A 57671-nucleotide genomic window follows, 5' to 3' on the forward strand; every position below is an offset into this window, starting at 1 on the left:
TGACTGTCGACGCCCTTAAGCGGTGTCATCAACAGCGTACCACCACGCAGACTTTTAGCGTTACCCATCGAGGAGACCACGACATCGATAGTCTGCCCCTGACGTGCAAATGGTGGAAGTGACGCTGTCACCATTACCGCCGCAACATTTTTGAGTTGCATATTGGTGCCAGCAGGAACAGTAATGCCCAGCTGCGAGAGCATGTTATTAAGCGTTTGTGTAGTAAACGGCGTTTGGGTCGTCTGGTCACCTGTACCGTCCAGCCCGACCACCAGACCATAACCAATCAGCGAGTTTTGCCGCACACCCTGAACGCTGGTGAGATCACGAATGCGCTCAGCCTGGACCACAGTCGTTACCAGCAACAACATAAATGTAGAGAGAAATTTAATCACCACAACCTCACTTACATTGGCGACAGGTTAAGGAAGAAACGCTGCAACCAGCCCATATTTTGCGCTTCGTTTATGTAGCCATTTCCAACATACTCAATGCGTGCATCCGCCACCTGAGTAGACGGTACGGTGTTACTGCCGCTGATGGTGCGTGGATTGACGACGCCAGAGAAGCGTATAAATTCAGTACCTTGATTTATAGCGATCTGTTTTTCGCCCACCACATGCAGGTTGCCGTTGACCAGCACCTGGTCGACCGTAACGGTCAACGTGCCACTAAAGGTATTGCTGGCATTAGCCCCACCTTTGCCGTTGAAGCTATTACCGCCAGAAGCATCGACATCGGCACGAGCGTTACCAAACAGCCCCTGCAAATAGCGCGGCACGGTATCAAAGCCGAAATTCGTTTTCCCATCACGGCTGGCATTGGCGGATGAGCTCTTGCTGGCACTGACGTTTTCCTGCAACACGATGGTCAGTGTGTCGCCAATATTGCGTGGTCGGCGATCTTCAAACAGCGGCTGATAGCCATAGTTAATTGGCTGGGCAGACTGGAAAATAGAACCGTTGGCAACAGGTGTTGGGCCAGGGACAGGCTGTGCAGTGGTCGCCCCCTGTACCAGCGGTGTAGACGGGATCCAGGCACAGCCAGTTAGTGAAAACACCAACAGACTGGCAATAACGTATGTATGCGCAGCGTTTTTATGCATGGCTATCATCTTCAAAATCAGTAACCCGGTGAGAATCCCCACCGGTTATGCCTTAGAGTTGCGTCAGTTTTTGCAGCATCTGGTCGGTGGTAGACACCGCTTTACTGTTAATTTCGTAAGCACGCTGCACCTGAATCATGTTGACCAGTTCTTCCGCCACGTTGACGTTAGACGTTTCAACATACCCTTGATACAGCAGACCCGCGCCGTTCAGACCCGGCGTGCTTTCATTGGGCGCGCCGGAGGATTGGGTTTCGACGTATAAGTTTTCCCCAATACTCTCCAGTCCGGTATCGTTCATAAAGGTCGTGAGATTGAGCTGCCCAACCTGTACCGGAGCTGCCTGGCCTTGCTGGGTTACGCTGACCACGCCATCACGACCAATGGTAATACTTAACGCATTCGCCGGAATGGTGATCGCTGGCTGCACCTGAAAACCACCAGCCGTCACCAGTTGCCCGTTCTGATCCACCTGGAAAGAACCGTCACGGGTATAGGCGGATGAACCATCTGGCAACATCACCTGGAAAAAGCCCTGTCCTTTAATCGCCACATCTTTGCTGTTGTTGGTCTGCGACAGATTGCCCTGACTGTGTAAGCGCTCAGTAGCAACCGGACGCACACCGGTGCCGATTTGTAACCCGGAAGGTAAAGTTGTTTGTTCGGAAGACTGCGCGCCCGGCTGGCGAATGGTTTGATAAAGCAGATCTTCAAATACTGCTCGCTGGCGTTTAAAACCGTTGGTACTGACGTTTGCCAGGTTATTGGCAATGACGTCCATATTGGTTTGCTGGGCATCAAGGCCCGTTTTGGCGATCCATAATGAACTGATCATAAAATGTCCTGTTGTGGAGTGCTGACAAAGTGCATATGTCTTCTTGCCGGATACGGCCTATAAGATCCGCAAATTCAATAAATTGCGATGTAACCCGTAGATCGATAAGTTTGCGCATCGGGCAACTTATGCTTGTCAGCTATCCTTTCAATTAACTCATCGACAGCAGTTGGTTGGCGCGGCCTTCGTTGTCATCGACGCTGCTTATTACCTTCATCTGCATTTCAAAACGCCGTGCGTTGGCAATCATGTCGCTCATTGCTGAAACAGCATTAACATTGCTGCCTTCCAGCACCCCCGACATCACCCGTAACGACGGATCAGCCTGCAACACCGGTCCACGCGTGGCCTGGCTTTCCGCGCTTAAACGGAATATACCGTCATCACCACGCTGCACTTCATTGTCCGAGGCTTTCACCAGTTTTAACTTCCCGACTGGCGCGACGGTATTTGCCGGATCGCCCGGATTGAGCGCCGAAATGGTGCCATCGGCCGCGATGGTGATTTCTGCTCCTTCCGGCACAGCAATCGGTCCTGCCTCGCCAATCACCGGATGCCCCTGAATCGTCAGTTGTCCGCCAGGATCAACCTGAATGCTGCCGTTACGCGTATACCCCTCGCTACCATCGGCGGTCTGCACGGCCAGCCAGCCGTCCTGCTGTAATGCGACATCCAGAGGACGCTGGGTGTAATCCATCTTACCTGGCGTCATATCTGCTCCCGGCGTAGAGGCCGTCACCAGCGTGCGCGTCGGCAGGGAAAGTCCTTCAACAGGCACTGCACGCAAGGCGTTTAACTGGGCGCGAAAACCAGGTGTGGAGGCATTCGCCAGATTGCTGGCGGTCACTGCCTGTTGATTCAGCGTCTGACTGGCAGCGCCCATCGCGGTATAGATTGCGTGATCCATTAAGCTATCCCGTCAACGATTAGCGTAAGTTAACCAGTGTGTTAAGGATCTGGTCCTGCGTTTTGATGGTCTGGGCGTTAGACTGATAGTTACGTTGTGCAACGATCATATTGACCAGCTCTTTACTGAGATCGACGTTAGACGCTTCCAGCGCGCCATTGGTCAGCGTGCCAAAATTGCCAGTTCCGGCAGTTCCCAACAATGCTACACCAGAGGCTTGCGTTGCAGACCAGACGTTGTCGCCTTCTGATGCCAGGCCTTCATTGTTGGCGAAGTTCGCCAGTACAATCTGCCCCAGCAGTTGGGTTTGTTCGTTGGAATAGTTGCCTACCACAGTGCCATCATCATTGATTTGGTAACTCACCAGATCGCCCGGTTTGTAGCCATTCTGGGTAGTTGCCACAATGTTGTTAGCACCGGTGTTTTGCTGCATGGAGTTGAGGAAACTCAGGGAGAATGTTGCAGGAACAGCACCATTAATGGCGCCAGTCGTGATATTTGCCGTCTCCCCCTTAACTAACATGCCATTGGCATTAAATTCCAGTGTTGTCGCCTGAGTTGCCTGGCTTGCGGCATCACTGCTGTCCTGGGTATAAACCTGCCAGGTATTATCCTTTGTCTTCACAAAGTAAACGCTCATATCATGCGCATTCCCCTGACTGTCGAAAACAGTCACGGAGCCTTTTTTGTTATAGCTGTCCGCATTACTGGCGTCGAACGCTTTAACGGTGGGAAGCGGATCACTGGAGTTAAGGTTGATTTGCATCGCCGCCGTAGTTGTGGTTTTCGCTGCCATCAGGGTATTGGGGATCGAAATATTGGTCGGATTCGCCCCCTGCTGAATGGTTGGCGGTGTTCCTGCTGCCGGGTAGCCCGTCAACTGTAAGCCCTGCATATTGACCAGGTTGCGGTTTTCATCAAGTTTGAACTGCCCGTTACGGCTGTAAAACACCGAACCGTTGCTGTCTACCAGACGGAAAAAACCGTTCTGACTGATGGCGATATCCAGCCCTCGCCCGGTATTGGTGGTGGTGCCATCCGTAAAGTCCTGGGTAATTCCGGCAACCTTTACCCCCAGCCCCACTTTAGAACCGGCAAACATGTCTGCAAAAGACGCCGTACCGGATTTAAAGCCATAGGTGGCGGAGTTGGCGATATTGTTGCCAATGACATCGAGATTTGTGGCGGCAGCATTTAAACCGCTAACCGCTTGTGAAAAGGCCATGACTGACTCCTGAAATGTGAAGGCTTAAATGATCTGCCGTACTTCGTCGAGGGTGGTAGTACCGTAAGTGCCGAGATCCAGCGTGTTACCGTTATTGCCGCGAATCACCCCCTGAACCAGAGCAAACTGCAGTGGCTGAGCAACCAGTTGCGTACCACCGTTGCTGGCGCTGATCGCTACGTTATAAGAACCATTGGGCGCGGTGCTGCCATCGGTCAGCGTGCCATCCCAGGTGAAGCTATGAACCCCCGCCTTTAACTCACCGATATCGATCGTGCGTATCACGACACCATTTTTATCGGTAATGGTGGCTGTGACTTTGTCTGCGGACTGTTGTAGCTCTACCCCAAATGGCGTGGTTGTGGTTACAGCAGCCTCATCTGTTCCCTTCCCTGCAAGGATTGTCGTGCCAGGGATCATCACCCCATGACCAATCAGGGAACTGGCTTGTAAAGACTGGCTGTTATCAATCTGCCCGGAGATAGCGCCCAGAGTGGTGTTGAGTTTTTCAATGCCACTGACGGTACTGATTTGTGCGAGCTGAGAAGTCAGCTCGTTATTCTCCATGGGATTCGTTGGATCCTGATTTTTAAGTTGTGCCACCAGCAAAGTAAGAAAACTGCTCTGTAAATCTGCGGCATTGCCGCCAGTCAGTGAGTTGTTGCTGGTGTTAGAGACGCCGTTATTGCTCGCGTCATTCATCGTTACGGCGATAGACATTACGGGCTCCTTTATTGACCCAGCGTCAAAGTTTTCAGCATCATACTTTTCACGGTATTCAGCACTTCAACGTTGGCCTGGTAGCTGCGTGAAGCTGACATGGTGTTGACCATTTCCCCCACCACATCAACATTAGGCATCTTCACGTATCCGTTAGCGTCTGCCAGGGGATTACCCGGCTCATAAACCAACTTATCCGGTGCCTGACTTTCGACAACACCCGCAACTTTTACCCCACCGGTTGCCGCTCCAGGCGCATTATCAACCTGGAAAACCACGTGTTTTGCACGATAAGGTTGACCGTCTGGCCCTGTCACGCTGTCTGCATTCGCCAGGTTACTTGCTGCTACGTTAAGACGCTGCGACTGTGCCGTTAATGCCGAACCGGCGATATCAAAAATATTCAGCAGTGCCATACGTTAATTTCCGCTCTGTAATACGTTCATCATGCTTTTGATTTGCCCACCCAGAACGGTCAATCCCATCTGGTATCTCAGGCTGTTATCGGCAAACTGGGTACGCTCACGATCCATATCGACGGTATTGCCATCCAGAGAAGGTTGGTCGGGAACGCGGTAGAGCAACTCAGCACCAGGTGCAGTCAACGCCTGAGCGGGAATGTGCTGCGTCGATGTCAGCGTTAAAGAAACGCCTTGCGCTTCATTACGACCACGAACCATGATTTTTTTTAATTCACTGGCAAAATCGAGGTCACGCGCCTGATAACCTGGTGTGTCGGCATTGGCAATATTCGCCGCCAGCACTTCCTGGCGCTGCGCGCGTAGATTCAGTGCTTCTTGTTGAAAACGTAAAGCGGCATCGAGTCTATCGAGCATATCTCCCCCGCAAAGGACAAATTTCAGTGGACAGCTTAAATCCTCGCCGGCATACGTCATCGGCGGAATAAACACAAAATGGGTCGCTATTTGTGGCGTTGATGAATGCAGCAGGCGAGTAAACTTTCTTCATCAGAATTCTGGTGGGAGGAGAGTATGCGAAGGTTTTGTCCGCCTGTGGCGGCGATAGTGCTATTGCTAAGCACTTACTGTCATGCTCAGGATCTCAACTTGCAGTTGAATAACTGGTTTGCGGCGCGCCTAGCCGGCTTAAGTGATAATGTGGTTGTTACGCTTCGCACTCCTCCAGAAAGACAACCCAAGTGTGATAATCCAGCATTGAGCATGAGTAATAATTCCCGGTTGTGGGGGAATATCAATGTATTAGCTCAATGCGGTAATATCCGGTACTACCTGCAAGTCAATGTTCAGGCCAGTGGGAATTATGTTGTTGCCGCTGCACCTATTACACGTGGCGGAGTGGTGAATGCCAGTAATGTGACGTTGAAACGAGGCCGTCTTGATCAACTTCCTCCCCGTACTGTTCTGGAAGTTGCACAAGTGCAAGATGCAATTAGTCTGCGTGATATTGCCCCAGGACAGCCCGTTCAACTAAATATGTTGCGTCAGGCATGGCGCATTAAAGCAGGCCAGCGCGTACAAGTAATAGCGCAAGGCGACGGCTTTAATGTAAATGCCGAAGGACAAGCGCTAAACAATGCAGCTGTGGCACAAACGGCCAGAGTAAGAATGTTGTCAGGGCAAGTGGTTAGCGGCATTGTGGGCGCTGATGGGAATATTCTTATAAACCTGTAATGCGTTAAAGATTTCATCATCGATGCCGATAGATAAGCAATAAATACGATAGCTGAACGCCACAGCCTGCAACCTCAATGAGGAAAGAATATGAGTATTGATCGCACTTCCCCTTTAAATCCGGTTAGCAATGTACAACCGCGAGAAACAACTGATCCAGCAGTAGCCAAAACACGTGCGGAAAAGTCCACGACCACGAATAGCACCAGCGTAAATCTAAGCAGCGCGCAGAAAGAGTTAATGCAACCCAGCACCAGCGATATCAATAGCGAACGCGTTGAGGCGTTAAAAGCAGCCATTCGCAATGGTGAATTAAAGATGGATACCGGGAAGATTGCTGATGCGCTGATCCGCGAAACTCAGAGCTATTTACAGAGTAATTAATTGTATGTCGCGCCTGGCCGAAATACTTGATCAAATGACCACCGTTCTCAATGAACTGGAAGTCGTCATGGATAATGAACAGCAGCAGCTTTGCATGGGGCATATCAACGGCAGCCTGCTGCAGCGGATCACTGAAGAAAAAAGCTCGCTTCTTGCAACGCTCGATTATCTTGAACAGCAAAGACGTCGAGAGCAGTTAACGCAACAGAGTGCCAATGACGATCACGCACAACGCTGGCAGGTTATTACGGAAAAAACCCGGCAACTGCGCGAACTCAATCAACATAATGGCTGGTTGCTGGAAGATCAGATTGTGCGCAATCAACAGGCGCTGGAGGTGTTGAAGCCTTATCAGGAACCGACACTCTATGGTGCAAATGGCCAGGCATCGTCGCCCCATCGCGGCGGCAAAAAATTCTCAGTTTAAGCAGTGAATGGAGTTGCCCGAGGGCAACTCCATTTTTTTATACTGTGCGACGAGCGAACTCTTTAACTCTAAAGCCCAACACCGCCAGGGCCGCAAAATACCCGGCGATACCGGCAACCACTACAGCCATCAAACGCAGTAAACGCCAGGGCATCGTACCCAGCGACCAGTCAGGCATAATATGCAGCATACCCAGCAATACTGCCGCCATCACCACCACAGCAACAACCAATCGCGCCAGAAACGCCATCCAGCCTGGTTGTGGGGTAAAGATTTTTTGCTTACGTAATTGCCAGTACAGCAAGGACGCATTCAAACAGGCAGCAAGGCCAATGGAGAGCGATAGCCCGGCATGTTTCAACGGGCCGATAAATGCCAGGTTCATCAATTGCGTCAGGATAAGCGTAACAATGGCGATTTTTACTGGCGTTTTAATGTCCTGGCGGGAATAAAACCCTGGCGCCAGCACTTTAACGACAATCAGACCAATCAGGCCTACGGAATAAGCGATTAATGCCCGTTGGGTCATTAATGCATCAAATGCCGTAAATTTTCCGTACTGGAACAGTGATACTGTCAACGGGCCAGATAAAATCCCCAGAGCAACCGCACTTGGCAGTGCCAACAGAAAACAGAGGCGCAAGCCCCAGTCCATTAAGCGGTTGTATTCTTCATGATTGCCGCTGGCAAAACTTTTTGACAGTGATGGCAACAAAATAGTGCCAAGTGCTACACCCAGCACACCGGAAGGAAACTCCATTAAGCGGTCAGCGTAATACATCCAGGACACAGAACCGGATGCCAAAAACGAAGCGAAAATGGTGTTAATGATCAGTGAGATTTGACTGACAGACACGCCAAGAATCGCAGGCCCCATCTGTTTGACCACGCGTAAAGCTCCCGCATCACGGAAATTAATGCGCGGAAGTACCAACATGCCGATTTTTTTCAGATGTGGCAGTTGGTAAACCAGTTGCAAAATACCGCCCACCGTTACGGCCCATGCCAGCGCCAGCACAGGCGGGTTAAAATATGGCGCGGCAAACAGTGCAAAGCCAATCATGCTGATATTAAGCAGTGTTGGAGCAAACGCCGGAATCGAGAAACGGTTCCAGGTATTCAAAATCGCCCCCACCAGCGATGCCAGTGAGATCAGCAAAATATAAGGGAATGTGATGCGTAAAAGCTGCACGGTCAGCGCAAATTTGCCTGGATCGGTATGATACCAACCAGGAGACGTTGCGAGGATAACCCACGGCGCAGCGAGCATCCCGGCGACAGTGACGACTGCCAGCGCTAACGTCAACAAGCCAGAGATATAAGAAACAAAGACGCGCGAGGCATCTTCCCCCTGCTTGCTTTTATATTCCGCCAGAATTGGCACAAACGCCTGGGAGAATGCGCCTTCCGCAAAAATACGCCGCAGCAAGTTAGGAAGTTTGAATGCGACAAAAAAGGCGTCGGTTGCCATCCCTGCGCCAAAGATTCTGGCGACAATAGCGTCACGTGCGAAGCCAAGCACACGTGAAAACATGGTCATCGAGCTGACAGCTGCCAGCGATTTTAATAAGTTCATCGGTGTTCTAATCCAGACCCTGAGGCAAAACGCCTGCAAGGCAGGCGCTGAAAGAGGCGAATAGTCTACCTGGATTATGGTGAATTGCTACCGCCAGATGTTACAGGGTTTATTCACTCATCGCATCGCGCCAGATCTTCTCCACGACACGCTGCGCCAGCAGTGCCTGCTCCCCGGAAGTTTGCGGAACTGTCTGATTTTTCACGCATTCAATAAAATGATGGGCGCAACCGACAAATCCTCGCTGCTCCAGAGTGCTCTGCCAGCCAGGAACAGGTTTGTGAATCACCCCCTGTCCTCGCTCCTCACGCCACTCACGCATGTCTGTGACATCAATTAGCGCTCCGTCAGTCACCGCCTGAACATACTCGCGCTGACTTCCTGCACGACGATGCATACTGGTGGTCAGTTGCAAATGGCCTGAGGAGAAATGGTGTTCGGCGTAAAGCATTTCACCCGCATCATTGGTAATCAGTTGACCGCCATCAATCTGAGTTTCCTTTTCTGCCAGCCAAAGGATGGTATCAATGACATGCAGATAGTCATCCAGCAATGTAAAGCGCAAATCATGTGGCCCGACACTATCAAGGCGATGCTTATCCATCCGTACAGAAGCCGCAGCAGAAAGTTGTGTTTTTAATTCACGGTATAACGGCGAGAAGCGGCGATTAAACCCGACCATTAACGTCAGTCGGTTACGTGCCGCTAACTCCACCAGCCGCTCGGCATCACGCAGATTTTCGGCAAGAGGCTTATCGACACAAACATGAACCCCCGCATTAAGTAACGCACTGACGACGTCGAAATGGCTGGCAGTACTGGTATGGACAAAAACAGCATCGCAGTCTGCAGCCAGTCGTGATAACGAATCCACACAGGGGATGCGCCAGGTTTCGCACACACGTAAGGCCTTTTCGCGCGAAGGAGACCATGCACCTTGTATACTCCAGTCTTGCGCAGCACTCAGCACCGGTAACCAGGCTTTTTGTGCAATATTGCCCAGACCGACGACACCAATGCGTAATTTTTTCACGTTAATCTCCCAGGTGGGCCAATAGAGAATCCAGACGTTGTTTCAGTTCTGCGACTTCGTTTTCCAGTGCTTCGACCCGCGCCTGAAGTTCGCCCGCTACTGGTGGTGTCTCTTCGGCAAAACTCGCGGTATCATCGACTTCACCACAAAACAGATGCATATAGCGGCTTTCCCGCTTGCCTGGCTCGCGCGCCAGTCGAACAACAAACGGACCATCTTCGCGCTGCGCCAGCTTTTCCAGTGTACTGTCAACTTCAGACATATCACTGAATTCGTACATTCTTGCTGCACGGCTACGTAGTTCACCTGGCGTTTGCGCTCCCCGTAACAATAAGGTGGTGATTAAGGCCACTTCTGCCGGACTCAGTTTTAAATCACCAAATTCTGAGTTACAAAAGCGCTGCTCATATTTCGTAACTCGGTTACCAAAACCGCTTACGGTACGCAGAAAGTGGCGTTTCACCAGATTATCCAGCTCAGTTTGCACCTCTTGCTCGGATAAATTCATCACTGGTTCACGGTTCGTTTTTTGGTTGCAGGCGGTCACCACGCCATTCAGCGACAGTGGGTATTGCTCAGGTGTAGTCACCTGTTTTTCCAGCAGGCAGCCGATAACGCGCGCTTCCCGCGCAGTCAGTTCATATTTCATATTTTCTCCTAACGCCCCGGTGTCCATTCAGGTGTTGTCAATGCGGTTAACACGTGATCCCGCCAGACACCATCAATCTGCAAATAATTTTTGGCATAGCCTTCTTTTTCAAAGCCCAGTCGCGCCAGTAGATCACCACTGCGTTTATTATGCGGCATATAATTCGCCATGATGCGATGCATATGTTGAGTCCGTTGCATATAACGAATAGCCGCTGTCAGAGCTTCAAACATTAGCCCCTGGCCCTGGCATTTTTGGGCCAGCGAGTATCCCAGATAGCAGGCATGAAATGATCCACGTACCACATTGGAAAAGTTGGCAACGCCGAAAATCTCTTTTTCGTCTGGATCAAGAAGCGCGAAATAGTAAGCAGAGCCTTGTTTATGGAACTCCTCAATCATGCTGAGTCTGGCGTGCCAACCAGATGGATAGCAATGGCTTTCATCGCGAATCGGTTCCCAGGGTTTTAAGAATTGACGGTTTTCAGCGTAGTAATCCGCCAGTCGCCACGCATCGCGGTCATGCACTAAACGCACCACCATGCGATCAGTCACTAACCGCACTTTGGGGACGTTGCTACGATAGCCAAACATGTTAACCACTCCTTCTCGTAACATTTTCAATAGACTAATGCTCGCTACTATAACCGCCCCATTCTTGCGGTGTTATCGGGAAAAATATCTTTTCTATTAATATTCACATATTTTGATAAAAACTCTCGATTAACCATGACTTTTTGATAAAAAAATATCATCCCATTGATAGTAGGAAAAATAACAACAGCACAGCAGAATAGAAATTGCTCAACTTTGGATTTCCCGGGAGGGGAAATGGCGTGCGTATCGCAGGCGAGGAACCTGGGTAAATATTTCCTTCTTGTTGATAATATGCTGGTGGTGCTGGGCTTCTTTGTTGTCTTTCCGCTAATCTCCATTCGCTTCGTTGATCAGATGGGCTGGGCTGCCGTTATGGTCGGTATTGCTCTCGGCTTGCGTCAGTTTATCCAGCAAGGGCTGGGCATTTTTGGCGGTGCAATCGCTGATCGCTTTGGTGCCAAGCCGATGATAGTAACCGGTATGCTTTTGCGTGCTGCCGGATTTGCCACTATGGGTATTGCCCATGAACCATGGTTACTGTGGTTTTCCTGTTTTCTTTCTGGCCTTGGTGGCACTTTGTTTGATCCTCCTCGTTCTGCCCTGGTGGTTAAACTTATCCGTCCTGAACAGCGCGGGCGCTTCTTTTCGCTATTAATGATGCAAGACAGTGCTGACGCAGTCATTGGGGCTTTGCTGGGAAGCTGGTTATTGCAGTACGATTTTCGTCTGGTTTGCGCTACAGGCGCAATTTTGTTCGTTATGTGCGCTGCATTTAATGCCTGGCTGCTACCAGCATGGAAATTATCTACGGTTCGTGCACCTGTACGCGAAGGAATGAGCCGGGTTATGGGCGATAAACGTTTTGTAACCTATGTGCTGACACTGGCTGGCTACTATATGCTGGCTGTCCAGGTGATGCTGATGCTACCGATTATGGTTAACGATATTGCCGGAACACCGTCAGCCGTAAAATGGATGTACGCTATCGAAGCGTGTCTCTCGCTAACATTGCTCTACCCTATCGCCCGTTGGAGTGAAAAACGTTTTCGTCTGGAGCACCGCTTAATGGCTGGCTTACTGGTGATGTCACTCAGTATGCTCCCTGTTGGGCTTGTCGGTTCTCTTCCGCATTTATTTACGTTGATCTGTATCTTCTATATTGGATCGATTATTGCGGAACCTGCCAGGGAAACACTCAGTGCTTCGCTGGCTGACGCCAGAGCGCGCGGAAGTTATATGGGTTTTAGCCGTCTTGGATTAGCCATTGGCGGCGCCGTGGGATATATCGGTGGTGGCTGGCTGTTTGATATGGGGAAAGCACTGCAACAGCCGGAATTACCATGGATGATGTTGGGCATTATCGGCATTATCACCTTTCTGGGGCTGGGATGGCAGTTTAGCCACAAACATACGGCCAGCAGAATGTTAGGACCTGACGCCCGATCTTAATCCTACGTGACGAGCGTTACATGGTAAGATGCGCACCGCAGTTTGAAACACTGTGGTTTAAGTTTTTTCTGCTGGAATGTATTTCCCCGGTGCCCCATGCTGCATCGCGTCAGGATGTTAAAGACACCAGGTTGAGGAACCCCGATGAAAAAGATTCTTTTTGCCGCTGCACTGCTGGTGAGCGGACTGTTAGTTGGTTGTGATCAACTTACGCAATACACGATTACCGAGCAGGAAATTAATCAGTCGCTGCAAAAGCGCAATAATTTCTCAAAAGATATTGGTTTACCCGGTGTTGCTGATGCCCATATTGTACTGAAAAACCTGGCCAGTCAGATCGGTCGTGAAGAGCCAAACAAGGTGACTTTGACCGGTGATGCCGATCTCGACATGAACTCCCTTTTTGGCAGTCAGAAAGCAACGATGAAATTGAAACTTAAAGCGTTGCCTGTGTTTGATAAAGATAAAGGCGCCATTTATCTACAGGAGATGGAGATTGTTGACGCCTCGGTAACGCCAGAGAAAATGCAAGCGATATTGCAGACGCTGACGCCTTACCTGAATCAGGCCTTGCGTAATTATTTTAATTCTCATCCGGCGTATGTATTGCGCGAAGACAGTAGCAAAGGTGAGGCGCTGGCGAAAAAGCTGGCGAAAGGTATCGAAGTCAAACCAGGGGAAATCATTATCCCGTTCACTGATTAACCCATGAGGGCGCATGGCGCCCTTTATTTTTCGTGCAAACGAAAACGTTTCCGCTTATCCTTTGTGCCCGGCAAAAACATTCCCACAGCCGGAGCTAATAAGTAATGACTGCACCATCCCAGGTATTAAAGATCCGCCGCCCAGATGACTGGCACCTCCACCTTCGCGATGGCGATATGTTAAAAACAGTCGTCCCTTATTCCAGCGAGATTTACGCTCGCGCGATTGTCATGCCAAACCTCGCACCGCCTGTTACAACAGTTGATGCGGCCATTGCCTACCGCCAACGAATTCTTGCTGCTGTTCCTGCCGGGCACAACTTTACCCCGCTGATGACCTGTTACCTGACAGATTCGCTGGACCCTGACGAACTGGAGCGCGGATTCCAGCAAGGCGTTTTCACCGCGGCAAAACTCTACCCGGCTAACGCCACCACCAATTCCAGCCACGGCGTCACCTCAACAGCGGCTATCATGCCTGTCCTGGAGCGTATGGAAAAAATCGGTATGCCGTTACTGGTACATGGAGAAGTCACCCATGCGGATATCGATATTTTTGATCGCGAAGCGCGATTTATCGACACCGTAATGGAACCATTACGCAAGCAGCTACCCGGCCTGAAAGTCGTTTTTGAACATATCACGACCAAAGACGCGGCTGACTATGTGCGCGAAGGCAACGATCAGTTAGCGGCAACGATCACACCGCAGCATTTGATGTTTAACCGCAACCATATGTTGGTTGGTGGTATTCGCCCACATCTCTATTGCTTACCAATCCTGAAACGCAATGTGCATCAGCAGGCACTTCGTGAACTGGTTGCCAGCGGTTTTGAGCGTGTTTTCCTTGGCACGGACTCCGCCCCACACGCACGTCATCGCAAAGAAGCCAGTTGTGGTTGCGCCGGATGTTTCAACGCCCCCACCGCGCTTGGCAGCTACGCCACCGTTTTTGAAGAGATGAACGCCCTTCAACATCTTGAAGCATTCTGTTCATTGAACGGACCGAAGTTTTACGGGTTGCCTGTTAACGACTCCTTTATCGAACTGGAGCGGCGAGAAAGTCAGGTGCCAGACAATATCGCCTTAAATGATGATTCGTTGATTCCTTTTTTAGCTGGCGAAACGATCCACTGGTCAGTGAAGAAATAAAAATGTAGCTCCCTGTTGTCATTGGATTATTTTACCTGTATAAATAACCAGTATATTCAACAGGGGGCTATTATGCGAATTGAAGTCACCATTGCTAAAACTTCTCCATTACCCGCCGGGGCTATTGACGCCCTGGCAAGTGAACTCTCACGTCGTATTCAGTATGCATATCCTGATATCGACAGTAAGGTTAGTGTGCGCTACGCCGTCGCCAATAATTTATCGGTTATTGGTGCTACCAAAGAAGACAAATCACGCATTAGCACAATCCTGCAAGAAACGTGGGAAAGCGCTGATGATTGGTTTCTAAATGAATAATATGCAGTAAAACTTTTGCCGGGTCGCCCCGGCTTTTTTTATTTTTAATGTTATCGTTTCATTGTTTGATTTTTAAACTTTCCTCAAAATAATTGTTCAACATGCTAAAAAAATATGAATGACATGCTGGAATAATGTTCACATAATTCTTAAAAACAAGAAATTTATACTCTCACCCTTTAAAATACAGGTGAATGACCTTATTTATTGATATACTGAAGTTGCTTCAGATAAAAACGCATTGAACCTCGAATAACGTTGTCTTGTAACACGAATTAGGGGGCTATGATGGAAAAAAATAATGAAGTCATTCAGACTCATCCGCTTGTTGGATGGGACATCAGCACCGTAGATAGTTATGATGCACTGATGTTGCGTTTGCACTACCAGACCCCAGACAAACCCGAACCGGATGGGACTGAAGTTGGTCAGACGCTCTGGTTAACCACCGATGTTGCCAGACAATTTATTTCGATACTTGAAGCAGGAATCGCCAAAATTGAATCTGGCGATTACGAGGTTAATGAGTATTTACGTCATTAATCTTTGATGACCAACCACTATCAAAGGCACCGTTCAGGTGCCTTTTCTTTTTTGCAGGTTGTATATCCCGGCGCACTTATTTACCCTGCGTCTATGGCGATAGCAGAGAGAAAAAAATGAAATACGACTTAATCATCATTGGCAGCGGCTCCGTAGGCGCGGCAGCCGGATATTATGCCACTCGCGCCGGTCTAAACGTTCTGATGATCGATGCCCATATGCCTCCCCATCAGCAAGGAAGCCACCACGGTGATACCCGGCTCATTCGTCACGCTTACGGCGAAGGTGAAAAATATGTGCCATTAGTATTACGTGCTCAGCAACTGTGGGATGAGCTTTCCACCCATAATGAAGAACCTGTTTTTGTCCGTTCCGGGGTTATCAATCTTGGGCCTGAAAACTCTGAATTTTTAGCGAATGTCGCTCATAGTGCTGAGCAATGGCAACTTCCTGTTGAACGCCTTGATGCAACGGCCATTACGTCACGCTGGCCTGAAATTCGTGTACCTGAAAACTATATCGGGCTGTTTGAAAGCGAATCTGGTTTTTTGCGAAGCGAACTGGCGATTGAGACATGGATTCGTCTGGCAAAAGAAGCTGGCTGTGCTCAGCTCTTCAACTGTCCGGTTAGCGCAATTCGCCATGAGGGCGATGGCGTTACCGTGGTAACTGAAGATGGTGAATACAGTGCAAGAAAGGTGCTGATTAGTGCCGGTACATGGGTGAAAAGTCTATTGCCAGAGCTTCCTGTTCAGCCAGTACGTAAAGTGTTTGCCTGGTATCAGGCTGATGGGCGTTACAGTATTAAAAATAAATTTCCGGCATTTACCGGAGAGCTGCCGAATGGTGACCAATACTACGGCTTCCCTGCTGAGAACGACGCTTTAAAAATCGGGAAACACAATGGTGGGCAGTCAATCAGCAATGCTGCTGAGCGTCTTCCCTTTGCTGAAGTGGCAAGTGACGGTTCTGAAGCCTTCCCGTTTCTTCGTTCTGTTTTACCCGGAATTGGATGTTGCCTGTACGGGGCAAGTTGTACTTATGATAATTCACCGGATGAAGATTTCATTATCGATACCCTACCCGGTCATGATAACACCCTGGTCATCACGGGTTTAAGTGGTCATGGCTTTAAGTTTGCCTCCGTGTTGGGTGAAATAGCGGCCGATTTTGCCCAGGGTAAACCTGCTGCATTTGATTTAACACCTTTTAAATTATCCCGCTTTAAATAATATCCGAAGCGGTCTCTGTATTGAGACCGCTTGCAAAAAGATTTCATACTTCGGGCAGGAAGCTATTTAACCCAAAATTATCGCGTTTAATTCCACCATCATTACTTATCCCTTTTTGGACTACCAGGATTGACATAAATTGACAAATATTGAATTTTCTCTGTTTTTTATCGGGAAAATTTGAACGAGTTATTTCTTAAACCTGTCTTGTTTTAGGGATAACGCCTCCCTTTCACTCTAATCTTCTGAGCATTACATTCAAACTCAATCAATTTTTTTGAAGTAATAATAAATATTATTAGTTTTGTAATTTATTGATTGCAATCTTGCTTCACACGCGCCATTTTCATGCACTCACGAATAAGTTACGGATGTGCTTATGCAATTTTCGAATACGCCCCAACGCTATGGAGTTATTTCTGCTGGTCTGCACTGGCTAACCGCCATTGTGGTTTATGGCATGTTTGCGCTGGGTCTTTGGATGGTCACCTTGAGTTATTACGATGGCTGGTATCACAAAGCACCAGAAATACATAAAAGCATTGGTGTCATGCTGATGATGGGGCTGGTTATTCGCCTCGTCTGGCGTGTCATTTCTCCGCCTCCGGCCACATTAACCAGTTATTCTCCCTTAATTCGTCTGGGTGCCGCACTGGGGCATTTCGCGTTATATGCCTTGTTGCTGGCCATCGTGATAAGTGGATATTTAATTTCCACCGCTGACGGTAAACCAATCAGCGTCTTTGGCTGGTTCGATATCCCAGCGACGCTAGCCGACGCCGGTGCCCAGGCAGATATTGCGGGCACGCTGCATCTCTGGCTGGCCTGGAGTGTGGTCATTCTTTCTCTTCTACATGGGCTTATGGCCTTAAAGCATCATTTCATCGATAAAGACGTCACCCTGAAACGTATGTTGGGGCAAGCGTCATCTGACTATGGAGTTCAAAAATGAAAAAAAGTCTGGTTGGCTTAACCTTCGCTTCTTTACTGTTTTCTACCGGATCTGCACTCGCGGCAGATTACAAAATCGATAAAGAAGGCCAGCATGCCTTCGTCAATTTCCGTATTCAACATCTGGGCTACAGCTGGCTATACGGTACTTTTAAAGATTTTGATGGTACGTTCACCTTCGATGAAAAGAATCCTTCGGCGGATAAAGTTAATGTCACCATTAACACCACAAGTGTTGATACCAACCATGCCGAGCGCGATAAGCACCTGCGTAGCGCCGATTTTCTTAATGTTGCCAAATATCCACAAGCAACATTTACCTCCACCAGCGTGAAGAAAGATGGTGATGAGTTAGATATTACCGGTAATCTGACCCTCAACGGTGTTACCAAACCGGTTACTCTGGAAGCAAAACTGATCGGTCAGGGTGATGATCCGTGGGGTGGCAAGCGTGCAGGCTTTGAAGCGGAAGGTAAAATTAAGCTGAAAGACTTTAACATCACCACCGATCTCGGCCCTGCATCGCAAGAAGTCGACTTGATCATTTCTGTCGAAGGTGTACAGCAGAAATAACGTGCGTTTCTCCTGAATGGCGAGGGTGTTATCTCGCCATCTTTTTTCCTTAAATTTTTAGTTCAGGAATACCTTGTTGCGTGTTTAGTCGCCCACGGGATTTATTAAAAATTTTGTTCCCATTCTCGCGCCCCGCCCGAAGACGACGTTGTTCTTCCGGCGGCAAGGCGCTTTCTGTACAACAAAGTTCACTGCAACAACCATTAAATTTCTCCGCACATACCGGACACTGTATAAACAACAAATGGCAACCATCATTTTTGCAATTAGTATGGCTGTCGCAAGGCGTGCCACATTGATGGCAATGTGCGATGACATCCTCAGAAATACGCTCACCCATACGTTCATCAAAAACAAAGTTTTTACCAATAAAGCGCACTGGCAAACCCTGTTCACGCGCTTTACGCGCGTATTCAATAATACCGCCTTCAATGTGCCAGACTTTTTCAAAACCGTTATGTTTCATCCAGGCACTGGCTTTTTCACAACGAATGCCTCCGGTGCAATACATGACGATCTTCTTATCTTTATGCTCCTGCATCATTTCAACAGCTTTCGGCAACTGCTCGCGAAATGTATCAGCCGGAATTTCCATCGCGTTCTCGAAATGCCCTACTTCATATTCATAGTGGTTACGCATATCAATAAACAGCGCATCAGGATCATCGAGCATAGCATTGACCTGGGCCGCCTGAAGATAATTACCCACATTACTGGCATCAAAATCTGGATCTGTAATGCCATCGGCCACAATGCGCTCACGCACTTTCATGCGCAGCACCCAAAATGATTTCCCATCATCATCCAGTGCAATATTAAGACGCAGATTATTTAATGCCGGATCAAAGGAATACAACTGTTGGCGAAACTTATCAACATGACTCTCGGGAACGCTAATTTGTGCATTGATCCCTTCATGCGCCAGGTAAACCCGGCCAAACACATTCAGCGCAGTAAATAATTTGTACAGTGCATCACGCGTGGTTTGTGGATCGGCAATGGTGAAATATTTATAGAACGAAATAGTAGTACGCGGTTCGTTCTCGGCGAGCATTTTGGCTTTCAGCGCGTCATTAGAGATGCGGTTATGTAACACTGGCATGGTGTACGGTTCCTGAATGGGAAGTAAAATCGGCCGCATGATATAGCAATTCTTTCACAGTAACATCCACACATTTTACGCTACATTTGCATCTTAAAATTAATCAGTAGCTTACAATTGTGGTAATTTCACCCATTCTGATAGCGTATATTTTAGTTACGGACGAAAAAGTGCAACAATACATAGAATTGCCAGTTATAGGTTCAAACACAGGATTGACATGACGAATATACCCAAGTTCTCCTCAGCTCTACTTCATCCACGTTACTGGTTAACCTGGTTGGGTATTGGCGCACTTTGGTTGGTCGTGCAGTTACCCTACCCGATTATCTATCGTCTGGGCTGCGCGATGGGGCGTCTGGCGTTACATGTTATGAAACGACGCGCCCAAATTGCTTATCGCAATCTGGAGCTTTGCTTTCCAGAAATGAGTGAGCAAGAGCGCCATGAGATGGTCGTGAAAAATTTCGAATCCGTAGGCATGGGGCTGATGGAAACCGGAATGGCATGGTTCTGGCCAGACCGTCGTATTGCGCGTTGGACAGATGTGATTGGTATGGAGCATATCCGTGAAGTTCAGGCGCAAAAGCGCGGTATCTTACTGGTCGGCATTCATTTTTTAACACTTGAACTTGGTGCTCGCCAGTTTGGTATGCAGGAACCAGGGATTGGTGTTTATCGCCCGAATGATAATCCGCTGATCGACTGGCTACAAACCTGGGGTCGCTTGCGCTCCAATAAATCGATGCTTGATCGTAAGGATCTGAAAGGCATGATCAAGGCGCTCAAAAAGGGGGAAGTCGTGTGGTATGCCCCCGATCATGATTACGGTCCACGGGCCAGTGTGTTTGTACCGCTGTTTGCTGTAGAACAAGCCGCCACCACCTCTGGCACCTGGATGCTGGCGAAAATGTCAGGTGCCTGCCTGGTACCGTTCGTTCCCCGCCGCAAACCTGATGGTAAGGGGTACGAACTGATTATGCTGCCACCAGAATGCTCACCACCGCTGGATAATGCCGAAACGACCGCTGCGTGGATGAACAAAGTCGTCGAGAAATGCATCATGATGGCCCCTGAGCAATATATGTGGCTGCATCGTCGCTTTAAAACGCGCCCGCAAGGTGTTCCTTCGCGTTATTAATTCATTTCCTCGTAAATCGGATAAGATGCAACCCGCATCTTATCCGGCAACAACCGCTCTGCCGTAATTTAGCGATAAAAGCTCTCCACATTGCAGCATCTATATGTCAGGCGCATAATTAGTGTGCTTACCTTTTTCTCCTGTAAATACAAGTGCCCCCTGCTTACAAACTGTGGATTACTATGTCTCCTTCTGAATCTGACGACGCTATAAACTGGAAACGAAATCTTATTGTTGCCTGGCTGGGCTGTTTTCTCACCGGCGCTGCGTTCAGTCTGGTCATGCCTTTCTTACCTCTCTATGTCGAAGAACTCGGTGTCACTGGTCACAGTGCCCTGAACTTATGGTCCGGGATCGTCTTCAGCATTACCTTCCTTTTCTCCGCGATCGCATCACCGTTTTGGGGCGGACTGGCTGACCGTAAAGGTCGAAAAATCATGCTATTGCGCTCAGCCCTGGGAATGGGGATCGTCATGATTTTAATGGGGATGGCACAAAATATCTGGCAGTTTTTGATCCTGCGTGCACTGCTGGGATTGCTGGGTGGCTTTGTCCCTAATGCGAATGCGTTGATCGCAACACAAGTGCCCCGCAACAAAAGTGGTTGGGCGCTGGGCACACTCTCAACCGGTGGTGTAAGTGGCGCACTACTTGGTCCCTTAGCTGGCGGTTTACTGGCTGATCACTACGGTTTACGCCCGGTGTTTTTTATAACAGCCAGCGTGCTAATGCTCTGCTTCGTGGTAACGCTCTTGTGTATCAAAGAGAAGTTTCAGCCCGTCAGTAAGAAAGAAATGCTGCATGTGCGCGAGGTCGTGTTCTCGCTGAAGAATCCCAGGCTGGTGTTGAGTCTTTTTGTTACCACGATGATTATTCAGATAGCTTCCGGCTCCATCGCCCCCATTCTTACGCTCTATGTCCGTGAACTGGCCGGTAACGTCGGCAATATCGCTTTTATCAGCGGCATGATCGCCTCTGTACCTGGTGTTGCTGCTCTTCTTAGCGCCCCACGTCTTGGTAAACTTGGAGATCGCATCGGGCCGGATAAGATCCTGATTGCTGCGCTGATCTTCTCTGTTCTGCTGTTGATCCCGATGTCGTTTGTTCAGACACCGTGGCAACTCGGCATCCTTCGTTTTTTACTGGGAGCTGCTGACGGTGCATTACTTCCCGCTGTTCAAACATTGCTGGTGTATAACTCCTCTAACCAAATTGCCGGGCGTATTTTCAGTTATAACCAGTCATTTCGCGACATCGGTAACGTTACCGGCCCGTTAATGGGGGCCGCGATATCGGCTAACTATGGTTTCCGCGCAGTTTTTCTGGTCACTGCATGTGTCGTGCTGTTTAACATAATTTATTCCTGGAATAGTTTACGTCGCCGCCGCGAACCTCAAGTATTAGGTTGATTTTTACCCATTCAGACTTGCAAAACTGGAGAATCAGCTATTCTTTTCCCTGAAACCTCATCAAATTAAAGGGAGAAACGTGATGACCATGTACGCAACACTTGAAGAAGCAATTGACGCTGCACGTGAAGAGTTTCTTGCGGATAATCCAGGTATCGAAGCCGAAGAAGCGAATGTGCAACAGTTCAATGCGCAAAAGTATGTTCTACAGGATGGCGACATCATGTGGCAGGTTGAGTTTTTTGCCGACGAAGGGGAAGAAGGCGAATGTTTGCCTATGCTAAGCGGTGAAGCAGCACAAAGTGTTTTTGACGGCGATTATGATGAGATCGAGATCCGTCAGGAATGGCAGGAAGAGAACACACTTCACGAATGGGATGAAGGCGAGTTTCAACTGGAACCACCGCTGGACACCGAAGAAGGCCGGGCAGCGGCTGATGAATGGGATGAGCGTTAATTATTCATACGGCCCGTGATGAATATCAACCGGAAGCAGGAGGGTATCGAAAACCAGTGAGAACGGCAGGTCGAGGATTGTGACATAACGCCATGCAGAGTCACGTACATCCCACTGCACGCCGGGATAATACTGGTTGCCATGCCCCTGCCCCGGAATGGTACGGCTAATAATACTGCCACAGCCGCTAAGCAGGGTGATCATGATGCTTACCGCAATGAAACGCATTGGATACCTGCTCCGTAAAAAATACCGGCGTTACGCCGGTATATGTCGGATGCGATATGAATGCCTTATCCGGCCAACAAAATCATGCAAATTTAACACGTTGCAGGAAGATTGCAGGCCTGATAAGCACAGCACATCAGGCTATTTTGCCGTTACTGAGAAGCTTCATCTGGCTTACGTAATGCCAGAGGATCCAACGTCAGTGTCTCGTAGTAATTGACCCAGGATGAATATTTCTCCGGGGAATTCCAGACCCGATAATGCAGGCGAGCCATCGTCACTGGATCACTCAACAAGACCAGACGACGGTCACGATTGAGTTTTTCAGGCGTTTCATTGAGCGCCTGTTCAACATGGCGATCACGAGCAATTTCCAGTACTTTGCTGGCACGGTGACGTGCAGTCGCCATTGCTGTAGCCAGTGCGTTAAACGACGGGTTAAACACGGCATGCATAAAGCCATCTTCAAGCGCACGCTGGCGATTCATCTCAAGGAAGCGATCGGTATCTACCAGCACCTGCGGTGGTGAATACTCTTCCGGGATAAGGAACAATTTCCAGCGTTTGGTACGCAGTCCAACAGTTGCACGACTGGAGATCACCGACACAAATGGCGACAGGATCAGCGAGAAGACAATCGGCGCCAACCAGAACAAGAAGCGTAAATCCAGCCACGCCATGCCAACTGCCCATACCAATCCAAGCAGCAACTGTGAGCCGTGACGTTTAAACGCTTCCACCCATGAAGTGGAGTCATCGTCACGTTGCGGCGAATTCCATACCACCTCCCAGCCAAGGAAAGCACTGACCACGAACACGGTATGGAACAACATACGCACTGGAGCCAGCAGGACAGAAAACAGCACTTCCAGCAGCAACGATAATGTGACGCGCCAGAAACCGCCGTACTCTTTGGTGCCTTTACACCAGATGAGCATAATACTCAGTAGTTTTGGCAAGAACAGCAGCACCATCGTCGAGGCAAACAACGCGATTGCCAGTTCAGGTCGCCACTGTGGCCAGACCGGGAACAACTGACGCGGCTGGAGGAAGTATTGTGGTTCTGTCAGCGCATGTACCACCTGCAACGCGGTAGAGAGCGCAAGGAACATAAACCACAACGGCGCGGAGAGATAAGACATTACCCCTGTCAGGAATACAGCGCGATGTACCGGGTGCATTCCTTTTACCAGGAACAGACGGAAGTTCATCAGGTTACCATGACACCAGCGGCGGTCGCGTTTCAGTTCATCCAGCAGGTTAGGCGGCAACTCTTCATAAGAACCAGGAAGGTCATATGCAATCCATACGCCCCATCCGGCACGGCGCATTAATGCCGCTTCAACGAAGTCATGTGAAAGAATTGAACCTGCAAATGAACCTTCACCTGGCAATGGCGCCAGCGCGCAATGCTCGATAAACGGTTTCACGCGGATAATCGCGTTATGTCCCCAGTAGTGCGATTCCCCTAACTGCCAGAAGTGCAACCCGGCAGTAAAGAGCGGCCCATACACACGGGTAGCAAACTGCTGACAACGAGCATACAACGTATCCATCCCGGATGCTTTCGGTGATGACTGAATAATCCCGGCGTTCGGGTTAGCCTCCATCAGGCGTACCAGACCACACAAACAATCACCGGTCATCACGGAGTCAGCATCCAGCACCACCATATAACTGTATTGGCTACCCCAACGGCGACAGAAGTCGTCAATGTTACCGCTCTTACGCTTCACACGGCGGCGGCGGCGGCGATAGAAAATCTGTCCTTCGCCACCCACTTCAGCGATCAGCTCCATCCACGCTTTTTGCTCTGCCACGCAGATATCGGGGTTGTAACTATCGCTTAAAATGTACACATCAAAGTGCTTCGCATTGCCTGTGGCTTTTACTGATTCCCATGTTGCACGCAGCCCCGCAAACACACGGTTAACGTCTTCGTTGCAGATAGGCATGATCAGTGCAGTACGATGCTCAGGATTTAACGGTTCATCACCGACAGTTGATGCAGAAATACTGTATTTATCGCGACCAATCAGCAGTTGCAGAAAGCCCATTAATGCTGTCCAGAAGCCTGCCGAAACCCAGCAAAAGAGGACAGCAAAAAGGATCAGAATCCCCGTTTGCAACATGTAAGGCAGAAGCTGCATAAAGGAGACCCACAAATCCTGGTCAAGCATATCTGCCGGGTTAATGAATGCCCAGCCCTGATACGGCAGAATTGTCTTCATGTACCAGGTGGCTACCACCGTTTGCGCCAGCGTCAGGATCAACAGAATATAGCGACGAATCGTGCCCACGGTACGCCACTTCTGCTCGCTGACCTGCTCCTCTTTGGTCAACCTTGCAAGGTAACGCGGGGTAACATCACGGCCACGCAAGCGATCCCAAAAACGCCCTACCGGGTTTGTACGCCAGGGATCAGGAAACATTGATGAGCGTTTCGCTTTCGGCATAGCATTGAGCTGATCACGACCTTCATCATCTTTAATCAATTGACCATCGGCCAGGGAATCTGGCCAGGCCTGCTCAAGACGAGCTTTTACCGAACCTTGCGGAGAGTCATCATCTCGAGGCCAGTCGCGATGCTCGGCATCCAGCGCCTGATGTACAGCGCGGATATCAGTTTTCGGCAATGCCGCTTTTTCGATATCCGAAAGCGGCATCGCGTCAATGTACTCAGTTGTCTTATTCATTGGCAGGTAACTGGTAGCTCCAGGTTTCACTCAGCGTTTTATCGGCAGTGGCCAGCGCTGCACGCATCTCAGTAGGTTTCTTGGCATCTTTTACTTTTACACGCATGGTAAGACGCCAGCCCTTGATGGCCGGGTTATAACGCACAGAACTTTCAACAATCTCACCGTTATCGCCAATACTGGTTTGCGCCGTAACTGGAGTATCCTGAGGCAGTTTTTTCATCTCTGTGCCCGTAAAATCCACCACAAATGCGATAGTTCCGTCAGGCTGACGAATCAGGTTCGATTGCTTGACATCCCCCGTGGAGCGACGGGTTTGCTGCACCCAGGCGTTATCCGGTGCATGGAGTTTGTCTTCATCGCGGCTAAAGGTGATGGTGTACTTGAAATTCATCTCTTTGCCCGGTTCCGGCAACTGGTCAGGAGTCCAGTAAGCCACGATGTTGTCGTTCGTTTCATCATTGGTTGGAATTTCCACCAACTCTACTTTGCCTTTACCCCATTCACCTTTTGGAGTGACCCAGGCGCTTGGACGCAGATCGTAACGATCATCCAGATCTTCGAAGCGAGAGAAATCGCGCCCACGTTGCAGTAAGCCAAATCCCTGCGGGTTTTCCATCGCATAACTGCTGATAGCAAGATGTTTCGGATTATTCAGCGGACGCCAAATCCATTCACCATTGCCAGCATGAATTGACAAGCCATTTGAGTCATGTAATTCCGGGCGATAGTTGGTTGCCGGAGAAGGCTGGTTCGGACCAAACAGGAACATACTGGTCAATGGCGCAACACCCAGTTTGCCTACTTTGTCGCGCAGATAAACTTTTGACTGCACGTCTACTACCGTGTCACGGCCTGGCATTACCACAAAACGATAAGCACCCGTAGCACGAGGGGAATCAAGTAATGCGTAAATGGTTAAGCGTTTGTCGGTCGGTTTTGGACGTTCGATCCAAAACTCGCGAAAGCGGGGAAATTCTTCACCTGATGGTAATGCTGTATCTATTGCCAGCCCACGAGCAGAAAGACCATAGACCTGACCTGCGCCGATCACACGGAAGTAGCTGGCGCCGAGCATACTGAGAATTTCATCGTTTTTATCTTTGCTATTGATCGGATAAAGCACTTTAAAACCAGCAAAACCAAGATCTTTTACGGTGTCTTTATCATGCTTAACATCGCCAAAATTGAAGTAATCAGGGCTATATTTAATGCGTTTAACCGTAGTTGCGGTAACTTCGTTTATTTTAACAGGCGTGTCGAAGTACATCCCCTGATGGTAGAACTCGAGCTTGAATGGAGTCTTCAGGTTGCTCCAGTATGCTTTGTCACTGTTAAACTGGATCTGCTGATAGTCCGCATATTTCATATCGCGGAAGACGGAGGGCAAGTTGCTTTTCGGCGCCTCATAGCCTTTCCCGGCTAAGGATTGAGCTTGCTTCGCCACATCATCAATACTGAACGCCCAGCTTGACGACGTATACAGGGTTAACATTACTGCAGCACTCAACCAACGCATTTTCATCATTTGTAGTTTATGTTTCATAATTTCTAAGCACTTCCCCCTTTGTGTGCTTATATCGATCCGATCTATTTTAATGGATAAGCAGGCATTACGACAACTGAATCCCGGCAACGTTCAGCGTGCTGGCTCATGGATTAAGCACCTTTCGGACCCCCTGGCGTCTTTGTGTAATTATCCTGGAGACAGATCGCCAGAGTTCGTGTAGGGTTGCCACCGCAATGTAACCATTATCCTGCTTACGGATAAGACGAATAGTCCGAGATACCATAATCATCTATGAATCCAGTACCCACACAGCGTGAATATTTTCTCGACTCCATCCGCGCCTGGCTGATGTTGTTAGGGATCCCTTTTCATATTTCCCTGATTTATTCAGGACACACCTGGCATGTAAATAGCGCTCAGCCATCCTGGCTGTTGACACTGTTTAACGACTTTATCCATTCATTTCGTATGCAGGTGTTTTTCGTTATATCGGGCTATTTTTCGTACATGTTATTTTTACGCTATCCCATTAGACGCTGGTGGAAAGTTCGCGTAGAACGTGTCGGTATTCCGATGTTAACCGCTATACCTTTGTTAACCTTACCGCAATTTGTTATGTTGCAATATGTAAAAGGTAAAGCGGAAACGTGGCATACGTTGTCGTTATATGAAAAATATAACACGCTGGCCTGGGAATTAATTTCCCACCTCTGGTTTCTGTTAGTTCTGGTGGTGATGACATCACTTAGTGTGTGGATTTTTGGCCGTATCAGAAAAAGCCTGGAGGATCGACCTGATAGCACGCCAGGGTGGTGTTCAATGAGTAAGCTATCACTCATTTTTTTGTTACTCGGCATTGGTTATGCGGCGATTCGTCGGCTTATTTTTCTTGTTTACCCGCCAATTCTCAGCGACGGGATGTTCAATTTTATTGTCATGCAAACGCTGTTTTATATGCCTTTTTTTATTCTGGGCGCGTTGGCGTTTATTTATCCCAAACTTAAAGCATTATTCACCACGCCATCGAAAGGTTGCACAATTGCCGCAGCACTGGCATTTGTTGCTTATCGCTTAAACCAACAATATGGCAGTGGTGATGCGTGGATGTATGAAACTGAATCGGTGATCACCATGGTTATGGGCCTGTGGATGGTTAATGTGGTCTTTTCTCTTGGTCATCGTTTATTAAACTTTCAGTCAGCGCGGGTGGCTTATTTCGTCAATGCCTCACTGTTCATCTATTTAGTTCACCATCCATTAACGCTATTTTTTGGTGCTTATATCACACCCCATATCAGCTCAAACTGGTTAGGATTCATTAGCGGGATGATTTTTGTGGTGGGTATTGCCATTATTTTGTACGAAATTCATTTGCGCATCCCACTGTTGAAGTTTTTATTCTCCGGCAAACCAGCAATGAAGCGTGACAATAATAATGCGGTGGCACGCTAAGTACAGGTCACAATAACCATTCAACCGGCAAAAGCCTCGCCAGTTTCACCAGAGCCCGTTTCCACAATGTGGTCGCGGGTTCTTTTTTTAGCACAACATCCCTGTCTTGTTGGTGCTCGATCCAGTTAATTCGCCCCCATTTATCCAGGCGCAACTGCCAGGCAGCATCATGCAAACTTTGTAAAAAGCGCTTGTGAATCAGCGAAGCCAAAGCTTCGCTTTCAATGACAAATCCCATTTCCGTATTAAGTTGTATTGAGCGAGGATCAAAATTAAACGAACCGATAAATACTGTTTTACTATCTATACTGAAAGTTTTGGCATGCAAACTGGCACCAGAGTTACCGGTAATTCCGCGATCATGAATAACGCTCGGTTGCTCACGAGTTGGTTTTAGCTCATATAACTCCACTCCATAACGCAACAGTTTCTTACGCCAGCGGGCATAACCTGAGTGCACCACTGCCACATCATTGGCGGCAAGTGAATTAGTCAGGATGGCGATTTTCACCCCTTTTCGCACCAGCCTGAGTAACTGCGCAACACCAGCACGAGTAGGGACAAAATAGGAGGATATGATATCCACGCGCTCGGCGGGCGAGCCCATTACATCAAACAAACGTTGCGGCAACAGAGAATGTCGTTGCGCTTTGCCCTCACCTTTTGCCGGATCATCACTTAACAAACGTGTTTTTGCCCAAATCAGTGGCAATGAGCGATTATAAAGATGAGTCATAAACTGACTGGTTTCCAGTATATGCATATAGCGCTGAGCCATCGGATCGTTTTGCCAGGAGTCTGGTACAACAATCCGTTCTGAGATCTCTTGCTCAGAAAGCGAGAGCACCTGTTGCAACGAAGCGACAGATCCACAATGCCAGTAACGTTCAAAATCATCTGCCACATCGCTGACTACTGGGCCAACAGCCAGCACATCAAGATCCGAAAACAGAGGTTCTTCCCCTGCACCGAAATACGCATCGCCAATATTGCGCCCACCCACCAACGTGACAACACCATCAACAGTAAAACTTTTATTGTGCATCCGGCGATTAAGACGGGCGAAATCCGTCAAATAGCCCAATGGGCGCAAGAGGCGAAAAGAAAAAGGATTGAACAACCGAATCTCAATATTCGGATGGCTATCCAACAGCCGCAAGGTGTCATCAAGACCAGGTGTATTATTATCATCCAGCAGCAAGCGCACATGCACGCCACGTTTCGCCGCAGCAAGGAGCGCTGCAAATAGCAAACGACCAGACATATCGTCCTGCCAGATGTAATACTGCACATCCAGGGTACGCTCTGCCATTTCGGTCAATCGATAACGGGCAGCAAAAGCATCCAGGCTATCATCAAGGGGCAGCAATCCACACTGCCCCGGATGTTGTGCGCACAACGGTTCTACCGCTAGTGCCAGACGGGGCAAATCACTCATCTCCTTGTTGGGTAAGGAGTCTGTTATAAAGGCGGGAGTTTTCTTCATCATAACAGACAAAGTATATCTGCTCCGGTAAGGCGTGACGGGTTATAAAATCTGAAACTGTTTTTACAGCAATTTCTGCCGCAGCTGCTCGTGGAAATCCATATACCCCGGTACTAATGGCAGGAAAGGCGATTGACTTATAGCCATTGGCTTGCGCCAGCTTCAGGCTGTTGAGATAGGCATCATGTAATAATTGATCCTCGTTGTGCTCACCATCACGCCACACAGGGCCTACAGTATGAATCACCGCCCTGGCAGGAAGATTTCCGGCAATAGTAATCACCGCATGACCCGTGGGACATTCCCCTTGTTGGCGGCGAACTTTCTGGCAGGCTTCGAGGAGTTCCGGCCCCGCAGCACGATGAATCGCACCATCGACCCCACCGCCGCCCATTAATGATGAGTTCGCAGCATTAACTATCACATCAACTGCGAGCTGGGTAATGTCGCCCTGCAATACATGAATTCGCGATTTCATAACTCCTCCTTGCAACTTGTCTTGTAAGTGTACAGCAGGGTTTTAGCTAAAATCGCAGTTTTTATTCGCTGTTAAGATAATCCTCACGCCAGTGCTAACGATATTCGATAGTCATAATTGCCAATTTTTTGTCTTTATCAAGATAATGCATATTTACATTTGCTGTCGCTGCCAGTTGCGGTGATGTTTTAGTGAGTTGCTGGAGAGTAAAACGTGATGTTTTGATCTGACCGTTTTGTAGACAACTCATAACCACATGCTGATTATCAACAGATGAATCACAGGGTGGTTCGACGACTTGTCCACGAAACTGGATCACACCACCAGTAACATTACTGCCTGCCAGTACCGGGTAAGAGATAATAGCTATGGTAGCCAGACAGATTCTCAAATGATGTTTTGCCAACATAAATGCATCCTTAATAAGGACTCATCCTTAAGTGCGAGTTTTGCGTGAAAAGGGTCACAATAGTTATGACAGCGGTCTGCATTTCCTGCCAGTCAGCAAAGAATAAATTCTCCGGTTATGAAGAACTTGCAGAGGACGGCCATTGTTGTGATAAATGCAGTGATTTTCCGTCAGAAACAGTAACAACTATTTTAACTGTGTCTTCAGGTGAAATATTTAGCTTAAGCGTCGTTAAATCAATTGGCTGATTGGCCGGTATTGAGCGTGTTTGTTGTTGCTGAGTTTGACTTTGCCCACCACTTCCCTGGCGTAATGACATTATTTTTATCTGGCATACACAAGACTCTGTGAGTGTGACCTGAGGAATAATAGTGTAAATATCCCCCTGTTGCTGGGCATTAAACGTAATTTGACTGGAAAGTGCCGCCAGTAATAAGAGTGTGTTCATTGTATACCCCCGAAAAAAAACAGGGCTTCCGCCCTGTTTTCTGTAATACAGATTATGTATTAGTACTGATGGGCAGTAGCGTTGTTGCCAAAGCCAACCTGGGTAACATTTACTTGAGAGTTAGAAGCAGTCTGGTCAACAGCGGCGCCGTTGCCACCACCGTATTGTTTAACTTTCATAATAGAATCTTTGCTGTTCCACTGGTCCAGAGTAGCACTGTTACCAAAGCCACGCTGCAGCAGATCGATTGAGCTGTCATCAGAACCTTGTCCAACGTCAGCACCGTTACCGCCGCCGTGTTGAGTGATTGTCAGATCAGAGTTTTTAGCATCAGTTTGCAAGGCAACAGCAGAGTTACCGCCACCGTACTGATAAATGTTCAGTTCTGAATTCGGGCCGTTGTTATTACCATTACCCGGGTTATGACCGCCACCGCCGCCAAACTGCGGAACAGTACCTGCCAAAACGCTACCAGAGAACACGATTGCTGCAATTGCTGCTACTTTGAAAAGTTTCATCTTAAACCCCCATCGGATTGATTTAATAGTCGCTAAGGTATTAACGTTGTGTCACGCGAATAGCCATATTCGACTGTCTCTGCACTACAATTGCCGTTTTTTGAGTACCATACTGCGTAATATTTGCTTTATTCCCAGAACCTTTCTGGAGAATTATCGCTGTATTACCATATGAACCTTGCGAAATACTGGCATCGTTCGCACTGCCTGACTGATCAATATAAGCAAGGTTATAATCTCCTGATTGGTCAATCTTCGCCCGATTACTTCCACCTTCTTGAGAAATAACCGATAAAAGTTTTGAGCCTCCCTGGCGTATTTGTGCACTGTGGTCAGTACCATATTGACCAATAATGGCTGCCTGATTTAATGAAGACTTGCTTAATTCATTAACCGCAAAATTATATTCTGAGTTAGCCATATCAGTTGCGGTTGCAATCCCAGGCGCACCCAGTATTGTAAACATCATAAATAACAATTTGTTTTTCATGTTGTCACCCTGGACCTGGACATACATTTAAGTTCCACTTTATGTTAACCCGAATCGTTTTTTGTTAACGCCGAGTTACGATGAAGAGTATGTCTGCGGAAACATTTTTAATAACTCACCCGCCAGTTGTATTTTTATTACCTTTGTCACACCAAAGTATTAATTAACGCATAATCATGCTGCCAGACATGGCTTTTATTTGCTTATAAATGATTGTGATATTTATCGTTTCACAATTTAGTTAAAAATATTTTTATGGCTATTTTCCATGTCTGCAAGGCATTTTTTGATGAGTGCTCGAGCATGACGTGACAAAGCTCGTCTTTTTGTCGCAAAAATTTGTCCAGAAGCAGGAAGATAAATTTCCAGTAATTCACCAGGACAGAAAACTTCATCAAATAATATTAATATATCTAAATATCAATTAGTTACATGTATTTGTATGATTTTTTAAATCTGTGCAACAACTATCAGATGTACAACTTTTCTATTAAATTCGAACTTAAGAAAAGCTTAAGATTAACATTTAAATATATAGAATTACATTTTGTTACAAGTTTAACGCTTGCTTTAAGATTTGTAATGACTAGATTGAAATCAGATGTAGTTCATTAGTTTTATATTTTACTTATTTAAGTAGTATTTATTCTACACACAGCAGTGCCACATCTTTCAGTACTTCTGGTGCCTTTTTTTTCAAGAGGCAGCTGTTGGATGTGTGACAAATAAAAAAGTGGGGTTTCATCATGTTCAGTGAAGACCATAGTATTCATACACATACACTGTTATTGATTACCAAACCATCTCTGCAGGCAACGGCATTACTGCAGCATTTAAAGCAATCACTGGCGATACCTGGAAAACTGCATAATATTCAGCGGTCTCTGGACGATATATCCTCCAGTTGTATTGTTTTACTTGATATGATGGAAGCAGACAGAAAACTGATTCACTACTGGCAGGACAACTTAAGTCGGAAGAATAACAATATCAAAACGTTATTGTTAAATACTCCTGACGACTATCCCTATCGGGAAATTGAAAACTGGCCGCACATCAATGGTGTTTTTTACGCAGCAGAAGATCAGGAATGCGTGGTAAATGGATTACATGGCGTTTTGCGTGGTGAGTGTTATTTCTCGCAAAAACTGGCCAGCTACCTGATTACCCATTCTGGTAATTATCGTTACAACAGCACGGAATCAGCATTACTCACTCATCGGGAAAAAGAGATCCTTAATAAACTGCGTATCGGCGCCTCCAACAATGAGATCGCGCGTTCTCTGTTTATCAGTGAAAATACGGTCAAGACACATCTTTATAATCTTTTCAAGAAGATATCTGTTAAAAACCGTACTCAAGCTGTCTCATGGGCAAACGATAACCTCAGGCGATAGAGCCATGAAGCGCTATTTAAACTGGATGTTAGCAGCACAACTTATGTTTGCTGCTGGTAACCTTCACGCCGTTGAAGTGGAGGTTCCTGGATTATTAACTGACCATACCGTGTCCTCAATTGGCCATGATTTTTATCGCGCCTTTAGTGATAAATGGGAAAGTGAGTACACAGGAAACTTATCCATTAATGAAAGACCCAGCGCGCGGTGGGGAAGCTGGATAACGATAACGGTTAATCAGGACGTTATCTTCCAGACTTTTTTATTCCCCATGAAACGTGATTTTGAAAAAACGGTAGTCTTTGCGCTGCTGCAAACCGAAGAAGCGTTAAAACGTCGGCAAATAGATCAGGCGCTGTTAGGCACCGGTGATTTGGCGCACGATGAATTTTAATACTAATCAGTCCGGAGGCTATAATGCGTGTCCAACATGCGGTAGTACTGCTTATGCTTATTTCGCCACTCAGTTGGGCCGGAAATATGACATTCCAGTTCCGTAATCCTAACTTTGGCGGTAATCCCAATAATGGTGCTTTTTTATTGAATAGTGCCCAGGCACAAAACTCCTATAAAGATCCCAGCTATAACGACGATTTTGGTATAGAAACGCCCTCAGCACTGGATAACTTTACCCAGGCGATCCAGTCGCAAATATTAGGCGGCTTACTGACCAATATAAATACCGGCAAACCAGGCAGACTGGTCACCAGTGATTTTATTGTTGATATTGCTAACCGTGATGGCCAATTGCAATTAAACATTACGGACAGAAAAACTGGCAAAACATCAACTATTGAAGTCTCTGGTTTGCAAACAAACTCTACCGATTTTTAAGCCACAGCAACGTAAGGACCAACATCATGCAGCGCTTATTTGTTTTAGTGGCCGTTATTTTATTGAGCGGATGCTTAACCGCGCCGCCAAAAGAAGGGGCAAAGCCGACATTAATGCCGCGGGCGCAGAGTTATAAGGACTTAACGCATTTGCCTTCGCCAACAGGTAAGATCTTTGTTTCGGTTTACAATATTCAGGACGAAACCGGGCAGTTTAAACCCTACCCGGCCAGTAACTTCTCTACCGCTGTTCCGCAAAGCGCCACCGCGATGCTGGTTACGGCACTAAAAGATTCACGCTGGTTTGTGCCACTGGAGCGCCAGGGCCTGCAAAACCTGCTGAATGAACGCAAAATTATTCGTGCAGCTCAGGAAAACGGAACAGTGGCGGTAAATAACCGTATTCCGCTCCAGTCACTGACAGCGGCGAATATCATGGTTGAAGGCTCAATTATCGGCTATGAAAGCAACGTGAAATCTGGTGGTGTGGGGGCCAGGTATTTCGGTATTGGCGCAGATACGCAGTATCAACTCGACCAAATTGCAGTGAACCTGCGCGTCGTCAATGTCAGCACGGGGGAGATTTTGTCATCCGTGAATACCAGTAAAACCATTCTGTCTTATGAAGTACAGGCAGGTGTATTCCGCTTTATCGACTACCAGCGGTTACTGGAAGGGGAAATTGGCTATACCTCTAACGAACCTGTGATGCTGTGCCTGATGTCAGCCATTGAAACAGGTGTTATCTTCCTGATTAACGATGGTATTGATCGTGGTTTGTGGGATTTACAAAATAAAGCCGACAGACAAAACGACATTCTGGTGAAATACCGTCATATGTCTGTTCCCCCAGAATCCTGATGTGATGTATAAAAGCGTGCGGTTACCCCGCACGCTTTTATTTTGGTGTTACAGCCTGGGAGATACTTTTTTCACGGCGAGCCGCTAACCACAATCCACTATTTTTCATTGCGTATCCAAACACCAACCCCAGGGCCAGAGATGGCAGCACCAATTTCCAGTCGCCCTGCCCGGCGAACGTGGCACATGCGCCAATAAAGGTGCCTGGTACAAAAGAAAGCAGTAGCTGTTTAGCCTGCACACACATCAGGAATGCCACAATACCGGTCAGCACATAACTGACTATTTCCAGCTGTGGTGCCAGCGAACTACCATGAATGATTACCAGCGCCCACACCACTCCACTTAACAGCGTACATGCAGAGATCGCCAGCCCCTTCAGGCCTCCTTGCGGACAGGCAAAATAGGCTGTACAGCCCAGAAAACCCGCCCAGCTTAGCAGACCCAACGAAACTGCCACCCATCCCCAAATACCGGAGAGAATGCCAGTTGTTATTGCAATTGAGATAAGTATGTTCATGCGGCGCATGATAGCAGAAAAGTGCGCAACAAATGAGATCGCGCACACATTTTATGCAATGCAACACTCATGTTGCATTGCACAGTGATTTAGATCACATTTACTCTTCGATTTCTTCTTCCAGTTCGTCCCACATCGCACCAATGGCATCACGCGTAAGTGGAGCCATCGTCCGCCAGAACGGCGTAGTTGCGTGTGCTTCCACTTTTCCGAGGAAAGTACCGCACCACGGCAAAATATATTGCGCAAACAGTGTTTCCAGTGTTTCGCTTTCATCTTCTGTTGAGTGATCTTCCAGCCAGGATGCAGCAAGTAGCAGTGTACCGATATGATCAGCAGGAGTATCTGCCAGCGGCATTCCGCGCCCGGAAAGGAATGCACGCACTTCAGCCTCTGTAGCACCTTCGACCCAGGCACTACGATATGGCGAAACAGCGCACTCATCCCCGACAAACAGCGCATTATAATCAGCAGCCAGTTGCGTCATATCGCAGCTTTTTTGTAAACGCGCCAGCAACTCATCCTGCTCCAGCGGCCAACTGGCTGCCAGTTTACCTTCCCGAATCAGGTTAAACAGCGGTACCAGCAACGGATCCTGCGGTTGACGATAGTAAAGTGAGCCAAGAACACGACACAGGATAGAAAACTCGTTCATCAATATATTCCAGTAACCAGTAATTAAAGTTCAGCAAATTCAGCAATTGGCGTCATACCGCGAGATTCAAGGAATCCCAACATACGTGCAGGCGAAACGTTGAGGATACGATCCTCAGGAAAATCTACCGCTTCGATAATTTTAAGCGCTTCATCAAACTCGCCAAGGGTATAGGCGGTGTGCGAGTCAGATCCCAGAGCGATCCAGCCACCTGCATCACGGACTGCCGCAGCTACTGCCCGACAATTATCTTCACTACCTTTACGCGAGTGTATAAATGAGGAGTTATTGATCTCCAGCGCAACCTGGTGTTTAGCTGCCGCCTCGGCAACTGCCATGATATCGATAGGATATTTGGGATTGCCGGGATGGCTAATAATATGCACGTTGCCACTGGCAATGGTGGCAATCATCGCCTGGGTATTGGTGGCTTTATCATGAGGTGCGAACACAGGCTCATGGAAGCCTGCAATAATCAGGTCCAGAGAATCATACATCTGACCAAAGCAGTCAATTTCACCTTCGGTATTTTTGATATTGGCCTCAATGCCACGCAAGATCCCTACTCCATCAACGATACGAGGCCAAATTCGCATATTAATAAAATGCCAGTGATGTGGAGCATCGGCCATATCAGGGCCGTGGTCAGTAATGGAAAATAACTTAATGCCTTTGCGTTTGGCTTGCGCAATATAATCGCTCAGTGTGCTATATGCATGAGTACTGGCAACAGTGTGCATATGCAAATCGACGGGATACATAGTTCTCTCCGGTAGTCATTTTGCGACAAGGATAGCAGGAATCGCAGGTGTTTATTAGTTGAAACCCGGCTTTCACCGGGTTGTCATCAGTAGCCACGGATACGATCAACTTGACCGGTAACAGGTTCACCTTTCTCAAGACGGTTAATCGTTTTTGAAATATACGCCACAGCTTCAGCCGGACGTGTTACTGCTGCGACATGTGGTGTCATCGCCACGCGCGGATGTTTCCACAACGGGCTTTCGGCTGGCAGAGGTTCCCGACTAAAAACATCCAGCATCGCACCTTTCAGTTTGCCGTTATTCAGGGCAATCAGCAGGTCATCTTCGACAACATGTACACCCCGCGCGAGGTTAAGCAGGTATGCATTGTCCTGCAGTTGGTTGAGCAAATGCAGATTAATAATACCGACGGTTTCTGGCGTGTTGGGTAACAGGTTAATTAATACTCGCGTCTTACGCAGAAAAGCGCCCAACTCCTCTTTCCCGGCAAAACTTTCGACGCCTGGCCAGGATTTTCGGCTACGACTCCAGCAACGTAGCGGGAATCCCCAGACTTTCAGGCTTTCTGCTACTTTACTGCCCAGCACACCTGCGCCCATGATCCCGATACTAAAATCTTCCTTGCGATATTCTGGCAGGGGTTCCCAACGAGATTCATTCTTCAGTGCCTGATAATCATCAAACCGACGAAACCAGTGCAACACCTGGCTTACGGCATATTCCTGCATCTGCTCGCCCATCCCGGTATCTTCGAGTCGAAACAGTGGGACGGAGGGGGCTAACATTTCAGGATGCGCCTGTAACTTACTCAAAATCGAATCGACACCGGCACCGAGAGCAAACACAGCCTTCAATGTTCGCCCAGCCAGCATCTCAACGGGCGGATGCCAGACCAGCGCATAATCAGCTGGATCGTGATCGCCGCATTTCCACTCACGCACTTTTGCCTCAGGCAACGCCTCTCTCAGGGCATTAATCCACCATGTGGTGTCGAACGTTGGGTGATAAAAAAGGATATCCATAACTCACTCCTGAGGGTTGTTGTGCAAAACTTACTCGCACTTATTGTCATAATTATTTAGAGCCATCAGCATAACAAATTCACTGCCGGTGGCAAAAAAAGCAATAACTGATTGATAAACAAACTTTTTGATTGAAAATTGTCTAAACGATCGATTTTTAAAAAAAGTTTGTTGACCTTAAGCGCTGATTTCCCTAAATTAACGCCCGTTCCAGCGATGCTGGAGAGAAAATTTGGTGAGGTGTCCGAGTGGCTGAAGGAGCACGCCTGGAAAGTGTGTATACGGCAACGTATCGGGGGTTCGAATCCCCCCCTCACCGCCATATTTAAGAAAGAGCCCGTACGAAAGTGCGAGCTTTTTTTTCGCATATTGCACACCAGGGGGATGAGAAGCCCCGACCGGGGTTCGACAACTGGCGCAGCCAGTTGGACAGACCACGAACGCAGTGAGTGGGCTGCCCGCAGGGCGAGCGAAGCGAGTCAATCCCCCCCTCACCGCCATATTTAAGAAAGAGCTCGTACGAAAGTGCGAGCTTTTTTTTCGCATATTGCACACCAGGGGGGATGAGAAGCCCCGACCGGGGTTCGGCAACTGGCGCAGACAGTTGGACAGACCGCGAACGCAGTGAGTGGGCTGCCCGCAGGGCGAGCGAAGCGAGTCAAGCCCCCCCTCTCCGCCATATTTGAAAGTACGAGTTGCCCTTCCTGCTACAAAAAAAAGCCGCTCCACCAAAGCGAAGCGGCATTATCTTTTTCTTATATTAAGAAAGGACGATTATTTCTGTGGGCGCATTGCCGGGAAAAGAATAACGTCGCGAATAGTATGACTGTTAGTAAACAGCATAATCATTCGGTCGATACCAATCCCCAGGCCCGCGGTTGGCGGCAGACCATATTCCAGCGCAGTAACGTAATCTTCGTCGTAGAACATGGCTTCGTCATCACCTGCGGCCTTAGCATTAACCTGTTCCTGGAAACGTTCGGCCTGATCTTCTGCGTCATTTAATTCGCTAAAACCATTACCGATTTCACGACCACCGATGAAGAATTCAAAACGGTCGGTAATTTCCGGGTTAACATCATTACGGCGCGCCAGCGGCGATACTTCTGCCGGATACTCCGTAATAAAGGTTGGCTGAATCAGATGTGCTTCTGCCACTTCGTCAAAGATCTCCGTGACGATACGCCCCAGCCCCCAGCTTTTCTCTACCGTAATACCGATAGATTCAGCTAATGCTTTAGCGGCATCAAAATCATCCAGGTCGGCCATATCGGTTTCCGGGCGATATTTTTTAATTGCCTCGCGCATGGTGAGTTTTTCAAACGGTTTGCCAAAATCAAACACATGCTCACCATAAGTGACTTTAGTGGTACCCAGTACATCCTGTGCCAGGGTACGGAACAGCGACTCCGTAAGCTCAATCAAATCGTGATAATCCGCATACGCCATGTAGAGCTCCATCATCGTGAACTCTGGATTATGGCGAACAGAAATACCTTCATTACGGAAGTTACGGTTGATTTCGAATACCCGTTCAAAACCACCAACAACCAGACGTTTCAGATACAACTCCGGCGCAATACGCAGGTACATATCCAAATCAAGGGCATTGTGATGGGTAATAAACGGACGAGCAGATGCCCCACCCGGGATGACCTGCATCATCGGGGTTTCTACTTCCATAAACCCACGGGCGACCATGAATTTGCGGATAGCCGCCAGAATTTTTGAGCGTACGACAAAAGTTTGGCGTGATTTATCGTTCGCGATCAGATCCAGATAACGCTGGCGATAACGTACTTCCTGGTCTTGCAGACCATGGAATTTATCCGGCAATGGACGCAGTGCCTTAGTCAGCAGACGTAACTCAGTACAGTGAATGGAAAGTTCACCGGTTTGCGTCTTAAACAGCGTACCGCGGGCACCGATAATGTCCCCCAGATCCCATTTTTTAAACTGATCGTTATAAACACCTTCTGGCAGGCTATCCCGCGCAACATACAGTTGAATACGTCCTCCGACATCCTGCAACGTTACAAAGGAAGCTTTCCCCATGATGCGACGGGTCATCATTCGACCAGCAACCGAAACTTCAATGTTTAAGGATTCAAGTTCCTGATTATCCTTTTCATCATATTCAGCGTGCAGCTGGTCAGAGGTAGAGTCGCGGCGAAAATCATTTGGAAAAGCTACGCCTTGTTGACGCAGCGCCGCCAGTTTTTCGCGACGATTTCTCAGTTCATCATTAAGATCAATTGCCTCATTGGCACCCTGTGCTTCTCGTTCAGACATTTTGGTTCCTCTTAACCCTGCTTTCGATTTAGCGTTGATAAAGAGTCTGAGCACGTTCAGATATAGCCCGACTCAACTACCCCGGCTTCGAATTATCTTATCGAAGCCGGCCCAAGGTTCAAGCTGATATCACTGAGAAATCATCTGCCAGCCAGTTTATATAGCTAACAAATTCTGATTTATCAGGTCATCAGCCTGACAAATTCCGATTCATCACCACCATTATCTCCGGGGTGAAATCACATTTTTCACCCCAATTTTCAAACTGTTAGTCGCGAGATGTCTGGGCCACATTGGTTGATGTGCTAAACAACATCCGGGTAGCAAAGGCCAATACCACAATGATCGCGACACAACCCAACGTCCACTCCCCCATTTGGGAAAAGAACCGCTGATACGCCGCAATCGCCATGCCGTTAATTTGCGACTCTGTCGTCTGCTGTGCCACGACGCCTGCCAGCCAGTTGGCAACCGCGCCTGTTGCCAGCATATAAATACCGGTTAATACGCCAGACATTTTCAGACGCGTGATTTGCGCAATCGCCACCGGGTCAATAAAGAGTTCAGCAAAGCCCATTAGCGCCAGCCCGGATATCATCACGCCCATTGACGCTTGACCGCCAGCCGCTGCATGTCGGGCATCAAATGCCAGCAACATAAAGCCACAAGCCATCAGCAGTAAGCCAAAGGCAAACTTCAGCCAGACGCGCAATGCTGAATTGCCGCGGCTTTCTGGCGACGCCAGCCAGGCGAGTACAACCCCTGCAAGCATCACCGCAATCGCATTCACCGACTGGAATAGTGCTGTAGGTACTTCAATATTGAATGCCTGACGATTCACAAAGCGATCGATAAACAAGCTGATGGTACTGCCGCCCTGTTGTGCCAGTACCCAGAACAATGTCCCGACGAACATCAACAATACAATTTGCCAAAGAGCACGGCGGTGTTCGGGGAATTTGATCATCATGCGGGCAATGATTTGTGCGGCAATAAGGCAAACGATCGCCAGTAAATAGCCTGACCAGTTATTCTCCAGCAACAGGGTAAAAAAGACCGGGGCAATACAGAGCATCACCACCAACCAGCCCCATACCGGTAAGGCAAACTTCACGGTGGCGAGCGCTTTTTTATCGATACCGCGGGTAGTCTGGAAATGACGATGGCCACTTAAGAAAATTAACAAGCCGATAAACATTCCCCCACCCGCCAGGGCAAAGCCAACATGCCAGCCATACCACTGCGCAGCCAGACCGCAAGCAATCGGCGCGGCGATAGAGCCGATATTGCCCGCGGCATAGAGCAGCGAAAAACCGCCATCACGCCGATGATCATCCTCGTCGTAGAGCTCACCAAGCAAACAACTGATATTTGATTTAAATAAACCGTAACCACAAATAATGATTGCCAGCGCCAGATACAGACTAAACGTTGAATTCGAATCGAAGCCCAGCACCACATGGCCAAGGGTCATTAACAACGCGCCGGCAATTACCGCAGTACGATTGCCGAGCAGGCGGTCGGCAAGCCAGCCGCCGAGAATAGGGGTAACGTAAACCAGAGATGCATATGCGCTGAACAGGCTGATGGCATGGTTATCATCAAAACCAAGCTGATGGGTGAGATAGAGAATGAGTAAGGCACGCATGCCGTAAAAACTGAAGTACTCCCAGATTTGGATCGCCACGATATAGTATATCGCGCGCGGCTGTGAGGGTGTTTTCATGTGTTCTCCTTACGAGCGAAAAAGGGAAGTGGCAAGCCACTTCCCTTGTACTAACTAATTATTTTTTGTTTTCTTCTTTCAATACCTTAACGGTATAGCGACCATCAGCCTGACGGTATGCACCGTGAATATCGGTTTCAAAGCCCGGATAGTGAGCGCCGATTTCACACAGCATCTGCAGGAACTCCAGAACCGGACGGCTTTCTTCGGTGATCATTTCACCCGGCATTACCAGAGGAACTCCCGGCGGATACGGAAGGATCATGTTGGCGTTAACACGACCTACCATTTCGTCGATGTAAACTTCTTCGGTCATACCGTGCAGCTCTTTCTGGAACGCAGCATACGGGGTCATTACCATAGTCGGCAGGACTTCAAATGCGCGATACATCAGATCCGGCAGATTGTGGTGAACAATCAGTTTGTGGATATTCTGAGCCAGTTCCTGAATACGCATGTTTTCATAGAATTCAGGATCTTCACGATACAGAGACGGCAGCATGTTTTTCACACGCAGGTTCAGGTCGAACGCACGTTTGAAGTCAGTCAGAGCACGCAGCAGGCTCAGTGCTTTGGTCTTATCGATACCGATGCTGAACAGGAACAGCAGGTTATACGGACCGGTTTTCTCAACAATGATGCCATGTTCGTCGAGGTATTTCGCCACGATGCTGGCCGGAATACCGAAGTCGCTCATGGTGCCGTCTTTTTCCATCCCCGGAGTCAGCAGAGTGACTTTGATCGGGTCAAGATACATATGCTCGTTATCGATGTTTTTGAAGCCGTGCCAGGAGCTGTCAGAACGCAGCGGCCAGCATTCAGTGGTATCGATATGATCCGGCTGCCATACATCAAAGAACCAGCCATCAGATTCCGTTCTCAGACGTTTGATCTCTTTACGGAACTTGATCGCACGTTCAATGGAACCGTCGATCAGACGTTTACCTGCATTACCTTTCATCATCGCCGCCGCGGTTTCAGTGGAAGCCACGATACCGTAGTGCGGAGAAGTGGTGGTGTGCATCATGTAGGCTTCGTTAAAGGTTTCTTCGTTTACATCACCTTTAACGTGGATCATGGAAGCCTGAGAGAACGCCGCCAGCAGTTTGTGAGTGGACTGGGTTTCGTAAATCACTTTCCCTTCTACACGGCCACCGCTCATACCGCATTTACCTTCGTAAATCGGTGAGAAGTTGGTGTAAGGCACCCACGCGGAGTCAAAGTGGATGGATTTCACATCCAGAGTTTTCTTGATGAAGTCGGTGTTGTACAGCAGACCATCATAGGTAGAGTTAGTAATTACGGCATGTACCGGCCAGGTCGCGTTTGGTGTTTCTTTCACGCGCTTAGCAATGGTAGCGTGCTGGAATTCACTCTGTGGGATACCACCAAGAATACCGTAAGCGTTACGGGTCGGGCGGAAATAGATTGGCGTAACATCGCTCATCATCATCAGATGGGTCAACGATTTGTGGCAGTTACGGTCAATCAGAATGGTGCTGCCTGCCGGAGCAGAGTACATACCGACAATTTTGTTCGCAGTGGAAGTACCGTTAGTCACCATGTAGCTGCGGTCTGCGTTAAAGACGCGAGCGATATACTGTTCTGCTTCTTTGTGTGGACCGCTGTGATCCAGCAGAGAACCCAGTTCAGATACTGAAATGGAAATATCAGATTTCATGGTGTTCGGACCAAAGAAATCATAGAACAGGCTACCTACCGGGCTTTTCTGGAATGCAGTACCGCCCATGTGGCCAGGAGTACAGAAAGTATATTTACCTTCACGTACATATTTAAACAGCGCTTTAGTCAGTGGAGGCAGAATAGTGTTGATATATTCGTCTGTGGTCTGCTTGATCTTATTAGCAATATCATCAGCAGCACCCAGCGCATATTCAAAGAAGCTAATCTGTAAACGCAGATCGTTCAGGCTTACATCGAGTGTGGAATACGTATTAGCGAACGCGTACAACGGTAAGTTCTCGTTCATTTTGCTAATTTCTTCGCACAACTCGAGATTATATTTATCCCAGTCAAAAATAACGCCGCACAGACGCGCATTGTTTTCGATCAGTTTTAATAAGTCGTCACGGTCATTCGGGTAAACAATCTGGAAGTTCAGACGCTCAAGCGCACGATGAAGTTCACGGATGGGTTCTTCTTTAAAGTAAACCCCCATGTGATTCAATATTGCAATAACGTTCATAGTAATATCTCCAGGTAAAGAAAGCCCCTCCCAACACATGGGACAAATGAAAGGAGGCGCTTTCGGAAAATACTTTTAATTAATGGGCGTTAGACGCTGTGTGGTTATCCATTGAGTGGCTCTGGCGCTCATGCATTTTGCGAGCGTAGAACATCAGGATAATCAGGCTGACGATGAAGGTACCAGCCAGTTCGAAGGAGCTTGCCCCCATCAGCGCGATGAAGCAGAACACGCAACCCAGTACAGAGCAGATCAGGCTGGCAAAGTTGCGGATGTTAACGCCTTCGAAGCGAATCAGGTCAACGCAAGAGTAGAAGTACGGCAGCATAGTCAGCAGTACTGCGATACCGGTCAGTTCACCGAACAGGTCAGATGCTTTACCACCAGCAGAGTTCATCAGAGTGATAAGGATCATCAGGGCAGTCATTTTCACTGCAGCCAGCAGCAGACCTTTTTTCGGAATACCGTTGCTGTCGACTTCACCATAAACTTTCGGGAAGTTACCGTCGTTAGCGGCACGCACACCTGCCTGACCTACCAGCATCATCCAGGAGCCCAGAGAAGTCAGGCACGCAAACGCGGTGAATGCAGAAACCATCGGCGCAGCCCAGTTACCCAGGATAGTAGAAGCACTGATTGCAAACGGAGCACCGGAGCCTGCCATTACAGAAGACGGATACATACCGGAAAGCACCTGAGTCGCAGCGATGTAAACAATACCTGCTAAACCAGTACCCAACATGGTTGCCAGCGGAACAGTACGTTTCGGGTTTTTAACCATACCAGTACTTACCGCTGCGGATTCAACACCCACGAAGGCCCACAGGCAGAGCAGAATACTTTTAATGATCGCATGACCATCAGTGGTTTGTGCAGTATTCCAGTTAGCTGCATAAGTAGCAGAATCAAACCAGTGCCAGCCGACAATAGCGGTCATTACTACCGGAATAAGAACCAGTACCAGACCAATTGTGGTTAAACGGCTTACCCAGGTACCACCGAGCATATTTACAAAGGTAAATACCCAAACAATGGCAATACAGGCAATACCTGCCGGAACCGGGTCATTTAATACCGGGAAGAAGGTGGAAAGATAAGACACGGCGGTAATACCAATCGCCAGGTTACCAATCCAGTTAGCATGGTAATAAAGAACACCCGTCTGGAAACCAAATGCAGGAGAAATTTCCCCGGCATAAGCAATTGGGCCACCTTGCTGCGGGTTTTTGGTTGCCAGTCGGGCATATACATAAGCCAGCGACATTGCACCAATAATAGAGATAATCCAACCCCAGATAGCAATACCACCGATACTTGCGAGGTTCGCAGGTAATAATGCAATACCGCTCCCCATCATATTACCGGCAACCACACCGGTACAGGCAAATAGCCCGATCTTCTTGGCAGAACTCATGCTTTCTTTTCTCCTAAGTTCATTTTGGAAGTCCGGATCATGATGTAGAACCATTTATTGACCAGACCAAACTGGCGATAAGATTACTCACGAAAAAGGGATTAATCCTAAAGATTAGGTGAAATAACGCAAAAGTTTCTGTAAGTGATAACTTGAGGTTTTTTATTAACACATCAGGATCGCAAGTTGATATCACGAAAAAATAAACATCGATAATTTACAGTAACTTACACCACACTGATTAGGTTATACATATGTAGCAAAACACGCCAATTAAATACATTATCGCAACATATTAAATTGATAAAATATACATGAATTCAACATCAGGCATACCCATAACTGAGTATGCCTGATGTTTACTTATTCTGAAGCGAGGAAATTATCGAGATAAGGAACAACATGAGAGACAGAAGTCTGAAATACGCCGTTTTCAATCCAGTAAAGTGTATTTTCACCAGGGCGTAAATTAAATGCTGTCAGATATGCATCAGCGGCTTCACGGTTCATGCCTTTCATTTCATAAACCTTGCCCAGCAATACATAATTTAACCACGACATTTCAAGTTCAATGCCGGTATTGATCGCCTGATACGCTTCATCTATTTTCCCGCTTCCCAAAGCACTGACTGTTTTAATTTGATAGAAAATAGACATATCATTCATGCCAGGCATCGCTCCTACTTTATCAACTTCCTCATACAGAGCCGCTAATTGTTTTTCGTCTAAAGGATGCTGAGAATGGCGTAATACATCAACCAATGCTTTCTCTGCCCGCACGTAGATAAAATCTGGAGCTTCCTCAAGAATCTCACCTAACAATTCACTGGCTCGACTCAATGATTCGACATCACCCCGCATTAAATAATCATGCGCCTGGTAAAAACTGGTTAATAATGCCCCGCGGCGAGGTTGAAATTGTTGAAACATCTCTTGCATTCGTTGTGGCCACGGTTGATTCAATGCCTTTGACAAGCTCGCCAGTAAATCATTCTGAATCGATAACTGATTATCGTTAGTAATGAAGTAGCGTTTATCCAGCATGGTTGAGCCATCAGCATTGTCCACCAGTTTTACCGACATAAAGCATTGTTGCGCGCGGTAATGACGCTGATTAACAAACTCAATGGTCAGCGTCTTACCGGAACTGCTCGGTTCATCAATGTTGTAGTTCGTTTTGTCATGCACCATAAAGGTGGAGAAGGTGTTAAGCGAGGTTGTTACCAGGCTACCCAGCCCTACCGCGTAAGAGCGTTGTGAAGTCCAGTTGTTACATGGACTCTTATTCACCAAATGGATATCTATATCGCGTGGGTTGAGCAAAATACGCGATTTACTAACAGGAAGACGTGTTTCAAAACTCGACAATGCCACCAGCGCCACGCAAGTTCCCAGGGCAAGAAGAAAGAAACACCATACCCAAAAGGTAGTGAATCGTTTGCGTTTAACTGTGGTTGTCTGAGGTGGCGGTGTCGTGGTTTCAGCAATGGCAGGAGGCGAAGCGGAATCAGGTATTGTCTCTGGTAGTGCGGGAGGTGACGCCGACATTATTTCTTCGCTCTCCTCCTCTGTACACCAGATAACCGGCACCATTAATTTATAACCGCGCTTCGGTACAGTAGCGATATAGACAGGGCTATTTTCATCACCATCTTTAAGCGATTTACGCAGCTCTGAAATACTCTGCGTCACGACATGATTGGTAACGACACTTCTCGTCCAGACATTATCGATAAGTTCATCTCTGCTAAGTACTTCTCCACTATGGCGAGCAAAGAAAACCAAAAGATCGATTAACCGAGGCTCCAGGGTAAGCTGACGTCCATTGCGACTTATTTGGTTTATCGACGGAGTAACAAGCCATTCCCCAACGCGAACTACAGGTTGTTGCATAATAGAAACTCATTCGAAAAGGGACTGGCGCAATGATAATTGCCCTCACCTATTTTTACCATCTATCAATAGCCAGCAAACAATTTATATGAGTGTTGTTTTAACCTATTTATGCAACATTTTATCAACATGCGCGCATGTGAATAAATATTTCTGTAGATATTTTCACTGGCCAGGTCATTTGATAAAAATCACATACCTATGGTCACGATTCATTTACATAATCAATACCTGATAAATTATCCATTCAAAATGTGTGGCTAAGTGCGCATAACACATACTTACAGGCAAAAAAAACCATCCTGCAGGATGGTCAAATATGCAACATGAAAGGAACTGTTATGCGTAAGCATCAGGCAGGCGGCCATCTGTCACGATGACTTTATTTCTTCCGGTTGCTTTAGCATTATACAAGGCATTATCGGCCAGCCGGTAAATATCATTGGGATGAAGCACATCTCCTTGCGTCACCACTACGCCAATACTGATCGTCACTTTTTGTGCTATTGCATACTGCGGATTGTTGTCTGTTAATTGCTCAACATTTTTGCGTATTCTCTCAGCTAATTCTTCACCTTCTTTACGCTCAAGATGAGTCAGCATAACGCCAAACTCTTCGCCGCCAACACGGGCTAACACATCGTCCGGGCGGATACTTTTACCGATAATATCCACTACGGCCTTAATCACTTTATCTCCTTCCGGGTGCCCCCACGTGTCATTAACGCTTTTGAAATGGTCAATATCCATAATCATGACGCAAAACGGTTTATTATCACCAGAATTGACCTGACCTTTCAGTTCATTGAAAAAATGGCTGCGGTTAAAGATATTGGTTAATGGATCCCGGTGGGCGATATCTTTGGTTACTCTCAAGGCATGAAAAATATGACACATAAAAATCGACATTACCGTGAGTTTACTAAAAATCTCAACTGAACGACTGACATACCAAACAAAAGCACTGTTTCCGCTCGAAAACAAAATTGCCATATTGTATAACACTGCTGAAAAAGCAATAACTGACACCCCATTCCAGATATCATATCTAAAACGATTATAATATAAATTTGCCAAAAGCAAGGCTAACCACATAACAATAATCACTGTAATATGAATAGTATCCAGATCAACTTTCTTATACGCACTGACATATTCAACGAGGTCCAGACTCAATATTTCATGATGGCTACTGACTACATGCGAAACAAACGGCACAATAAATAAACATGTCAAGCTAATGATTAACATTGTTTTTTTCAATCTATTAGCACGTTGCTTTCGATTTTCAAAAACTTTGCAAATCAATGCCAATACAATTAGTAAACATAAATTAATCTGACGAAAAAGATAGTAAATAGCAACATCATTGGTGATAATGGATATGTCGGCATGACTATCTACTGGTTGTTGCACAGTAATAACCGTCTGGACAAAATAGATAAGGCAGCTTAAGAAAGCCAGACTAAGAATACAGTTTGAAAACTCCTGTCTATTATAGATGAAATACAACTGCATAAAAATAAATGCAATGGTATCAATAAAGAACAGAGCAATCATAACAATCAAATAAGTCGATTGTGGCACTCCCCATTCTACGGGGTGTTGAAAAAACCAGCTATTAGCTAAAATAAAAGCAAAGCCCAATATTAAGCTGAATATAACCGTGCTGCCTATCCTGACGTATTCCTTTTTCATATTTCTAATGTTCCATAAGATGACAATATCCATTTTATATAATGAAATATAAGAATCACATTATGTCAATATGATTTTCTCATAGCCAATTCATAAAGCCAGATATAATTAAAATGGAAATTATTTAATATTCTATAGTTTGTGAATAATTTATGGTTGAAGTGTAATCTTAATCTCCATTGCCGCTTATGGTACAAATGAGCGAAAATAACTTCAGATAGATGGATGTGGAATATAAAACAACAAAACACGCCTCAAAACCGCATGACATCTGCTCTATCGAAAAAACCGAAAGCTAACATCCAAAATTCCTGATTTAATTTTTTTTATGGTTATCTATTTTTAATAGTACATAAGGATGTATGTCTCAAAACCCAATTAATTAACCCTTCTGCTGGGTTTTGCGTCACAAAAAGGACTTTAAATGGATATGAAACACTCTCTTATTTCTCTTTTTTATCAACTACACACTTCACTTTTCCGCAATTAACCTTACGGATGTTGAGGTACAGAACTCTTTATTTTCAAGCGACTGGAATCACTCGCTTGAGGAGTTCTTGTTACAAATGGGGTAATACAGGATGTATTCAAACACCAGTAAAAGGCGCACCCGTGCAATCTTTGCCTTAAATTTTTTTACCGCAACGCTGTTAACACTCAGTCCCACGGCTATATCCGCTACTACCAGCCAGTATGATGCATTGATCATTGAAGCTCGTAAGGGAAATACCCAACCAGCATTAAGCTGGTTTGCAGATAATACCGATCTCAATAGCACTCAGATTGCGGACTGGTTGCAGATTGCCTCCTGGGCCGGTCAGGACCAGAAGGTTATTGCCATTTATAACCGCTTTGGTCATCAACCATTACCTGCTCGTGGTTATGCCCCTGTTGCAATGGCATATCGCAATTTACAACAGTGGCAGAAGTCGCTTCAGCTCTGGCAACTGGCGGTGTCAAAAGCGCCACAAAATACCGATTATCGTCGTGGGCAAATTCTCACCCTGGCCGATGCAGGCCAGTTCGATATCGCGCTTAATAAGCTCGAACAGTTGCAACGTGAAGCACCAGACAAAACTAACACACTGGTTGCAGCGTATATCTACAAGCTGGCAGGTCGCCACCAGGATGAACTACTGGCAATTACTGAAACCTTATCGGCGCCATCATCGTCCAACAATCTTGCGCAGGAATACGCCCAGGCGTTACGTAATAATCAGCTGTCCGCCGCAATTAATGACGCCAGTTTAACCCCGGATATTCTCGCGGATATTCATGCGGAACTGGTCAGGCTCTCATTTATGCCAACCAGAAGTGAAAGTGAACGCTACGCTATTGCCGATCGTGCACTGGAACAATACACCGCTTTAGAGATCCTCTGGAAAGATAACCCGGATCGTACCCTGCAATATCAACGCATTCAGATAGATCATCTCGGGGCATTATTAACCCGCGATCGTTATAAAGACGTCATTGCATACTATCAGCAATTAAAACAAGCGGGTCAAACCGTACCGTCCTGGGCGCAATATTGGGTGGCATCGGCCTATCTCAGAGATCACCAACCACAAAAAGCTCAGGCCATGATGTCTGATCTTTTTTACCATCAGGAAGTTCTGGCCAGCACTTTATCGGAAGAAGAACGTGCGGATCTTTTTTATAGCCATCTTGAGAGTGAAAATTACGCCAGTGCATTGGCTGTTACCCGCCATACGCTTAACAACACACCCGCCTGGCGTCGGGTAATGGGCTCACCGGTAACTTTGCCAAATGACAGCTGGTTGCAGGGATATTCGTTTCTCTCTTCCGTGGCGCAATATGGCAATGATCTTCCTCAGGCGGAAAAAATAACCCGCAACCTGGCAACCAATGCGCCTGGAAATCAGGGCTTACGCATCGATTATGCCAGCGTATTACAGGCGCGTGGCTGGCCGCATGCGGCAGAAACGGAATTAAAAAAAGCCGAGGTGCTCGAACCGCGTAATATTTATCTGGAGGTTGAGCAAGCCTGGAATGCCTTAACATTACAAGAATGGCAACAGGCTACGGTATTAACTGACGATGTGGTGGCCCGTAATCCGCAAGATCCTGGCGTGGTACGTTTAAAACGCGCCGTTGAGGTACATAATCTTGCTGAACTGCGTATTGCGGGCGCCTCAGGTCTGGATGCTGAAGGCCCGGACAGTGGCAAACATGATGTTAATTTTACCAGCGTCATTTACTCACCTCCGGTGAATGATAATTGGCGCGGTTTTGCCGGTTTCGGCTATGCCGATGGGCAATTTAGCGAAGGAAAAGGCATTGTCCGCGACTGGCTGGCGGGGGTTGAATGGCGTTCACGTGATCTCTGGCTGGAAGCAGAATACGCCGGACGCTATTTCAATCATGAACATAAACCCGGCGCAAGATTATCAGGCTGGTACGATTTCAACGACAACTGGCGTGTCGGCTCAGAGCTGCAACGCCTCTCCCATCGTGTACCGTTGCGGGCAATGAAAAATGGCATTACCGGCAATAGCGCACAAGCATATGTACGCTGGTATCAACATGAGCGCCGCCAGTACAGCCTCTCCTGGGCATTTACTGATTTTTCCGACAATAACCAGCGGCACGAAGCGGCAATAGAAGGATCAGAACGTATCTGGTCTTCGGCAAATTTAATTATCGATTTCCAGCCAACTGTCTATTACCAACAGAATACGGAAACAGATACCCCTTACTTTAACCCGCGAAAAACGATCGATATTGTTCCGGCTTTTGAGGCCAGTCATTTGCTCTGGCGTAATTATGAAAATAGCTGGCAACAAATATTCAGTGCTGGTGTGGGCGCGTCCTGGCAAAAAGATTATGGCACGGATGTGATTACGCAACTCGGCTATGGGCAACGTATTAGCTGGAATGACGTCATTGATGCCGGAGCAACCTTACGCTATGAGAAACGACCTTACGACGGCGACAGAGAACATAACTTATATGTTGAATTTGATATGACATTCAAATTTTAAGGATCATTATGTTACGCAAAGGAAAAAGATCTCTCTTTATGCTGGTAAGCATTTTTATGCTTTCGGCATGTCTGAGCCAGCAAAAAAATGAATTCACGCCACCACAACAACGTGAATCATTACAGGCTGAGCAACCATGGCCGCGTAATGGTTTTGTGGCGATTTCATGGCATAACGTCGAAGACGAAGCTGCCGATCAGCGTTTTATGTCGGTGCGTACTTCTGCCCTGCGTGAACAATTCGCCTGGTTACGTGAGAACGGTTATCAACCTGTCAGCATTGCTCAAATTCGTGAGGCACATCGTGGTGGCAAACCGCTACCTGAAAAAGCGGTATTGCTGACTTTCGATGACGGTTACCAAAGTTTTTACACCCGTGTTTATCCACTCCTCAAAGCGTTCCAGTGGCCCGCATTATGGGCCCCGGTCGGCAGTTGGATCGATACACCACCTAATCAGCAAGTGAAATTTGGCGATGAAATGGTTGCCCGACACTATTTTGCCACCTGGCAACAAGTGCGTGAAATAGCACGTTCGAAACTGGTTGAAATAGCCTCCCACACCTGGAATTCTCACTACGGCATAGAGGCTAATCCCACCGGTAGCCAATTACCCGTTTTTGTTAATCGCATGTATTTATTAAATAATGGGCGGTATGAAACCGAAGCGGAATATCGCCACCGTATTCGTCAGGATGCAATAAAAATGACCGCGCAGTTGCAGAAGAATGCTGGCGTAACTGCCCAGGTCTTTGTCTGGCCCTATGGTGAAGCAAACGGTATTGCGATTGAGGAATTAAAAAAACTGGGCTATGACATGTTCTTTACGCTAGAGTCCGGGCTGGGAAACACTTCCCGGTTAGATTCCATTCCGCGTGTATTAATCGCCAATAATCCATCACTTAAAGAGTTTGCTCAGCAAATTATTCGTGTGCAGGAAACATCACCAGAGCGAGTTATGCACATCGATCTCGATTATGTCTACGATGCTGACCGCCAACAACAGGAGCGGAATCTCGATGTGTTGATTCAGCGGGTGAAAGATATGCAAATTTCCAGTGTGTACTTGCAGGCTTTTGCCGATCCGACAGGTAATGGTCTGGTTAAAGAGGTCTGGTTTCCTAATCGCCTGTTACCCATGAAAGCGGATTTATTTAACCGTGTTGCATGGCAATTAAGGACTCGTGCCGGAGTGGCCGTTTACGCCTGGATGCCGGTGCTGAGTTGGGATTTAGATCCTACATTACCCCGGGTGGAATATTTGCCCACTGATAAGAAAACATCACAAATTCATCCGTCGCAATACCGTCGTCTTTCTCCTTTTGATGACCGGGTACGTGAACAAATTAGCACCCTTTATGAAGATCTTGCAGGTCATGCGTCTTTTGACGGCATTTTGTTTCATGACGATGCCGTGTTGTCAGATTATGAAGATGCCAGTGCCCCTGCAATAGCCGCTTATAAGAAAGCAGGTTTTTCGACAAGTATTCGTGAAATCCGCGAGGATCCTGAGCAATTTAAACGCTGGACGCAATTTAAACGCCAGGCCTTAACAGACTTCACATTAGCGCTAAGTGCCAAAGTCAAAGCGGTTCGCGGTCCACAAATTAAGACTGCGCGAAATATTTTTGCCCTCCCCGTTATGCTCTCAGAAAGTGAAGCATGGTTTGCCCAAAACTATGCCGATTTTCTACAAAGTTATGACTGGACGGCAATCATGGCAATGCCCTATATGGAAGGCATTAATGAGAAATCTGCTGATAAGTGGCTGGTTCAACTGGTGAATCACATTAAAGCGATTCCACAGGCAAAAGATAAATCAGTTTTAGAATTACAGACACAAGACTGGAAAGCGAATGGTCAACATCAGGCTATTCAATCGCAACAAATCGCTCACTGGATGAGCCTTCTACAACTCAATGGAGTGAAAAACTATGGTTATTACCCTGATGATTTTCTGCGCAATCAGCCTGAAATAAAGGTCATTCGTCCTCAGTTCTCCACAGCCTGGTATCCAAAAAATGACTAATCGCATCGTATCGTTTTTTATATTGTGTCTGGTGTTATTTATTCCTCTGAGTGTTGCGTTCTTCCACTCTGGCGAATTAATGATGAGATTCGTGTTCTTCTGGCCATTTTTTATGTCCATTATGTGGATCGTTGGTGGTGTCTATTTCTGGTTTCACCGCGAACGCCACTGGCAATGGGGGGAAAATGCACCAGCACCGCAACTTAAGGATAATCCACCGATCTCAATTATCATTCCCTGCTTTAATGAAGAGAAAAATGTTGAGGAAACTATTCATGCGGCTTTAGCGCAGCGATATGAAAATATTGAAGTGATTGCCGTTAATGACGGTTCATCAGATCAAACTCAGGCGATACTGGATCGGCTGGCCTCGCTACACCCCAAACTGCGCGTCATTCACCTTGCGCAAAACCAGGGTAAAGCGATTGCCCTGAAAACCGGTGCAGCAGCGGCAAGAAGTGAGTATTTAGTCTGTATTGATGGCGACGCCTTGCTGGATCGCGATGCGGCAGCCTATATAGTGGAGCCCATGCTATACAATCCGCGCGTCGGCGCGGTGACCGGAAACCCGCGTATTCGCACACGATCCACGCTGGTTGGCAAAGTTCAGGTTGGCGAGTTCTCATCAATTATTGGTCTGATCAAACGTACCCAGCGCGTCTACGGTAACGTTTTTACCGTTTCCGGTGTTATCGCCGCATTTCGTCGCAGTGCACTGGCAGAAGTTGGTTACTGGAGTGACGATATGATCACCGAAGATATTGATATTAGCTGGAAGCTGCAACTGAATCAGTGGACAATTTTTTACGAACCACGAGCGCTGTGCTGGATATTAATGCCGGAAACGTTAAAAGGGCTGTGGAAACAACGGTTGCGTTGGGCGCAGGGGGGCGCGGAAGTCTTCCTGAAAAATTTAAATAAATTGTGGCAATGGAAAAATCATCGGATGTGGCCGCTATTTTTTGAATATTGTCTGACCACCACCTGGGCTTTTACCTGTTTGATTGGTTTGTTCATCTTTATTGCCCAACAACTTGGCGTACCTGTAAATGTTGAGCTTAGCCATCTTGCCGCGACTCACACTGCCGGGATATTGCTATGCACATTATGTCTGCTGCAATTTTTAGTGAGTTTGATTATTGAAAACCGCTATGAACAAAATATGGCTTCATCATTGTTCTGGATTATCTGGTTCCCGGTCGTCTTCTGGACGCTTAGTCTGGCAACGACTCTGGTGTCTTTTACCCGGGTTATGCTGGTGCGTAAAAAGAAACGCGCCCGTTGGATAAGCCCGGATCGTGGAATAATGCGAGGTTAATATGAATAATTTGATTATTACCACTAAGCGCAGCCCGTTACGGAAATTATTTGATTATCTGGCGACCTTTGTATTATGGATTCTGTTCGCATTTTTTATCTTTCATTTTCTTGATGCAATGCTAAGTGGTGTTTTCTGGGAAAGTGAAGCAAGGAACAGATTGCAATTTTACTTCATGTTGGCTGTCGCCAATGCCATCGTGCTCATTCTCTGGGCGTTCTATAATATGCTGCGTTTTCAGAAGCAGCAGTATAATGCGGCTCTTCATTATAATTCCCGGCAATTTGCCCAGAGTCTGGGGATATCAGAAGAGTTGTATCAGCAAATACAGAACAGCCGCAAAATGCGCGTACATTTTAATAACCACGGGCAAATTAAATTGGTCATTGCCGAAAAATTGTTGGGAAGAATGTAAACAAAGCCCGGTTCGCCCGGGCTCTGCGCTTATAACACACTTAACTGTAGGCATGTAGCGTACGTTGGCAAAGTGCCGAACGTACGCAATCCTCTTTACCGAATCGGATGATCCCGACCATTTCATCTTCTTCGAAACGTTCCAGCGCGTCACTTAATCCGGAGCGCACGCCACGAGGTAAATCGCATTGCGTGATATCACCGTTGACAATAACCGTCACGTTCTCCCCGAGGCGGGTTAAAAACATTTTCATTTGTGCGGCAGTCACATTCTGCGCCTCGTCAAGAATGACGACTGCATTTTCAAAGGTACGTCCACGCATATAGGCGAACGGCGCGATTTCGACCTTCCCTATTTCTGGTCGCAGACAGTACTGCATAAAGGAAGCCCCTAAGCGCCGGACCAGCACGTCGTAGACCGGGCGAAAATAGGGAGCAAACTTTTCTGCGATATCTCCAGGTAAGAAGCCAAGATCTTCATCGGCTTGCAGAACTGGACGGGTGACAATAATCCTGTCGACATCCTTATGTATCAGGGCCTCTGCCGCTTTTGCGGCACTGATCCAGGTTTTTCCGCACCCGGCTTCGCCCGTGGCAAATATTAGCTGCTTACTCTCAATAGCCTTCAGATAGTGCAATTGCGCTTCATTTCGCGCGAGGATGGGCGAGGTATCGCGACTGTCGCGGGCCATACCAATGGCTTCTACGCCGCTCATCTGCACAAGCGAGGTGACCGATTCTTCTTCACGCTGCTTATGGCTGCGCGAATCCCGTCTCAGCACACGTTTTGCCTCGCGACGAGCTTTGATCACTGCTTTTTGTCTTCCCATGGAGAGCACCTTGAGTTGTTTGTATTCATCACACGCGCCGTTGGCAGCGCGATTATGCGCACGAACATCAGAGGGTTGGCTTCCTTGTAAGCCATAGTTTGCTGTTGGATAAAATGCCGAAAAACGGCTACGCACACCGTTTGCGGCGTCGGTAACACGAGTAAAGAGAGGAAGTGAGAAAAATACAGAGTGACGAAGTTGCTACCGGAGGAGAAATCTCCGCGAGTGGTGGAGCGTTGCTTAACAAAACATTGTCCAGAACAGGACGTTACCATCCGCGATCTCCATAGTGACTGACTATCACTGCCGGGAACTTCCGCTGCTACCTAATAATTACAACAGAACTCGTATTCATTGCAACAATATATTCACCTATATTTAACGATAAACACCCATTTCAGTGACATTAGTTTCTACTGGAAAGATGACAGAGTGATGACAGTGATGAAAAAAGCTGTGTGCTTTCAGCAGGATTCGCAGGGCTGATAAAATGTGCCTTGTGTTTGCCAGATGCGGCGCGAACACCTTACCCGACCTGCAAGTGATTGATAATTTGTACACAAAACTCATGCCCGATAAACCTGCGCATCGGGCATATTTGCGTCGATCAAACCTGTAATAGCGCCCTTCCAAGATAATCGCTCGCGTCCTTCACCCCCGGCAGCGCAAAAAAATAACCGCCGCCGATGGGTTTAACGTATTCCTCCAGCGCTTCACCATTGAGCCTTTTTTGTACTGTCAGGAAGCCCTTTTCCAGATCGTGTTGGTAGCAGACAAACAGCAACCCCATATCCAGTTGCCCGGAGTTGGTGACGCCCAGTGAATAACTGTAGCCACGACGCAGCATCAGACTGGACTCGCTCTCCGTCGTGCGGGGATTCGCCAGCCGGATATGGCTGTCCAGCGCGATCACCTTCCCTTCCGGGTCGCTGGCATAATCC

General features: G+C 47.4%; 57 protein-coding genes and 1 tRNA gene (2 of these 58 only partly in view). 24 read left to right on the forward strand and 34 right to left on the reverse strand.

The genetic code is table 11. From position 1 onward, the window contains the following. From flgI to flgB, 8 genes are all read right to left on the reverse strand, one after another. Window positions 1-395, reverse strand: the 5' portion of a protein-coding gene (gene flgI / locus EFER_RS09290) for a flagellar basal body P-ring protein FlgI (RefSeq protein ID WP_002431495.1). The gene continues 703 nt to the left of window position 1, outside the view; the window shows 395 of its 1098 coding nt (coding positions 1-395); the start codon lies at window positions 393-395; its stop codon lies beyond the left edge, outside the window. Between the two features lie 11 nt (window positions 396-406). Continuing rightward, a complete protein-coding gene (gene flgH, locus EFER_RS09295; RefSeq protein WP_015953461.1) occupies window positions 407-1105 on the reverse strand; it encodes a flagellar basal body L-ring protein FlgH in 699 nt (232 codons plus the stop codon). Window positions 1106-1157: 52 nt separating this feature from the next. Beyond that, entirely contained in the window at window positions 1158-1940 is a 783-nt protein-coding gene (flgG, locus tag EFER_RS09300; protein WP_000625840.1) for a flagellar basal-body rod protein FlgG, read from the reverse strand. 151 nt (window positions 1941-2091) lie between these two features. Further along, window positions 2092-2847: a flagellar basal-body rod protein FlgF gene (gene flgF, locus EFER_RS09305; RefSeq protein WP_000349291.1), complete on the reverse strand. Its 756-nt coding sequence runs from the start codon at window positions 2845-2847 to the stop codon at window positions 2092-2094. A 19-nt stretch (window positions 2848-2866) separates the two neighbouring features. Next, a complete protein-coding gene (flgE, locus tag EFER_RS09310; protein ID WP_000885828.1) occupies window positions 2867-4072 on the reverse strand; it encodes a flagellar hook protein FlgE in 1206 nt (401 codons plus the stop codon). A 24-nt stretch (window positions 4073-4096) separates the two neighbouring features. Then, window positions 4097-4792 (reverse strand): flagellar hook assembly protein FlgD, encoded by a 696-nt coding sequence (gene flgD / locus EFER_RS09315; RefSeq protein WP_000020451.1) that lies wholly within the window; start codon window positions 4790-4792, stop codon window positions 4097-4099. A gap of 11 nt (window positions 4793-4803) precedes the next feature. Continuing rightward, window positions 4804-5208 (reverse strand): flagellar basal body rod protein FlgC, encoded by a 405-nt coding sequence (gene flgC, locus EFER_RS09320; RefSeq protein WP_001196455.1) that lies wholly within the window; start codon window positions 5206-5208, stop codon window positions 4804-4806. A 3-nt stretch (window positions 5209-5211) separates the two neighbouring features. Beyond that, window positions 5212-5628, reverse strand: coding sequence for a flagellar basal body rod protein FlgB (flgB, locus tag EFER_RS09325; protein WP_000887047.1), 417 nt, complete (start codon window positions 5626-5628; stop codon window positions 5212-5214). A gap of 156 nt (window positions 5629-5784) precedes the next feature. Here flgB and flgA point away from each other — a divergent pair, with 156 nt between their 5' ends. The 3 genes from flgA to flgN all read left to right on the forward strand — a co-directional run bounded on the left by flgA (window position 5785) and on the right by flgN (window position 7255). After that, window positions 5785-6444, forward strand: a complete 660-nt coding sequence (gene flgA / locus EFER_RS09330; protein ID WP_024256463.1) for a flagellar basal body P-ring formation chaperone FlgA — start codon at window positions 5785-5787, stop codon at window positions 6442-6444. A 90-nt stretch (window positions 6445-6534) separates the two neighbouring features. After that, a complete protein-coding gene (flgM, locus tag EFER_RS09335; protein ID WP_000020896.1) occupies window positions 6535-6828 on the forward strand; it encodes a flagellar biosynthesis anti-sigma factor FlgM in 294 nt (97 codons plus the stop codon). 4 nt (window positions 6829-6832) lie between these two features. Then, window positions 6833-7255, forward strand: coding sequence for a flagella biosynthesis chaperone FlgN (gene flgN, locus EFER_RS09340; protein ID WP_000088553.1), 423 nt, complete (start codon window positions 6833-6835; stop codon window positions 7253-7255). A 37-nt stretch (window positions 7256-7292) separates the two neighbouring features. On the opposite strand, the gene murJ is transcribed toward flgN, so the two are convergent. The 4 genes from murJ to rimJ all read right to left on the reverse strand — a co-directional run bounded on the left by murJ (window position 7293) and on the right by rimJ (window position 11106). Continuing rightward, window positions 7293-8831 (reverse strand): murein biosynthesis integral membrane protein MurJ, encoded by a 1539-nt coding sequence (gene murJ / locus EFER_RS09345; protein WP_001050658.1) that lies wholly within the window; start codon window positions 8829-8831, stop codon window positions 7293-7295. A 109-nt stretch (window positions 8832-8940) separates the two neighbouring features. Continuing rightward, window positions 8941-9864, reverse strand: a complete 924-nt coding sequence (locus EFER_RS09350; RefSeq protein ID WP_000736175.1) for a Gfo/Idh/MocA family protein — start codon at window positions 9862-9864, stop codon at window positions 8941-8943. A 1-nt stretch (window position 9865) separates the two neighbouring features. After that, window positions 9866-10513: a YceH family protein gene (locus EFER_RS09355; RefSeq protein WP_000873036.1), complete on the reverse strand. Its 648-nt coding sequence runs from the start codon at window positions 10511-10513 to the stop codon at window positions 9866-9868. Between the two features lie 8 nt (window positions 10514-10521). Beyond that, window positions 10522-11106: a ribosomal protein S5-alanine N-acetyltransferase gene (gene rimJ / locus EFER_RS09360; protein ID WP_000468211.1), complete on the reverse strand. Its 585-nt coding sequence runs from the start codon at window positions 11104-11106 to the stop codon at window positions 10522-10524. Window positions 11107-11343: 237 nt separating this feature from the next. Between rimJ and mdtH the strand changes: the two genes are divergently transcribed. The 8 genes from mdtH (at window position 11344) to EFER_RS09400 (ending at window position 18031) form a co-directional block, all read left to right on the forward strand. Continuing rightward, window positions 11344-12558, forward strand: a complete 1215-nt coding sequence (gene mdtH, locus EFER_RS09365) for a multidrug efflux MFS transporter MdtH (RefSeq protein ID WP_000752519.1) — start codon at window positions 11344-11346, stop codon at window positions 12556-12558. Between the two features lie 144 nt (window positions 12559-12702). Next, the gene (locus EFER_RS09370) at window positions 12703-13263 is read left to right on the forward strand and encodes a lipoprotein (protein WP_000721691.1); all 561 of its coding nucleotides are present in this window, start codon (window positions 12703-12705) and stop codon (window positions 13261-13263) included. 104 nt (window positions 13264-13367) lie between these two features. Then, window positions 13368-14414, forward strand: coding sequence for a dihydroorotase (pyrC, locus tag EFER_RS09375; protein WP_000126522.1), 1047 nt, complete (start codon window positions 13368-13370; stop codon window positions 14412-14414). A gap of 72 nt (window positions 14415-14486) precedes the next feature. After that, complete coding sequence (dinI, locus tag EFER_RS09380; RefSeq protein WP_001217766.1) at window positions 14487-14732, forward strand: DNA damage-inducible protein I; 246 nt, start codon at window positions 14487-14489, stop codon at window positions 14730-14732. A 288-nt stretch (window positions 14733-15020) separates the two neighbouring features. After that, window positions 15021-15275 carry a biofilm formation regulator BssS gene (gene bssS / locus EFER_RS09385; protein WP_000414430.1) on the forward strand — a complete coding sequence of 85 codons (255 nt, stop codon included), beginning with the start codon at window positions 15021-15023 and terminating at the stop codon, window positions 15273-15275. Window positions 15276-15391: 116 nt separating this feature from the next. Beyond that, entirely contained in the window at window positions 15392-16507 is a 1116-nt protein-coding gene (gene solA / locus EFER_RS09390) for an N-methyl-L-tryptophan oxidase (RefSeq protein ID WP_000872783.1), read from the forward strand. A gap of 379 nt (window positions 16508-16886) precedes the next feature. Beyond that, entirely contained in the window at window positions 16887-17459 is a 573-nt protein-coding gene (locus EFER_RS09395) for a cytochrome b (RefSeq protein WP_002432253.1), read from the forward strand. Next, the gene (locus EFER_RS09400; protein ID WP_000749400.1) at window positions 17456-18031 is read left to right on the forward strand and encodes a YceI family protein; all 576 of its coding nucleotides are present in this window, start codon (window positions 17456-17458) and stop codon (window positions 18029-18031) included. The genes EFER_RS09395 and EFER_RS09400 overlap by 4 nt, the downstream gene beginning before the upstream one ends. Window positions 18032-18080: 49 nt before the next feature. Here the strand turns inward: EFER_RS09400 and trhO are convergent, their stop codons facing one another. Then, window positions 18081-19133 (reverse strand): oxygen-dependent tRNA uridine(34) hydroxylase TrhO, encoded by a 1053-nt coding sequence (gene trhO / locus EFER_RS09405; protein WP_001144610.1) that lies wholly within the window; start codon window positions 19131-19133, stop codon window positions 18081-18083. A gap of 220 nt (window positions 19134-19353) precedes the next feature. On the opposite strand from trhO, the gene EFER_RS09410 reads away from it, so the two are divergent. The 3 genes from EFER_RS09410 (at window position 19354) to EFER_RS09420 (ending at window position 22140) form a co-directional block, all read left to right on the forward strand. After that, window positions 19354-20274 (forward strand): Kdo(2)-lipid IV(A) acyltransferase, encoded by a 921-nt coding sequence (locus EFER_RS09410; protein ID WP_000181884.1) that lies wholly within the window; start codon window positions 19354-19356, stop codon window positions 20272-20274. Between the two features lie 182 nt (window positions 20275-20456). Then, window positions 20457-21683 carry a multidrug efflux MFS transporter MdtG gene (gene mdtG / locus EFER_RS09415; RefSeq protein ID WP_000075067.1) on the forward strand — a complete coding sequence of 409 codons (1227 nt, stop codon included), beginning with the start codon at window positions 20457-20459 and terminating at the stop codon, window positions 21681-21683. Between the two features lie 82 nt (window positions 21684-21765). Continuing rightward, a complete protein-coding gene (locus EFER_RS09420; RefSeq protein WP_000180065.1) occupies window positions 21766-22140 on the forward strand; it encodes a MysB family protein in 375 nt (124 codons plus the stop codon). On the opposite strand, the gene EFER_RS09425 is transcribed toward EFER_RS09420, so the two are convergent. The 3 genes from EFER_RS09425 to mdoG all read right to left on the reverse strand — a co-directional run bounded on the left by EFER_RS09425 (window position 22141) and on the right by mdoG (window position 26592). Beyond that, window positions 22141-22368: a YceK/YidQ family lipoprotein gene (locus EFER_RS09425; protein WP_001210959.1), complete on the reverse strand. Its 228-nt coding sequence runs from the start codon at window positions 22366-22368 to the stop codon at window positions 22141-22143. 152 nt (window positions 22369-22520) lie between these two features. Beyond that, on the reverse strand, window positions 22521-25064 hold the full coding sequence (gene mdoH / locus EFER_RS09430) for a glucans biosynthesis glucosyltransferase MdoH (RefSeq protein WP_015953465.1): 2544 nt from the start codon (window positions 25062-25064) through the stop codon (window positions 22521-22523). Then, window positions 25057-26592, reverse strand: coding sequence for a glucans biosynthesis protein MdoG (mdoG, locus tag EFER_RS09435; protein WP_015953466.1), 1536 nt, complete (start codon window positions 26590-26592; stop codon window positions 25057-25059). The genes mdoH and mdoG overlap by 8 nt, the downstream gene beginning before the upstream one ends. Before the next feature lie 273 nt (window positions 26593-26865). On the opposite strand from mdoG, the gene mdoC reads away from it, so the two are divergent. Continuing rightward, window positions 26866-28026: a glucans biosynthesis protein MdoC gene (gene mdoC, locus EFER_RS09445; RefSeq protein ID WP_001070380.1), complete on the forward strand. Its 1161-nt coding sequence runs from the start codon at window positions 26866-26868 to the stop codon at window positions 28024-28026. 7 nt (window positions 28027-28033) lie between these two features. Here mdoC and EFER_RS09450 read toward each other — a convergent pair whose 3' ends face one another. From EFER_RS09450 to csgB, 6 genes are all read right to left on the reverse strand, one after another. Beyond that, window positions 28034-29515 carry a phospholipase D family protein gene (locus EFER_RS09450; RefSeq protein WP_002431490.1) on the reverse strand — a complete coding sequence of 494 codons (1482 nt, stop codon included), beginning with the start codon at window positions 29513-29515 and terminating at the stop codon, window positions 28034-28036. Further along, entirely contained in the window at window positions 29457-29990 is a 534-nt protein-coding gene (ymdB, locus tag EFER_RS09455; protein WP_000842232.1) for an O-acetyl-ADP-ribose deacetylase, read from the reverse strand. The genes EFER_RS09450 and ymdB overlap by 59 nt, the downstream gene beginning before the upstream one ends. Window positions 29991-30084: 94 nt before the next feature. Next, the gene (locus EFER_RS09460) at window positions 30085-30399 is read right to left on the reverse strand and encodes a fimbrial protein (protein ID WP_000879861.1); all 315 of its coding nucleotides are present in this window, start codon (window positions 30397-30399) and stop codon (window positions 30085-30087) included. A 115-nt stretch (window positions 30400-30514) separates the two neighbouring features. Continuing rightward, complete coding sequence (gene csgC, locus EFER_RS09465) at window positions 30515-30847, reverse strand: curli assembly chaperone CsgC (protein WP_001094297.1); 333 nt, start codon at window positions 30845-30847, stop codon at window positions 30515-30517. Between the two features lie 59 nt (window positions 30848-30906). Next, window positions 30907-31365, reverse strand: coding sequence for a curli major subunit CsgA (gene csgA / locus EFER_RS09470; RefSeq protein ID WP_000765273.1), 459 nt, complete (start codon window positions 31363-31365; stop codon window positions 30907-30909). A 40-nt stretch (window positions 31366-31405) separates the two neighbouring features. Then, window positions 31406-31855, reverse strand: a complete 450-nt coding sequence (gene csgB / locus EFER_RS09475) for a curli minor subunit CsgB (RefSeq protein WP_024256466.1) — start codon at window positions 31853-31855, stop codon at window positions 31406-31408. A gap of 746 nt (window positions 31856-32601) precedes the next feature. On the opposite strand from csgB, the gene csgD reads away from it, so the two are divergent. Genes csgD through csgG form a run of 4 tightly spaced genes read left to right on the forward strand, consistent with a single transcriptional unit; the run spans window position 32602 to window position 34946 of the window. Beyond that, complete coding sequence (gene csgD, locus EFER_RS09480) at window positions 32602-33252, forward strand: biofilm master transcriptional regulator CsgD (RefSeq protein ID WP_000490584.1); 651 nt, start codon at window positions 32602-32604, stop codon at window positions 33250-33252. 4 nt (window positions 33253-33256) lie between these two features. Further along, window positions 33257-33646, forward strand: coding sequence for a curli production assembly/transport protein CsgE (csgE, locus tag EFER_RS09485; RefSeq protein WP_000833257.1), 390 nt, complete (start codon window positions 33257-33259; stop codon window positions 33644-33646). Window positions 33647-33669: 23 nt separating this feature from the next. Continuing rightward, window positions 33670-34086, forward strand: coding sequence for a curli production assembly/transport protein CsgF (gene csgF / locus EFER_RS09490; protein ID WP_001265887.1), 417 nt, complete (start codon window positions 33670-33672; stop codon window positions 34084-34086). A 26-nt stretch (window positions 34087-34112) separates the two neighbouring features. After that, window positions 34113-34946, forward strand: a complete 834-nt coding sequence (gene csgG / locus EFER_RS09495) for a curli production assembly/transport protein CsgG (RefSeq protein ID WP_001189333.1) — start codon at window positions 34113-34115, stop codon at window positions 34944-34946. Between the two features lie 37 nt (window positions 34947-34983). Here the strand turns inward: csgG and EFER_RS09500 are convergent, their stop codons facing one another. The 4 genes from EFER_RS09500 to ghrA all read right to left on the reverse strand — a co-directional run bounded on the left by EFER_RS09500 (window position 34984) and on the right by ghrA (window position 37907). Continuing rightward, entirely contained in the window at window positions 34984-35466 is a 483-nt protein-coding gene (locus EFER_RS09500) for a DUF1097 domain-containing protein (protein WP_024256467.1), read from the reverse strand. A 100-nt stretch (window positions 35467-35566) separates the two neighbouring features. Next, on the reverse strand, window positions 35567-36121 hold the full coding sequence (locus tag EFER_RS09505; protein WP_001001886.1) for a TorD/DmsD family molecular chaperone: 555 nt from the start codon (window positions 36119-36121) through the stop codon (window positions 35567-35569). A gap of 23 nt (window positions 36122-36144) precedes the next feature. After that, complete coding sequence (locus EFER_RS09510) at window positions 36145-36882, reverse strand: phosphatase (protein WP_000283682.1); 738 nt, start codon at window positions 36880-36882, stop codon at window positions 36145-36147. An 86-nt stretch (window positions 36883-36968) separates the two neighbouring features. Further along, the gene (gene ghrA, locus EFER_RS09515; protein WP_000353197.1) at window positions 36969-37907 is read right to left on the reverse strand and encodes a glyoxylate/hydroxypyruvate reductase GhrA; all 939 of its coding nucleotides are present in this window, start codon (window positions 37905-37907) and stop codon (window positions 36969-36971) included. 234 nt (window positions 37908-38141) lie between these two features. Here ghrA and EFER_RS09520 point away from each other — a divergent pair. Then, window positions 38142-38229 (forward strand) — tRNA-Ser (locus tag EFER_RS09520). Between the two features lie 452 nt (window positions 38230-38681). On the opposite strand, the gene lysS is transcribed toward EFER_RS09520, so the two are convergent. From lysS to EFER_RS09550, 6 genes are all read right to left on the reverse strand, one after another. Then, the gene (gene lysS / locus EFER_RS09525) at window positions 38682-40199 is read right to left on the reverse strand and encodes a lysine--tRNA ligase (RefSeq protein ID WP_000003789.1); all 1518 of its coding nucleotides are present in this window, start codon (window positions 40197-40199) and stop codon (window positions 38682-38684) included. A gap of 268 nt (window positions 40200-40467) precedes the next feature. Beyond that, window positions 40468-41925, reverse strand: coding sequence for a dipeptide/tripeptide permease DtpC (dtpC, locus tag EFER_RS09530; RefSeq protein ID WP_000856807.1), 1458 nt, complete (start codon window positions 41923-41925; stop codon window positions 40468-40470). A 58-nt stretch (window positions 41926-41983) separates the two neighbouring features. Further along, window positions 41984-44131, reverse strand: a complete 2148-nt coding sequence (cadA, locus tag EFER_RS09535) for a lysine decarboxylase CadA (RefSeq protein WP_002431488.1) — start codon at window positions 44129-44131, stop codon at window positions 41984-41986. A gap of 79 nt (window positions 44132-44210) precedes the next feature. Next, on the reverse strand, window positions 44211-45545 hold the full coding sequence (gene cadB / locus EFER_RS09540) for a cadaverine/lysine antiporter (protein ID WP_000092920.1): 1335 nt from the start codon (window positions 45543-45545) through the stop codon (window positions 44211-44213). Window positions 45546-45908: 363 nt separating this feature from the next. Next, window positions 45909-47438, reverse strand: coding sequence for a lysine decarboxylation/transport transcriptional activator CadC (cadC, locus tag EFER_RS09545; protein WP_001187204.1), 1530 nt, complete (start codon window positions 47436-47438; stop codon window positions 45909-45911). Between the two features lie 339 nt (window positions 47439-47777). Further along, window positions 47778-49136 carry a sensor domain-containing diguanylate cyclase gene (locus EFER_RS09550; protein ID WP_024256468.1) on the reverse strand — a complete coding sequence of 453 codons (1359 nt, stop codon included), beginning with the start codon at window positions 49134-49136 and terminating at the stop codon, window positions 47778-47780. 581 nt (window positions 49137-49717) lie between these two features. Between EFER_RS09550 and pgaA the strand changes: the two genes are divergently transcribed. From pgaA to pgaD, 4 genes are read left to right on the forward strand one after another with little or no spacing between them, the layout of a single operon-like run. Beyond that, a complete protein-coding gene (pgaA, locus tag EFER_RS09555) occupies window positions 49718-52141 on the forward strand; it encodes a poly-beta-1,6 N-acetyl-D-glucosamine export porin PgaA (protein ID WP_000287190.1) in 2424 nt (807 codons plus the stop codon). Window positions 52142-52149: 8 nt separating this feature from the next. Further along, a complete protein-coding gene (gene pgaB / locus EFER_RS09560; RefSeq protein WP_000944637.1) occupies window positions 52150-54168 on the forward strand; it encodes a poly-beta-1,6-N-acetyl-D-glucosamine N-deacetylase PgaB in 2019 nt (672 codons plus the stop codon). After that, window positions 54161-55486: a poly-beta-1,6-N-acetyl-D-glucosamine synthase gene (gene pgaC / locus EFER_RS09565; RefSeq protein WP_000184889.1), complete on the forward strand. Its 1326-nt coding sequence runs from the start codon at window positions 54161-54163 to the stop codon at window positions 55484-55486. The genes pgaB and pgaC overlap by 8 nt, the downstream gene beginning before the upstream one ends. A 1-nt stretch (window position 55487) precedes the next feature. Next, entirely contained in the window at window positions 55488-55901 is a 414-nt protein-coding gene (gene pgaD, locus EFER_RS09570; RefSeq protein WP_001061086.1) for a poly-beta-1,6-N-acetyl-D-glucosamine biosynthesis protein PgaD, read from the forward strand. A gap of 40 nt (window positions 55902-55941) precedes the next feature. On the opposite strand, the gene phoH is transcribed toward pgaD, so the two are convergent. Both phoH and efeB read right to left on the reverse strand, forming a co-directional pair. Continuing rightward, window positions 55942-56730: a phosphate starvation-inducible protein PhoH gene (phoH, locus tag EFER_RS09575; protein ID WP_000533534.1), complete on the reverse strand. Its 789-nt coding sequence runs from the start codon at window positions 56728-56730 to the stop codon at window positions 55942-55944. A gap of 607 nt (window positions 56731-57337) precedes the next feature. Continuing rightward, on the reverse strand, window positions 57338-57671 hold the 3' end of the coding sequence (gene efeB / locus EFER_RS09580; RefSeq protein ID WP_001199128.1) for an iron uptake transporter deferrochelatase/peroxidase subunit. 938 nt of this gene lie beyond the right edge of the window; the window shows 334 of its 1272 coding nt (coding positions 939-1272); its start codon lies beyond the right edge, outside the window — the gene reads right to left on this strand; its stop codon occupies window positions 57338-57340.

Source organism: Escherichia fergusonii ATCC 35469 (genome assembly GCF_000026225.1).
Taxonomy (GTDB): domain Bacteria; phylum Pseudomonadota; class Gammaproteobacteria; order Enterobacterales; family Enterobacteriaceae; genus Escherichia; species Escherichia fergusonii.

Bases quoted from the DNA above. Each gene is read 5' to 3' on its own strand.
- flgH (WP_015953461.1), bottom strand. From the start codon at position 1,105: ATGCATAAAAACGCTGCGCATACATACGTTATTGCCAGTCTGTTGGTG.
- flgG (WP_000625840.1), bottom strand. From the start codon at position 1,940: ATGATCAGTTCATTATGGATCGCCAAAACGGGCCTTGATGCCCAGCAA.
- flgF (WP_000349291.1), bottom strand. From the start codon at position 2,847: ATGGATCACGCAATCTATACCGCGATGGGCGCTGCCAGTCAGACGCTG.
- flgE (WP_000885828.1), bottom strand. From the start codon at position 4,072: ATGGCCTTTTCACAAGCGGTTAGCGGTTTAAATGCTGCCGCCACAAAT.
- flgD (WP_000020451.1), bottom strand. From the start codon at position 4,792: ATGTCTATCGCCGTAACGATGAATGACGCGAGCAATAACGGCGTCTCT.
- flgC (WP_001196455.1), bottom strand. From the start codon at position 5,208: ATGGCACTGCTGAATATTTTTGATATCGCCGGTTCGGCATTAACGGCA.
- flgB (WP_000887047.1), bottom strand. From the start codon at position 5,628: ATGCTCGATAGACTCGATGCCGCTTTACGTTTTCAACAAGAAGCACTG.
- flgA (WP_024256463.1), top strand. From the start codon at position 5,785: ATGCGAAGGTTTTGTCCGCCTGTGGCGGCGATAGTGCTATTGCTAAGC.
- flgM (WP_000020896.1), top strand. From the start codon at position 6,535: ATGAGTATTGATCGCACTTCCCCTTTAAATCCGGTTAGCAATGTACAA.
- flgN (WP_000088553.1), top strand. From the start codon at position 6,833: ATGTCGCGCCTGGCCGAAATACTTGATCAAATGACCACCGTTCTCAAT.
- murJ (WP_001050658.1), bottom strand. From the start codon at position 8,831: ATGAACTTATTAAAATCGCTGGCAGCTGTCAGCTCGATGACCATGTTT.
- EFER_RS09355 (WP_000873036.1), bottom strand. From the start codon at position 10,513: ATGAAATATGAACTGACTGCGCGGGAAGCGCGCGTTATCGGCTGCCTG.
- rimJ (WP_000468211.1), bottom strand. From the start codon at position 11,106: ATGTTTGGCTATCGTAGCAACGTCCCCAAAGTGCGGTTAGTGACTGAT.
- mdtH (WP_000752519.1), top strand. From the start codon at position 11,344: ATGGCGTGCGTATCGCAGGCGAGGAACCTGGGTAAATATTTCCTTCTT.
- EFER_RS09370 (WP_000721691.1), top strand. From the start codon at position 12,703: ATGAAAAAGATTCTTTTTGCCGCTGCACTGCTGGTGAGCGGACTGTTA.
- pyrC (WP_000126522.1), top strand. From the start codon at position 13,368: ATGACTGCACCATCCCAGGTATTAAAGATCCGCCGCCCAGATGACTGG.
- dinI (WP_001217766.1), top strand. From the start codon at position 14,487: ATGCGAATTGAAGTCACCATTGCTAAAACTTCTCCATTACCCGCCGGG.
- bssS (WP_000414430.1), top strand. From the start codon at position 15,021: ATGGAAAAAAATAATGAAGTCATTCAGACTCATCCGCTTGTTGGATGG.
- solA (WP_000872783.1), top strand. From the start codon at position 15,392: ATGAAATACGACTTAATCATCATTGGCAGCGGCTCCGTAGGCGCGGCA.
- EFER_RS09395 (WP_002432253.1), top strand. From the start codon at position 16,887: ATGCAATTTTCGAATACGCCCCAACGCTATGGAGTTATTTCTGCTGGT.
- EFER_RS09400 (WP_000749400.1), top strand. From the start codon at position 17,456: ATGAAAAAAAGTCTGGTTGGCTTAACCTTCGCTTCTTTACTGTTTTCT.
- trhO (WP_001144610.1), bottom strand. From the start codon at position 19,133: ATGCCAGTGTTACATAACCGCATCTCTAATGACGCGCTGAAAGCCAAA.
- EFER_RS09410 (WP_000181884.1), top strand. From the start codon at position 19,354: ATGACGAATATACCCAAGTTCTCCTCAGCTCTACTTCATCCACGTTAC.
- mdtG (WP_000075067.1), top strand. From the start codon at position 20,457: ATGTCTCCTTCTGAATCTGACGACGCTATAAACTGGAAACGAAATCTT.
- EFER_RS09420 (WP_000180065.1), top strand. From the start codon at position 21,766: ATGACCATGTACGCAACACTTGAAGAAGCAATTGACGCTGCACGTGAA.
- EFER_RS09425 (WP_001210959.1), bottom strand. From the start codon at position 22,368: ATGCGTTTCATTGCGGTAAGCATCATGATCACCCTGCTTAGCGGCTGT.
- mdoH (WP_015953465.1), bottom strand. From the start codon at position 25,064: ATGAATAAGACAACTGAGTACATTGACGCGATGCCGCTTTCGGATATC.
- mdoG (WP_015953466.1), bottom strand. From the start codon at position 26,592: ATGATGAAAATGCGTTGGTTGAGTGCTGCAGTAATGTTAACCCTGTAT.
- mdoC (WP_001070380.1), top strand. From the start codon at position 26,866: ATGAATCCAGTACCCACACAGCGTGAATATTTTCTCGACTCCATCCGC.
- EFER_RS09450 (WP_002431490.1), bottom strand. From the start codon at position 29,515: ATGATGAAGAAAACTCCCGCCTTTATAACAGACTCCTTACCCAACAAG.
- ymdB (WP_000842232.1), bottom strand. From the start codon at position 29,990: ATGAAATCGCGAATTCATGTATTGCAGGGCGACATTACCCAGCTCGCA.
- EFER_RS09460 (WP_000879861.1), bottom strand. From the start codon at position 30,399: ATGTTGGCAAAACATCATTTGAGAATCTGTCTGGCTACCATAGCTATT.
- csgC (WP_001094297.1), bottom strand. From the start codon at position 30,847: ATGAACACACTCTTATTACTGGCGGCACTTTCCAGTCAAATTACGTTT.
- csgA (WP_000765273.1), bottom strand. From the start codon at position 31,365: ATGAAACTTTTCAAAGTAGCAGCAATTGCAGCAATCGTGTTCTCTGGT.
- csgB (WP_024256466.1), bottom strand. From the start codon at position 31,855: ATGAAAAACAAATTGTTATTTATGATGTTTACAATACTGGGTGCGCCT.
- csgD (WP_000490584.1), top strand. From the start codon at position 32,602: ATGTTCAGTGAAGACCATAGTATTCATACACATACACTGTTATTGATT.
- csgE (WP_000833257.1), top strand. From the start codon at position 33,257: ATGAAGCGCTATTTAAACTGGATGTTAGCAGCACAACTTATGTTTGCT.
- csgF (WP_001265887.1), top strand. From the start codon at position 33,670: ATGCGTGTCCAACATGCGGTAGTACTGCTTATGCTTATTTCGCCACTC.
- csgG (WP_001189333.1), top strand. From the start codon at position 34,113: ATGCAGCGCTTATTTGTTTTAGTGGCCGTTATTTTATTGAGCGGATGC.
- EFER_RS09500 (WP_024256467.1), bottom strand. From the start codon at position 35,466: ATGAACATACTTATCTCAATTGCAATAACAACTGGCATTCTCTCCGGT.
- EFER_RS09505 (WP_001001886.1), bottom strand. From the start codon at position 36,121: ATGAACGAGTTTTCTATCCTGTGTCGTGTTCTTGGCTCACTTTACTAT.
- EFER_RS09510 (WP_000283682.1), bottom strand. From the start codon at position 36,882: ATGTATCCCGTCGATTTGCATATGCACACTGTTGCCAGTACTCATGCA.
- ghrA (WP_000353197.1), bottom strand. From the start codon at position 37,907: ATGGATATCCTTTTTTATCACCCAACGTTCGACACCACATGGTGGATT.
- lysS (WP_000003789.1), bottom strand. From the start codon at position 40,199: ATGTCTGAACGAGAAGCACAGGGTGCCAATGAGGCAATTGATCTTAAT.
- dtpC (WP_000856807.1), bottom strand. From the start codon at position 41,925: ATGAAAACACCCTCACAGCCGCGCGCGATATACTATATCGTGGCGATC.
- cadA (WP_002431488.1), bottom strand. From the start codon at position 44,131: ATGAACGTTATTGCAATATTGAATCACATGGGGGTTTACTTTAAAGAA.
- cadB (WP_000092920.1), bottom strand. From the start codon at position 45,545: ATGAGTTCTGCCAAGAAGATCGGGCTATTTGCCTGTACCGGTGTGGTT.
- cadC (WP_001187204.1), bottom strand. From the start codon at position 47,438: ATGCAACAACCTGTAGTTCGCGTTGGGGAATGGCTTGTTACTCCGTCG.
- EFER_RS09550 (WP_024256468.1), bottom strand. From the start codon at position 49,136: ATGAAAAAGGAATACGTCAGGATAGGCAGCACGGTTATATTCAGCTTA.
- pgaA (WP_000287190.1), top strand. From the start codon at position 49,718: ATGTATTCAAACACCAGTAAAAGGCGCACCCGTGCAATCTTTGCCTTA.
- pgaB (WP_000944637.1), top strand. From the start codon at position 52,150: ATGTTACGCAAAGGAAAAAGATCTCTCTTTATGCTGGTAAGCATTTTT.
- pgaC (WP_000184889.1), top strand. From the start codon at position 54,161: ATGACTAATCGCATCGTATCGTTTTTTATATTGTGTCTGGTGTTATTT.
- pgaD (WP_001061086.1), top strand. From the start codon at position 55,488: ATGAATAATTTGATTATTACCACTAAGCGCAGCCCGTTACGGAAATTA.
- phoH (WP_000533534.1), bottom strand. From the start codon at position 56,730: ATGGGAAGACAAAAAGCAGTGATCAAAGCTCGTCGCGAGGCAAAACGT.